General features: G+C 61.6%; 50 protein-coding genes, 1 tRNA gene and 2 pseudogenes. 27 read left to right on the forward strand and 26 right to left on the reverse strand.

Annotated elements, in window-relative coordinates:
• Positions 1-333 precede the first annotated feature (333 nt).
• Entirely contained in the window at positions 334-834 is a 501-nt protein-coding gene (locus HS101_07435) for a ferritin family protein (protein MBE7506107.1), read from the forward strand.
• Between the two features lie 99 nt (positions 835-933).
• Positions 934-2,007, forward strand: coding sequence for an Mrp/NBP35 family ATP-binding protein (locus tag HS101_07440; GenBank protein MBE7506108.1), 1,074 nt, complete (start codon positions 934-936; stop codon positions 2,005-2,007).
• Between the two features lie 68 nt (positions 2,008-2,075).
• On the opposite strand, the gene HS101_07445 is transcribed toward HS101_07440, so the two are convergent.
• The 5 genes and pseudogenes from HS101_07445 to HS101_07465 all read right to left on the reverse strand — a co-directional run bounded on the left by HS101_07445 (position 2,076) and on the right by HS101_07465 (position 6,461).
• Positions 2,076-3,695 carry a HEAT repeat domain-containing protein gene (locus HS101_07445; protein MBE7506109.1) on the reverse strand — a complete coding sequence of 540 codons (1,620 nt, stop codon included), beginning with the start codon at positions 3,693-3,695 and terminating at the stop codon, positions 2,076-2,078.
• An 84-nt stretch (positions 3,696-3,779) separates the two neighbouring features.
• Positions 3,780-4,979: a prolipoprotein diacylglyceryl transferase gene (locus tag HS101_07450; GenBank protein ID MBE7506110.1), complete on the reverse strand. Its 1,200-nt coding sequence runs from the start codon at positions 4,977-4,979 to the stop codon at positions 3,780-3,782.
• Positions 4,980-5,017: 38 nt separating this feature from the next.
• Positions 5,018-5,863: a pantoate--beta-alanine ligase gene (locus HS101_07455; protein ID MBE7506111.1), complete on the reverse strand. Its 846-nt coding sequence runs from the start codon at positions 5,861-5,863 to the stop codon at positions 5,018-5,020.
• A gap of 85 nt (positions 5,864-5,948) precedes the next feature.
• Positions 5,949-6,260 (reverse strand): annotated as a pseudogene (locus tag HS101_07460) (TlpA family protein disulfide reductase).
• A 3-nt stretch (positions 6,261-6,263) separates the two neighbouring features.
• Positions 6,264-6,461, reverse strand: a complete 198-nt coding sequence (locus HS101_07465) for a redoxin domain-containing protein (GenBank protein MBE7506112.1) — start codon at positions 6,459-6,461, stop codon at positions 6,264-6,266.
• 215 nt (positions 6,462-6,676) lie between these two features.
• On the opposite strand from HS101_07465, the gene HS101_07470 reads away from it, so the two are divergent.
• Together HS101_07470 and HS101_07475 are read left to right on the forward strand one after the other, a co-directional pair.
• Complete coding sequence (locus HS101_07470; GenBank protein MBE7506113.1) at positions 6,677-7,996, forward strand: PQQ-dependent sugar dehydrogenase; 1,320 nt, start codon at positions 6,677-6,679, stop codon at positions 7,994-7,996.
• Between the two features lie 45 nt (positions 7,997-8,041).
• Entirely contained in the window at positions 8,042-8,494 is a 453-nt protein-coding gene (locus tag HS101_07475) for a hypothetical protein (protein MBE7506114.1), read from the forward strand.
• 20 nt (positions 8,495-8,514) lie between these two features.
• Here HS101_07475 and HS101_07480 read toward each other — a convergent pair whose 3' ends face one another.
• A complete protein-coding gene (locus tag HS101_07480; protein ID MBE7506115.1) occupies positions 8,515-9,159 on the reverse strand; it encodes a phosphoribosylanthranilate isomerase in 645 nt (214 codons plus the stop codon).
• A gap of 63 nt (positions 9,160-9,222) precedes the next feature.
• On the opposite strand from HS101_07480, the gene recJ reads away from it, so the two are divergent.
• The 4 genes from recJ to folK all read left to right on the forward strand — a co-directional run bounded on the left by recJ (position 9,223) and on the right by folK (position 14,434).
• Positions 9,223-11,034: a single-stranded-DNA-specific exonuclease RecJ gene (gene recJ / locus HS101_07485; protein MBE7506116.1), complete on the forward strand. Its 1,812-nt coding sequence runs from the start codon at positions 9,223-9,225 to the stop codon at positions 11,032-11,034.
• Entirely contained in the window at positions 11,031-12,701 is a 1,671-nt protein-coding gene (locus HS101_07490; GenBank protein MBE7506117.1) for a glycosyltransferase family 39 protein, read from the forward strand. Before recJ ends, HS101_07490 begins: the two co-directional genes overlap by 4 nt.
• Positions 12,702-12,776: 75 nt before the next feature.
• Entirely contained in the window at positions 12,777-13,949 is a 1,173-nt protein-coding gene (locus HS101_07495) for an LL-diaminopimelate aminotransferase (GenBank protein MBE7506118.1), read from the forward strand.
• Positions 13,943-14,434 carry a 2-amino-4-hydroxy-6-hydroxymethyldihydropteridine diphosphokinase gene (gene folK, locus HS101_07500; protein ID MBE7506119.1) on the forward strand — a complete coding sequence of 164 codons (492 nt, stop codon included), beginning with the start codon at positions 13,943-13,945 and terminating at the stop codon, positions 14,432-14,434. Before HS101_07495 ends, folK begins: the two co-directional genes overlap by 7 nt.
• Positions 14,435-14,618: 184 nt before the next feature.
• Here folK and HS101_07505 read toward each other — a convergent pair whose 3' ends face one another.
• Positions 14,619-16,484: a beta-propeller domain-containing protein gene (locus tag HS101_07505; protein MBE7506120.1), complete on the reverse strand. Its 1,866-nt coding sequence runs from the start codon at positions 16,482-16,484 to the stop codon at positions 14,619-14,621.
• Between the two features lie 253 nt (positions 16,485-16,737).
• Between HS101_07505 and HS101_07510 the strand changes: the two genes are divergently transcribed.
• The 4 genes from HS101_07510 (at position 16,738) to tnpA (ending at position 20,783) form a co-directional block, all read left to right on the forward strand.
• A complete protein-coding gene (locus HS101_07510; GenBank protein ID MBE7506121.1) occupies positions 16,738-17,577 on the forward strand; it encodes an alpha/beta fold hydrolase in 840 nt (279 codons plus the stop codon).
• A gap of 135 nt (positions 17,578-17,712) precedes the next feature.
• Positions 17,713-19,488 (forward strand): methionine--tRNA ligase, encoded by a 1,776-nt coding sequence (gene metG / locus HS101_07515; protein MBE7506122.1) that lies wholly within the window; start codon positions 17,713-17,715, stop codon positions 19,486-19,488.
• A gap of 20 nt (positions 19,489-19,508) precedes the next feature.
• Positions 19,509-19,715 (forward strand): hypothetical protein, encoded by a 207-nt coding sequence (locus HS101_07520; protein MBE7506123.1) that lies wholly within the window; start codon positions 19,509-19,511, stop codon positions 19,713-19,715.
• A gap of 615 nt (positions 19,716-20,330) precedes the next feature.
• Positions 20,331-20,783 carry an IS200/IS605 family transposase gene (gene tnpA / locus HS101_07525; GenBank protein ID MBE7506124.1) on the forward strand — a complete coding sequence of 151 codons (453 nt, stop codon included), beginning with the start codon at positions 20,331-20,333 and terminating at the stop codon, positions 20,781-20,783.
• 660 nt (positions 20,784-21,443) lie between these two features.
• On the opposite strand, the gene HS101_07530 is transcribed toward tnpA, so the two are convergent.
• Positions 21,444-22,190: a hypothetical protein gene (locus tag HS101_07530; protein ID MBE7506125.1), complete on the reverse strand. Its 747-nt coding sequence runs from the start codon at positions 22,188-22,190 to the stop codon at positions 21,444-21,446.
• A 261-nt stretch (positions 22,191-22,451) separates the two neighbouring features.
• Between HS101_07530 and HS101_07535 the strand changes: the two genes are divergently transcribed.
• Positions 22,452-23,771 (forward strand): IS1380 family transposase, encoded by a 1,320-nt coding sequence (locus tag HS101_07535; GenBank protein MBE7506126.1) that lies wholly within the window; start codon positions 22,452-22,454, stop codon positions 23,769-23,771.
• Between the two features lie 417 nt (positions 23,772-24,188).
• Here the strand turns inward: HS101_07535 and HS101_07540 are convergent, their stop codons facing one another.
• Positions 24,189-24,719, reverse strand: coding sequence for a GNAT family N-acetyltransferase (locus HS101_07540; GenBank protein ID MBE7506127.1), 531 nt, complete (start codon positions 24,717-24,719; stop codon positions 24,189-24,191).
• Positions 24,720-24,948: 229 nt separating this feature from the next.
• Here HS101_07540 and HS101_07545 point away from each other — a divergent pair, with 229 nt between their 5' ends.
• On the forward strand, positions 24,949-27,384 hold the full coding sequence (locus HS101_07545) for a cytochrome C (protein ID MBE7506128.1): 2,436 nt from the start codon (positions 24,949-24,951) through the stop codon (positions 27,382-27,384).
• On the opposite strand, the gene HS101_07550 is transcribed toward HS101_07545, so the two are convergent.
• Entirely contained in the window at positions 27,371-27,730 is a 360-nt protein-coding gene (locus tag HS101_07550; GenBank protein ID MBE7506129.1) for a hypothetical protein, read from the reverse strand. The two genes, HS101_07545 and HS101_07550, sit on opposite strands and share 14 nt — an antisense overlap.
• A 193-nt stretch (positions 27,731-27,923) precedes the next feature.
• Positions 27,924-28,499 carry a cob(I)yrinic acid a,c-diamide adenosyltransferase gene (locus tag HS101_07555; protein MBE7506130.1) on the reverse strand — a complete coding sequence of 192 codons (576 nt, stop codon included), beginning with the start codon at positions 28,497-28,499 and terminating at the stop codon, positions 27,924-27,926.
• Between the two features lie 215 nt (positions 28,500-28,714).
• Here HS101_07555 and HS101_07560 point away from each other — a divergent pair, with 215 nt between their 5' ends.
• On the forward strand, positions 28,715-30,832 hold the full coding sequence (locus tag HS101_07560) for an ATP-dependent helicase (GenBank protein ID MBE7506131.1): 2,118 nt from the start codon (positions 28,715-28,717) through the stop codon (positions 30,830-30,832).
• A gap of 24 nt (positions 30,833-30,856) precedes the next feature.
• On the opposite strand, the gene HS101_07565 is transcribed toward HS101_07560, so the two are convergent.
• Both HS101_07565 and HS101_07570 read right to left on the reverse strand, forming a co-directional pair.
• Positions 30,857-32,590: a glycosyltransferase family 39 protein gene (locus HS101_07565; GenBank protein ID MBE7506132.1), complete on the reverse strand. Its 1,734-nt coding sequence runs from the start codon at positions 32,588-32,590 to the stop codon at positions 30,857-30,859.
• A gap of 19 nt (positions 32,591-32,609) precedes the next feature.
• Positions 32,610-33,398, reverse strand: a complete 789-nt coding sequence (locus HS101_07570) for a hypothetical protein (protein MBE7506133.1) — start codon at positions 33,396-33,398, stop codon at positions 32,610-32,612.
• A gap of 252 nt (positions 33,399-33,650) precedes the next feature.
• On the opposite strand from HS101_07570, the gene HS101_07575 reads away from it, so the two are divergent.
• Entirely contained in the window at positions 33,651-34,202 is a 552-nt protein-coding gene (locus HS101_07575; protein MBE7506134.1) for a hypothetical protein, read from the forward strand.
• 32 nt (positions 34,203-34,234) lie between these two features.
• Here HS101_07575 and HS101_07580 read toward each other — a convergent pair whose 3' ends face one another.
• From HS101_07580 to HS101_07590, 3 genes are all read right to left on the reverse strand, one after another.
• Positions 34,235-34,477: a hypothetical protein gene (locus HS101_07580; GenBank protein ID MBE7506135.1), complete on the reverse strand. Its 243-nt coding sequence runs from the start codon at positions 34,475-34,477 to the stop codon at positions 34,235-34,237.
• A gap of 72 nt (positions 34,478-34,549) precedes the next feature.
• On the reverse strand, positions 34,550-34,804 hold the full coding sequence (locus tag HS101_07585) for a hypothetical protein (protein MBE7506136.1): 255 nt from the start codon (positions 34,802-34,804) through the stop codon (positions 34,550-34,552).
• Between the two features lie 317 nt (positions 34,805-35,121).
• Positions 35,122-36,849, reverse strand: coding sequence for an endonuclease (locus HS101_07590; GenBank protein MBE7506137.1), 1,728 nt, complete (start codon positions 36,847-36,849; stop codon positions 35,122-35,124).
• Between the two features lie 206 nt (positions 36,850-37,055).
• On the opposite strand from HS101_07590, the gene mutY reads away from it, so the two are divergent.
• Positions 37,056-38,213, forward strand: a complete 1,158-nt coding sequence (mutY, locus tag HS101_07595) for an A/G-specific adenine glycosylase (GenBank protein MBE7506138.1) — start codon at positions 37,056-37,058, stop codon at positions 38,211-38,213.
• Here mutY and HS101_07600 read toward each other — a convergent pair.
• Both HS101_07600 and HS101_07605 read right to left on the reverse strand, forming a co-directional pair.
• Positions 38,167-38,949, reverse strand: coding sequence for a DUF1264 domain-containing protein (locus HS101_07600; protein ID MBE7506139.1), 783 nt, complete (start codon positions 38,947-38,949; stop codon positions 38,167-38,169). The two genes, mutY and HS101_07600, sit on opposite strands and share 47 nt — an antisense overlap.
• A gap of 360 nt (positions 38,950-39,309) precedes the next feature.
• On the reverse strand, positions 39,310-40,602 hold the full coding sequence (locus tag HS101_07605; protein ID MBE7506140.1) for an MFS transporter: 1,293 nt from the start codon (positions 40,600-40,602) through the stop codon (positions 39,310-39,312).
• Positions 40,603-40,810: 208 nt separating this feature from the next.
• On the opposite strand from HS101_07605, the gene HS101_07610 reads away from it, so the two are divergent.
• Positions 40,811-41,188 carry a (2Fe-2S) ferredoxin domain-containing protein gene (locus HS101_07610; protein MBE7506141.1) on the forward strand — a complete coding sequence of 126 codons (378 nt, stop codon included), beginning with the start codon at positions 40,811-40,813 and terminating at the stop codon, positions 41,186-41,188.
• Between the two features lie 24 nt (positions 41,189-41,212).
• Here the strand turns inward: HS101_07610 and HS101_07615 are convergent, their stop codons facing one another.
• On the reverse strand, positions 41,213-41,650 hold the full coding sequence (locus HS101_07615; GenBank protein MBE7506142.1) for an NAD-binding protein: 438 nt from the start codon (positions 41,648-41,650) through the stop codon (positions 41,213-41,215).
• Positions 41,651-41,783: 133 nt separating this feature from the next.
• Here HS101_07615 and truB point away from each other — a divergent pair, with 133 nt between their 5' ends.
• From truB to HS101_07660, 9 genes are all read left to right on the forward strand, one after another.
• On the forward strand, positions 41,784-42,518 hold the full coding sequence (gene truB / locus HS101_07620) for a tRNA pseudouridine(55) synthase TruB (GenBank protein MBE7506143.1): 735 nt from the start codon (positions 41,784-41,786) through the stop codon (positions 42,516-42,518).
• A gap of 104 nt (positions 42,519-42,622) precedes the next feature.
• Positions 42,623-43,402, forward strand: coding sequence for a helix-turn-helix transcriptional regulator (locus HS101_07625; protein ID MBE7506144.1), 780 nt, complete (start codon positions 42,623-42,625; stop codon positions 43,400-43,402).
• Positions 43,403-44,135: 733 nt separating this feature from the next.
• Positions 44,136-45,455 (forward strand): IS1380 family transposase, encoded by a 1,320-nt coding sequence (locus tag HS101_07630; GenBank protein MBE7506145.1) that lies wholly within the window; start codon positions 44,136-44,138, stop codon positions 45,453-45,455.
• A 336-nt stretch (positions 45,456-45,791) separates the two neighbouring features.
• The gene (locus tag HS101_07635; GenBank protein MBE7506146.1) at positions 45,792-46,109 is read left to right on the forward strand and encodes a hypothetical protein; all 318 of its coding nucleotides are present in this window, start codon (positions 45,792-45,794) and stop codon (positions 46,107-46,109) included.
• Between the two features lie 172 nt (positions 46,110-46,281).
• Positions 46,282-47,340 (forward strand): hypothetical protein, encoded by a 1,059-nt coding sequence (locus HS101_07640; protein ID MBE7506147.1) that lies wholly within the window; start codon positions 46,282-46,284, stop codon positions 47,338-47,340.
• A gap of 90 nt (positions 47,341-47,430) precedes the next feature.
• Positions 47,431-47,525 (forward strand) — tRNA-Sec (locus tag HS101_07645).
• Positions 47,526-47,616: 91 nt separating this feature from the next.
• Positions 47,617-48,276 carry a class I SAM-dependent methyltransferase gene (locus HS101_07650; protein MBE7506148.1) on the forward strand — a complete coding sequence of 220 codons (660 nt, stop codon included), beginning with the start codon at positions 47,617-47,619 and terminating at the stop codon, positions 48,274-48,276.
• Positions 48,277-48,331: 55 nt separating this feature from the next.
• Positions 48,332-49,453 (forward strand): HlyC/CorC family transporter, encoded by a 1,122-nt coding sequence (locus HS101_07655; protein ID MBE7506149.1) that lies wholly within the window; start codon positions 48,332-48,334, stop codon positions 49,451-49,453.
• The gene (locus tag HS101_07660; protein ID MBE7506150.1) at positions 49,450-50,475 is read left to right on the forward strand and encodes a hypothetical protein; all 1,026 of its coding nucleotides are present in this window, start codon (positions 49,450-49,452) and stop codon (positions 50,473-50,475) included. The genes HS101_07655 and HS101_07660 overlap by 4 nt, the downstream gene beginning before the upstream one ends.
• A gap of 13 nt (positions 50,476-50,488) precedes the next feature.
• Here HS101_07660 and HS101_07665 read toward each other — a convergent pair whose 3' ends face one another.
• The 7 genes and pseudogenes from HS101_07665 to HS101_07695 form a co-directional block, all read right to left on the reverse strand.
• The gene (locus HS101_07665; GenBank protein ID MBE7506151.1) at positions 50,489-52,360 is read right to left on the reverse strand and encodes a S9 family peptidase; all 1,872 of its coding nucleotides are present in this window, start codon (positions 52,358-52,360) and stop codon (positions 50,489-50,491) included.
• Between the two features lie 187 nt (positions 52,361-52,547).
• Positions 52,548-53,129 (reverse strand): IS630 family transposase, encoded by a 582-nt coding sequence (locus tag HS101_07670; GenBank protein MBE7506152.1) that lies wholly within the window; start codon positions 53,127-53,129, stop codon positions 52,548-52,550.
• Positions 53,126-53,497 carry a transposase gene (locus HS101_07675; protein ID MBE7506153.1) on the reverse strand — a complete coding sequence of 124 codons (372 nt, stop codon included), beginning with the start codon at positions 53,495-53,497 and terminating at the stop codon, positions 53,126-53,128. The genes HS101_07670 and HS101_07675 overlap by 4 nt, the downstream gene beginning before the upstream one ends.
• A gap of 71 nt (positions 53,498-53,568) precedes the next feature.
• Positions 53,569-53,790: a hypothetical protein gene (locus HS101_07680; protein MBE7506154.1), complete on the reverse strand. Its 222-nt coding sequence runs from the start codon at positions 53,788-53,790 to the stop codon at positions 53,569-53,571.
• A gap of 290 nt (positions 53,791-54,080) precedes the next feature.
• Positions 54,081-55,076 (reverse strand): NAD-dependent epimerase/dehydratase family protein, encoded by a 996-nt coding sequence (locus HS101_07685; GenBank protein MBE7506155.1) that lies wholly within the window; start codon positions 55,074-55,076, stop codon positions 54,081-54,083.
• Positions 55,073-56,713: an AMP-binding protein gene (locus HS101_07690; protein MBE7506156.1), complete on the reverse strand. Its 1,641-nt coding sequence runs from the start codon at positions 56,711-56,713 to the stop codon at positions 55,073-55,075. Before HS101_07690 ends, HS101_07685 begins: the two co-directional genes overlap by 4 nt.
• Positions 56,714-56,755: 42 nt before the next feature.
• Positions 56,756-57,646, reverse strand: a pseudogene (locus tag HS101_07695) (alpha/beta fold hydrolase).
• Positions 57,647-57,671: the final 25 nt, after the last annotated feature.

Here is a 57,671-nt window from a genome sequence, read left to right on the forward strand (position 1 = left end):
GCCCGCCCGGGCATTCATACGCCCGACAGGTTGTACCTTATCAGTTTAATCGTAAGTCACCCCATCGCATAATCCACACTTACCGACAGTTCTTCGCCAGGGCGACCCGTCACGGCGTGACCGCGTCCATGGGCACCGGCCTACAAAACCGAACTGCAACCGCCGCGCCCATGAAATCAGGCCGGATTCCGGCGATCAGCACCGGTTCAGGATCGCAGCCCCATCAAACAAAACACTCTTCTCAAGTCAGTAATCGAGGCTTGGTTCGAAATGCGGCTCCAGAAGCGCGGCGGCGGTTTGCAAATCAGTCACTGCGACCTGAGAATAGTATACATGAGCGATGCCCCTACCCCTGACGCGGCGGCCGGCCGCGGACCCGACAAGCTGCTTGCGATCGGCGCATACGGCGAAATGGTGGCTGCCTACCGCTATCTCGTTCTTTCCGAAAAAGCACCCAGCGAGAAGCTCCGCGTCGAATTCGCCGCAATGGCCGACGAAGAACAGGAACACAAACAGCGACTGCAGAAGCTCCTCGCCGACATGTACCCCACCGCCGATTTCGTACTGACCGCCGAAGACAAGGAATCCGTCGTAACCGGCCCGCGCCTTCTGGAGATTCGCACGGAAAACGACCTGGTCGAAGCAATGCAGATGATTCTGGAGACGGAGCGAAAAACGGCAAGCTTCTACGGGCATCACAGCAAGCTAATCCCGATTCCGCACTTAAAGTCGCTCTTTCACGAGCTGGCAGAAGAGGGGGCGGAACATTATCAGCGGCTTAAATCCCTGGCTCGCGAGGCCGGTCTGCTTTCGCCATCCAACGACCCGAGTTGATAGTCCCCCCGCGCGACTCAGCGTTTTTGTCTTGGCGATTTTTTCACCCTATACTTCGATAATTCCTTCCGAAAACTCCACGAACGAGAGCGAGCATCCATGAGTCTGACTCAAGAAACCATCACGACAGCCCTTCGGCAAGTCCAGGACCCCGAACTGCACAAAGACCTTGTGACGTTGAATATGGTCAAGAGCATCGCCGTCGACGGGTCCGCCGTACGGCTGGGTATCGAATTAACGACCCCGGCGTGTCCGATGAAGGACCACATTCAAAAGGACATCGAAGCGGCCCTCAAACAGATCGGCGCGACCAAGGTACACATTGAGTGGAGCGCTCAAGTCCGCTCCACCCCCAAACTCGCCGCCCACCTGCCGGGCGTCAAGAACGTCATCGCCGTCGGTGCCGGCAAAGGCGGCGTCGGAAAGTCGACCGTTGCTGTTCTCGCCGCCGTCGGCCTCGCCCGCGAAGGCGCAAAGGTCGGGCTTATGGACGCCGACGTGTACGGCCCATCCATTCCCAAGATGCTGGGGATCGAATTTGAGAAGCCGCGGGTGCGCAATGAGAAGTTACTTCCTCTCGACGCCTGCGGCATCAAGGTCATGTCGATCGGGTTCATGGTCGAGCCCGAGCGAGCGGTAATTTGGCGCGGCCCCATGGTCCACGGCGTTATCAAACAATTCCTGGAACAGGTCGATTGGGGCGAATTGGACTATCTGATCATCGACTTGCCGCCCGGGACCGGCGACGTACCTCTCACCCTCTCGCAGTCGATCCCGATAACCGGTGCGGTCGTCGTCTGCACGCCGCAGGAAGTGGCCCTGCTTGACGCGATCAAAGCCCTGAGGATGTACCAGCAACTCAACGTCGACATCCTCGGCATCGTCGAGAACATGAGCTACTTCCGCGCTCCCGATACAGGCACGGAATACGACATCTTCGGCCGAGGCGGCGCCAAGAAGGCCGCCGAGCGAGTCGGCGTTCCTTTTCTCGGCGAGATTCCAATCAACATCAGCATCCGATTGAGCGGAGACTCAGGCAGCCCCGCGGACGCTTTCGAGAAAGCGGATCAGGCCACGCGCGATGCCATCGTATCCTTCGTTCGCAAAATGGCGGGACAAGTGAGCATCAAGTCAGCAAGCGGCGCTGTCCCACTTGAGCTCAAGATCACCTGACGGAATCATTCACGCCCAGGTGATCGCCTGCTGCTTCCGGCGATCGCATTCTGACTCACGACGCCGCATTACTCGCGCGATTGCAGTCGCTCGATCGCTCGCTCGATTTCCCGGCGGATGTTCTGACTGAGTTCATGCTTCAGCGCCTTCCGAAGGGCAGCCACATCCGCCGGAGCTCCGATGACCCCAAGCGCTCGCACGGCCTCGGTTCGGACACCCTCGGACTCGTCGAAAACCATGAGATGCGAAATCTTCTCGACCGCCGACACGATCGAGTAGTGCTCCGGCGCCACACACGCCGCCACAGCCTGACAAGCGCGGCGTCGCACCGAAGGTTCCGGATCGTCGAGTGCTTTAAGCAAAGCCTCCGTGCTGATGCCGGCAGGACCGGCAGCCGAAAGGCCCGCAAGCGCCATCGCCCGAACGCGCTTGGACTTGTCCTTGAGCAAGCCTTGTACGCGACCAAGATCGTCGGGCCTGTCGCTCAATGCCAGCGCAAAGACGGCGTGCGCGCGAACAACGTCGCTCTTGTCTCGCGCTAGCTGATCGAGCTTCTCAGGGTACTCAGCGGAAAGTTTCTTGAGAATGCCCTGGGTCTTCTCAACGAGATCGTGCTCCCGACTGTTGCGAGCGGACTCCCATGCGAGAAACGTCTCCACGAGCGCTTTCTTAAGTCTCTTCGTCGAAAGACGCTCGCCGGCCCGACCAGGCGATGCCTGTCGCTGAAGCTCGACCACCGCAGGCTGCCATAGGGAATCCGGCCATCGCCCCAGGTATTCATCGCAAATGTGCTCCGCCGCGTTTGCGTCCTTCTTACGAAGCGCATCAAGCGCCCCGGCAAACGCCGTGAGCTGAACTTTGATCAACTCCTGAGCATCTTCATTCAGGAGCCTCATGTCGGTAAGACGACTGGTAAGTCTGATATCATATTCCTCGGCCGCGGAGCCACGCGCGCGCGCAAACGAAACTTTCGCATCAAGCTTCTGAAGGACACGGTCGGGCCGGGACCAGTGGATGATGATCTGCGCCTTCCCGAATTGATACTCGCGCTCCAATGACCCCGTAAAACGGCCTTCGACAAAAACCGTCAACCGCGCATGAACGTCGTCCTTGATCTTCGCCAGATCGACGAATTCAAAAGTCTGCGTCCCCTCAAAGTTGTCGAGCTTCAGATCGCGCTCCCATCGATGCCCGGCATCCAGCTTCTCGACCGGCCAATGAGCGAAGTCGAGGACCATCTGCATGATCGTTCGATTAACCGGATCGGAGAGCGGCGCCTGAATCGGAGCGTCCCGCGCCGTAAGCGTGGCGCTCTGAAGCCGCGTGCTGGGAGGCGGCAGGTTAAACAGCGCCGCGCTCGGGGTCGGCTTGATCTCCTTCTTGTCGCGATAAAGCTTGCGAACCTTCGCGGGCAGGTCGTCCGTCATTTGATAGACCATCACGCTGCCGGGCGTCGACTCGTCGATGTTGCATTGAGTAAGCCATGCCTGCTGAGAATAAACCAGCGTCTCCACGTACTCGGGCTTTTTGATCGTGCGCCGTGTCGTGCGCTTGATCGAGTGCCGCGTGAGATGGCCGGGCAGCAGATTGTTGCGAAAGCTCATTCGCTGCGCGGACTGACCCGGGACCGGCGCCGCCTGTCCGCCGAATATGACGGCCGCAAGTGCGAGCATTCTGGCATTTCGCATGATGAGGCTCCGCAAATCCCCCGATTGCAGGCTCGCCGGTGAGTCGTGTGCAAGGTCCGCGGTGTACCGCCCCACTGGATGACGCTACCTGCTGTTCGTGGCGGCTTCCTCGTCGGGCCATACGAACGGGGCAACGCGCGGGCTCACCATCGGCATCCTCTTATAGATTAGCACAAGCATGAGCAGCCCCGCCAGAAAAGTTCCCGCACTGATGGCCTGAGAGATGGTGACACCCCCCACATCAAGCGGATTATCCTGCCGGATCGACTCGTGAAGCACCCGGGAAACCGAGTAGAGCATCAAAAACCAGGGCAGAACGATCCCATGCCGCCTGCGATAATAGAAGAGCACAGAGAGAATCCAGCATATAAGTGCGGCCGAGACCGTCTCGTAAAGCTGCGTCGGATGAACGGGTTTCGAGCGAAAGCTTTTGGTCAATTCGTTCAATTCCGCCAGCGTAAGTCCGTACTTCTGGCATTGGCCTTCAACCACCCCGATCTTGGTGTTGGCGTGGGCCAAAACGGCCTTGTGGGCCACATCCTCGCGAGCTCGGGCAGCCGCATATTCAGGCGTGTTAACACCCGCGTCGTGAGCGACTTTCAGCGCCTTCAAAGATTCGGCGTGAACCTCTTGCAGGCTCTTTCGCGTTCTGGAATCGTCCGCCACGGCCTCGGCGATGAATTCCTGGGGCAATGGAGAAACTTCGCCCGACCGCTCAATCGAAAAGATCAGCTCCTTGGGAAGCGTGAGCTGCCCGAACTGGAATTGCTGTGCCATAGCCGGACTGCCATAGGGAAACTGCACGGCCCAGGGAAACTCCGCGCGCTCGACGGCCGGGTCGGAATGATCCACGCACACCGATCCCCAGCAGCATCCATTCAAAAAACATCCGATCCGCGTCACGGCGAGCCCCCACGCAAGCGACGGCGCCGCCATGTCCATGTACCACCGGGTGGATGCCTTTGCGATGAAGTGGAGATAAATGACGATCGCCGGAATTGTCAGCAGCGGACCGCCCCAGAACTCCAGGCCGCCGGCGCGAATGTCAAAGATCGCGGCGAACGGGTTGGACTGATTGGCAAAACGAGTGTCCCAGTAGTGCAGCACGAACATCAACCGGGCGCCCGCAACACCGAAAATCAGTGAGATGAAGCCGATGTTCAACACGATGTCGGGATTTGCCTTTGAACGGTCGGCGCGCCGGCAGGCCATCCAGATCGCCGACAAAAAGGCGATCGTCATCATGACGCCATAGCTCTTGACGTCGGCAAGCCAGTCGGGCAAATACGGAATCCTGAACATCGTCGGGTGCATGGGGCGTCCTATGGCAAGTTTACGAGAATGTTATCAATCAACCTGACGCCCGCCAACCGAATGGCCCCGGCGATCATCATGCGCGGCTGCGGCCCGCTCAATTCCGCCAGCGTATCCGGGTCCACGACGCTTAGATAGTCCGTGGAAACATCCGCCGCGCCGGACACGACCGACTTCATCGCGGCGATCACCCGACCCATGGACATCTCCCCGGCCTCGATCCGATCCTTCCCGGAACATAGCGCCTTATAGAGGAGTAAAGCGCCGTCCCGGTCTTCCGGCCGCAATCGGGCATTTCTGCTGGATAGTGCCAATCCATCGGCATCCCGCACCAGTGGACAAACTTGGATCCTCACCGCCATCCGCAGGTCTTCAACCATCCGCCGAATGATAACCGCCTGCTGGGCGTCTTTCTGACCGAAGTAAGCGATGTCGGGCGTCACAATGTTAAACAGCCGGGCAACGACCGTGCAGACTCCTTCAAAGTGCCCCGGCCGATAGGGGCCGCAAAGTGCATCAGCCAGCGGGCCGGGCACAACGCGCGTCTGATCTCCCGGTGGATAAATCTCCATCGTGTCCGGCACAAACAGGAGGCAAACGCCCGCTTCGGCGCAAGCCTTCGCGTCGGCATCAAGAGCCCGCGGATATGCAGTGAAGTCCTCGTTCGGCCCAAACTGCTTTGGATTGACATAAATACTAACGACGACGAAGGGATCGCTGGCTCCGGCGGCTGCGTGAATCAAGCTGACGTGCCCGGCATGCAGCGCCCCCATGGTCGGGACAAAACAGATCGTCCGGCCGGCACGACGCGCATCAGCGACCGCACCTCTTACTTCGGCGACGGTTCGTGCGATGAAGGGAATGCTGGGTGTTCCGATTGTCACGCCGCATGTTTTACTGCCGCTCGCCGACGCCTTCCAGCGTAAGCCGTAAAACTGTCTATTCCTTGAGCAATTCCTGAATCCGCTTCTCGATGTCCTTCATGCCGGACTTCGAGAAACCGACCTCGTCAAAAGCGATGCGGCCCTCTTTGTCGATCAGGAAATTATGCGGAATGGACTTGCCCGAGTAGCTCTCGCGAAGGACGCTTTGGCCGTTCAGCAGCACGGTATACCCCAGCTTTTCCTTGCTGACGTACTCTTTGACCTTCGCCTCCGGCTCATCCCAGGCGTTGACCGCGAGAAGGCGGAAACCGTCCTTCTCATACTTCTCTACAAGTGCCTTGAGGTGCGGAGACTCCGCACGACAGGGCGGTCACCCGACGGCCCAGAAGCAGATCATCACAACGTGGCCCTTGTGCTGGGCCAGGGACACTTTCTGTCCGGACAGATCGGTTAGCTCAAAGTTGGGAGCAACCTTGCCGGGCGTTCTCTGCGATTGGGCACATCCTCCGGCCAGCATGAACCCGAGGCCCGCCGTGAGAATTTTCTGCGCGAACACGTTTGTCTTCATGATTGAGAGTATAATTGTGAGTAAGGCTGAGTCGCAAGCTCTCCCTAAAAAAATGCCCTCGCCTATCCGGATTCGCTCCGGTAGAACCTCCGATTCCAACCATTAACCGCCGCCGCAATCGAGGAACCCCAGGAATGGAGATTCCATTTTCGTTGACTCTCGACCGACATTCCCGTCACAAGCAAGCCACCGTTGCCTCTCGAACGCGACGACGCATGTTGAGCGTCCTCGTGCTCATTCCCCTGGCGACCGGTTGCACCCTGTTGGAGGCAATCCTCGGACTTCTGGGGGGAGGTGGTCCGCCCCCGACCACACAAGTCGGGCTTGAACTCATCGCCGATGGCCTCGTCGCGCCGGTCGGCCTGGTGGCCCCGCCCGATGGCTCAAACAGGTTGTTCGTCATAGATCAAATTGGCAAGATTCGAGTAATCGACTCGTCGGGCAAACTGCTCGACAAGCCCTTTCTCGATCTCGCCGACCGGATGGTCGCCATCAACACCAGCTTCGACGAGCGCGGCCTCCTGGGCCTCGCATTCCATCCTGACTATGCCAATAACGGCCGCCTCTTCGTCTTCTATACCGCGCCGAAACAAGCAGACATTCCCGCCGGGTTCGATTCTGAATCGCACATCTCCGAGTTTGCGGTCCTGCCCGGCGACGCGAATTGCGCCGACTCAACCAGCGAACGCATCGTGCTGCGATTCGGCAAACCGCAGGCCAACCACAACGGCGGACAACTCGCCTTCGGGCCCGACGGATTTTTATATATCGGTGTCGGTGATGGTGGCGCCGCAAACGATGAAGGCACGGGACACAATCTGACCATCGGCAACGGTCAGGACAAAAACTCCCTGCTCGGCAAAATCCTCCGCATCGACGTCAACGGCGCATTGCCGTACCAAGTGCCCCCCTCAAACCCCTTCGTCGCAGACCCCAACGCCCGCGACGAAATCTTCGCCTGGGGCCTGCGAAATCCCTATCGGTTCTCATTTGAATCAACCGGACAGAATCGACTATTCGCCGCCGACGTCGGACAGGCGCTCTTCGAAGAGGTCAACATTGTGACACTCGGTGCAAATTACGGCTGGCGCATTCGAGAGGGCTTCTCTTGTTTCGACCTGGACAATCCCGTCGTCCCCTCTCAGAACTGCGATACCCACGCCGCCGATGGAACGCCCCTCACCGACCCCATCCTGCAATACCCCCACAGCGAACCCGCCGGCGGCCCGCAGGGCTCGGCTGTCATCGGCGGATTTGTCTACCACGGCAACACGCTCCCCCTCGTCGGACAATACATCTTCGGCGACTACAGCAAGGGGCCGCCCTTCGCTGACGGTTCGCTCTTTGCCGCCGAAGAATCCGCCGAGGGCGCCTGGTCGATGCGGGAAGTCGGCGTTCGCGATCGTCCCGATCTTCGATTCGGCAGATTCATTCTCGGCTTCGGGCAGGATGCCGCGGGCGAACTCTACCTCCTGAGTTCCGCGAACCTCGGACCCACCGGCGAAACCGGACAGGTGCATCGGATAATTCCGTGAAGATCAATCAACATCAACCTTTTGGGCTCGCAAAAGGGAGAAACCATGAGATGCTTCGTCGTCACCATCGCCCCCATCCTCATAACCCTGGGGGCTCTCTCCGGATGTGACACAACCATCGTCCCTGGCGGCCTGCCTTCAGACTCTGATACCAACGACAAGGACCCCGGCGTCTCCTTCGCCAACGACATCCAGCCGATCTTCACGACACGCTGCGCCGCCTGCCATCGCGACGGCGGAGCAGCCGCCTTGCCGAATATCGCCATGCGACTCGATCAAGGCCAATCGTTTGCATCTCTCGTGAATCAACCAAGCGGACAAAACGCAGGCGTCACCCTCGTCATCCCGGGCAATTCATCCAACAGCCTGCTGTTCCAAAAAGTAAGCTCGCCCGTCCCCCCAGTCGGCTCGCGCATGCCCCTCTTCTCAAGCCCGCTCGATCAGGCGGAACAAGACCTAATCCGCGACTGGATCGACCAGGGAGCGAAAGACAACTAGCAATCGACGTGACTCAATCGCTAAGTTCTGCCCTTCCCAACCGCCGCCACAAAGCGCCCTATCGCCTCGGCATCCTTGATACCGGGCGAAGATTCGACGCCGCTTGAAGCATCCACCGCCCATGGATGTATACGGCGAATCCCGGCCGCAACATTCGCGGAAGTCAGTCCCCCGGCAAGAATGATCGGCGGGGCGTCATCCAGCGCCCCCGCCTCGCGGGCCCCGGCAACGAGGTCCCAGTCAAAGCGCTTTCCCGTCCCGCCGCGTGCCTCGGGATTGAATGCATCCAGCAGAACGCCGCACACGCCGGCGTCCGCGAACCGGCGCACATCGTCAACGAACGCCTTGTATCGCACCGACATCGCCTTGATCACGCGCAGCCCGCCAAGCTGACCGACCATCGCCGGCGGCTCGTCGCCGTGAAGCTGCACCGTTGAGATTCCCACCTCTGCAGCGATCCTGAGGATCGTCGCCGCCCGTGAATTCACAAAGACCCCGACCGCACTGACGAAGGGCGGCAGCGATGCGACAATCTCCCGCGTCTGCCGCGTCGAAACGCGCCTGGGCGAATCCGCAAAGACAAGACCGATCGCATCCGCGCCCGCCTCGGCGACCGCCATCGCATCTTCAAGTCGCGTGATCCCGCAAATCTTGATTCGCACCATGTGAATCGTCGCCTGATAAATCCGAGCCGCCCGGTTTGCCGTCGGCCGAAGACTCAGCGTACCATGCAGACGATCAGCGGGGAACACGCCCGCTACCCGCGAATTACAAAGGACGCCGTCATGCCCAAGGATTGGGTCATTCCACCACCCGCCGCCCAGCGCGACGACCTCGCCCGAACGCTCCGCATCTCGCCCATCGTCGCCCAGGCCCTGTGCAATCGCGGCGTAACCGATGCCGCCGTCGCCCGGCAGTTTATGAAGCCGCAATTAACCGACATGCTCCCCCCCGAGGCCTTCCCGGCGACCATCCGAGCCGCCGAGCGAATCTGCGACGCCGTGAGCGCCGGAAAAAAGATCGTCATCTTCGGCGATTACGACGTCGACGGCGTCACCGCGGTGTCAATTCTATGGCACTGTCTGACCATCGCCGGGGCTTCTCCCGGCTTCTACATCCCCCATCGCCTCGAAGAGGGCTACGGCATCAGCGCCGACGCAATCGGCAGCCTCGCCGATGACGGCGCCCAACTCATCATCAGCGTCGATTGCGGCATCACCGCGATTGAGCCGGCAAAACTCGCCCGCCGGCGCGGCGTAGATTTGATCATCACCGATCATCACCAACCACACCGCGACGCCAACGGAAACCCCCAACTGCCGGACGCAATGATCGTCCATCCCGGCGTCACCCTGCCCGGCGATCCCGAATACCCCAATCCCCATCTCGCCGGCGCAGGCGTGGCCCTCAAGCTCGCATGGGCGATCGCCCAGCGCGTCAGCGGAGCGGCAAAGGTCCGACCGGACCTGCGCGACTTCCTCGTCGACGCCATCGGCCTGGCCGCCATGGGCACCGTGGCCGACGTCGTCCCGCTCATCAGCGAGAATCGCATCATCGCCCACCACGGCCTCCTCGGCCTCCCCCAGAGCAAGCTGGCGGGCATACAGGCACTGCTCCAGATGTCCGGCGTCACCGGACGCAAACTCGAGGGCTATGATATCGGCTTCAAACTCGGTCCACGCCTCAACGCCATCGGCCGCATGGGTCACGCCCGCCTCGCCGTCGAGATGCTCACCCGCGCTAACCCCGACGAAGCCATGAAGATCGCCCAACACCTCGACCAGCTCAACAAGGACCGCCAATCACTCGAGCGCCGCATCTCCAACGAAGCCCACCAGATGGTCGCCGACACCGGGCAGGATTCAGACGCCGTTCGCGCCATCGTCCTGGCATCCCCCGGCTGGCACGCTGGCGTCATCGGAATCGTCGCCGGCCGCATCGCAGAGTCGTTCGGCAAACCGACCGTCATGATCGCCATCGAAAACGGCACCGGCCAGGGCTCGGCCCGAAGCATAAAAAACTTCCCGCTCGATCGGGCCTTCGCCGACTGCGCCGAACACCTCATCCAGTACGGAGGCCACGCGATGGCGGCAGGTCTGAAGATCGAGGCCGCAAAGGTGGACGCCTTTCGAGATGCCTTCGCCGCCCGCGCAGCCCAGCTCCTCACCTCGCGCGACATGCAGTCCAAACTGACGATCGACGATCAAGTCTCCCTGGGCCAGCTCGATGAACCGCTCGTCCACGACCTGTCGCGGCTCGAGCCGTTCGGCACCGGAAATCCCGCCCCCCTCCTCGCCACCAGCGAACTGGAAATCGTCGGCGAGCCGCGCACCGTCGGCGGCAAGGGCACCCATCTGCAAGTCACGCTGGCCGAGGGACGCAGGCAGTTCAAAGCCATCGCCTTCGGTCAGGCCGCCCTCAAGCCCGCGCTCCTCGATCATCGTCGATGTCGCGTGGCCTTTCGGCCGATCATCAATGAGTGGAACGGCCGACGAACAGTCGAAATGCAGGTCGTGGACTTTCAGTTCGCCCAGGCATGACCGAAAACACTTCTACCGACATTCCCGCCGCGTCGATGGGCTCCCGTCGCTGCGATCTCATCGCCGCGATTCTCATCCTCATCGCGGTCCTCCTCACCGGTGCTCCAGGCATCACCGAAGGCGGCCTCGGCTGGTCTGACGCCCCCAACCACACCTTCGACGGCGTATTCGTATACGAGTTCTTCCGAAACTGGCCCCTCGATCATGCCCGCGAATGGGCGGAACAGTTCTATCTTCGCTATCCCGCACTCGGAATAATCGTCTACTACCCGCCCGGCTTCGCCGTCGTCGAGGCCGGACTCTTCGCAATCTTCGGCGTAAACATCGCAGTCGCACGCGCGACCGTCCTCGTCTTCGCATTCGGCGCAGGCTGGCTCATGTACCTGCTCGGCCGCCGATGGTTCGACCGCCCCACCGGCCTCCTCGCCTCACTGCTTCTCATCACATGTCCGCACGGACTCTTGTGGATGAACGACGTGATGCTCGAGTGGCCGGCGACATTCTGGATTCTCGCCTCCGTCTGGACCTACGAGCAGTACCGACAGGCGCATCGTCCAATCTGGGCCATCGCGCTGGCGGCAGCGATCGTCATGGCATTCATGACCAAGCAGACGGCAGGCTTCATTCTCCCTGTACTGCTCGTCCAGTCGCTCTTGCAACCCGACCGCCGCAAACATCTCCTTAGGCCGTCGCTCATCGCGAGCATCATCGTCGCCTGCGCAATCATCGGCGCATACATCCTCTTCTCGCGAAAGTACACCGCCCTGCCATCGCAACTCTTACGGGTATCGTTCGATTTAACCGGCCTGGCCCATTGGCCGGCGGAAATCCTCGGCTGGCCGCTCGTGCCCATTGCCCTTCTCGGCCTCCTCACTTTCATCATGAAGCCTGACCGCGGCCCCCGCGCACTCCTGCTGCTGTGGTTCGCCGCATGGACCGGCTTCAGTCTCTCCATCGCCGCAAAGGAGCCGCGCTACCTGTTCTTCTCGATTCCTCCGCTGGCGTTCGCCGCCGTCCGATTCGGTTTCGTCTCAGAGTCATCCGAAGGCTCGAAGAACACCCTCTCCTGGTCATCCGCCGCGCCGCGACTCGCGCTCCTGAGCACCCTCGTTTTCGTGCAGGGCGTCCTCGCTCGGTCCCACGACACAGGCCGGTTGCCCGACCACGCCGCCGCCGTGGCGAAACTGGTCGACCTTGGAAACGCCGACCTCGTCCTCATCGACGCGGTTCGCGACGGCCAGTTCATCTTCGACGTCTATCAAAACGCCGCCGCGCGAGACAAAATCATCCCGCTCCGCGCCAGCAAGTTGCTCTACGCAAGGGCCGCCCGCGAAAAATACGACTACCAGCAATTCGTCGACTCGCCCGAGGAAATCGTCGCCCTCTTCAATCGCTACGGCATCCGCTACGCCGTCATCGAGTCTGAATATCCGACAACCCCCTATGCCGACGCCGATCCGCCTCCGCGCAAGATGCTGCGAGAACTATTGGCGCACGATGCCCGATTCGCCCTCGTCGAGTCCTGGCCGATGAAGTGCGGCGATCCCATCTGGGATTCCGTCAAACTGCAACTCTACGAATACCGCGACTGCCCGCCGCGCACCCACAAGAAAATCAAGCTCTCAATCCCCGCCATGAACCGCGAAGTGGAATTGGAGCTTCCCTAGTTCGTTGACGCTGCATCCGCCCAGTTCGTACAATCCGCCGATTGGAAGTATTGGAATCTCTCGCGGAGTCTGTCCATGCCTTTTGAGCGCCCCGAGCGGCTCGCCGTCCTGCCGCCCTATCTATTCATCGACATCGACCGCAAGAAGCGCGCCGCCATCGCCGCCGGAAAAGACGTCATCGACTTCGGCGTCGGCGACCCCGATCGGCCCACACCGAGATTCATCATCGACCGCATGGCCCAGGCCATCTACGACGCGAAGAATCACAAGTATCCCTTCGATACCGGCGTGCCCGAGTTTCGACTCGTTGCCGCCGACTTCTTCAAGAAGCGCTTCGGCGTCACCCTCGACCCGCAAAAGGAAATCATCGCCCTCATCGGCAGCAAGGAAGGCCTCGGCCACCTGCCGCTTGCCGTCATCAACCCCGGCCAGATCGGCCTGATCCCCACGCCCGGCTATCCCGTCTACAACGCGGCGACCATCTTCGCCGGCGGTGTTCCCTACGAGATGCCGCTCCGCGAAGAGAACGGCTTCCTTCCAGACCTCGCCGCGATCCCCGCCGACGTGCTCGATCGAACCGCTCTGATGTTCGTCAACTATCCCAATAACCCGACCGGCGCCGTCGCCCCGTTGGACTTCTACGAGCGATGCGTGCACCTGGCGAAGAAGCACGACTTCATCATCTGCTCCGACGCCCCCTACACCGAGACCTACTTCGACGACAACGACCGCCCGCATTCAATCATGGAAGTCGCCGGCGCGATCGACGTCGCCATCGAAATGCACTCGCTCTCCAAGACCTTCAACATGACCGGCTGGCGAGTCGCCTTCGCCGTCGGCCATCCCGAAGTGCTGGCCTCACTCGCCAAGGTCAAGGGAAACATGGACTCCGGCGTCTTTGGCGCGATCCAGCATGCCGCCATCACCGCCCTGGAAGGCATTGACCGACCCGAGGTCGCCGAGATTCGACGCATCTACAAAGAACGACGCGACGCCCTTGTGCCGATGTTAAATAAGTACGGCTTCGCCACCGAGCTTCCCCGGGCGACCTTTTTCGTCTGGTCGAAGTGTCCGGAAGGATACGCCTCGATGGAGTGCGCTTCGAAATTGCTGGAAGAGGCGGCCATCGTCGCCATACCAGGCATCGGCTTCGGAAAAGCCGCCGACAAATACGTGCGTTTCGCCCTGACAGTAGAGAAGGAAAGAATCGCTGCGGCCCAGTCGCGGCTGGCGGGGATCAAGTGGTAAACGGTCGCAGAAAAAAGCAAAACGCGTACATCGCCCTGGGCTCCAACCTCGGACGCAGAGAACGAAACATCTCCGCTGCGCTCAACGCTCTCGAGACGACCAAGGAAATCGATGTCGCCAAGGTCTCCAGCCTCTTCGAGACCGAGCCGGTCGGCGGGCCGGACGATCAGCCTCGATTCATCAACGCCGCCGCGCACCTTCGCACGACCTTGTCGCCTGAGCGCCTATTAGCCGTCTGCCAGCAGATTGAAGCGTCCCTGGGCCGCAAGCGCGAAGTTCCCTGGGGACCGCGTACCATCGACCTGGACATCCTCATCTTCGGTGACGAAATAAGATCCGAGCCTGAAATGATGATCCCCCATCCCCTCCTCCACGAGCGGCGGTTCGTCCTTGAGCCGCTTGCAGAGATCGCGTCTGACCTCGTGCATCCAACGCTCGATCAGACCATTCAGCAGCTCTACGATGCCCTTCTGGCCGCTTCATAGACCTGCCACGACCGTTCCAGGTCCACGGTGCAAATCGATTGAATCTCATTATTCCCGGTCAAAGGTCGCACGCTCGCGGAACTACTGAGAAATGACCCAGATAGACCCTCGCGTTGGCTTTGGATTGCGTGATATCCGCTGGAGTTTCTCTCTTAGATGGATCGCTCAGTCAACTCTCGCGCCCCTAGGCGACGGAGCGTCTCCTACCTCGCACATAGCTTCTCCCGCCCAATAGGGCCGCAGAGACGATCACAAGCGGCAGAACCCCCATCGCTCCGCACATGCTCTGGAACAACGAGAGCCACGGGAAGAATCCATTACCAAATCCCGGATCGATCGGGCCCGGAAAGTAGTAGCCACAATCCCCGATCGCAAAGCGCGACATCTCATCAGGTGTGAAAAACGCCACGCTTCCCGTGGCCGCCGGCTTGTCACGATCGGTGATATCGACTGTCTGAAAGCCCGCCTGAGACAGTGAAAAGACTCGGCTGCCCACAACCCCCACGCGCTCGACACGGCCATCGTGCTCGAAGAATCCCCTCTGCGAAAGTGCCGCGTCGCTGAAATCGACAAGCTGCACGCCGCTCTTGCACTGCGGAACGTAATAGTCGCGGACAATCCCCTGGCCGTTCGGCCCCCCCAATGGAACAGGATCGCCGGAATACTCATAATGGGTAAACGGAACCGCGATCAGGCCGAGCTCGTCGACGATCTTAAACGCCTTCTCGTCATAGACTGCCTCCGACTCCGTGAAAGAGCCCGGCGGACCCAGAACGACTCGACCGATCTGAGTCGGATTGGTGGGGTCTTCGACGTTGTAATACGCCACGGCCGGCCGCCGCCCGTCGGTGTCATCAATACCAATGGCAATGAGCCGATCGCCCCGCGGCTCGATGTGCGTCGAGAAACCCGGCACTTCAAGCTGACCGCTGACCGAAGGCGCCGTCGGATCGCTCAGATCAACCACGAAAAGCGGATCCACCCGCAGAAACGTGACAACATAGCCCTTTACGCCGTCGAATCGCACCGCCTCCAGTGACTCGCCCTGTATGACTTCGACCTGGCCGAGCGCGACGACGTTGTCGAGATCGGCAAGATCGTAGGTGAATACGCGCACCTTTCGGAAGCCAAATCCCCCCGACTCGGTGGCGATCCGAAATACGCCGCCGAAATCATCCATATAAAAGCGATTGCGAATCGCGCCGGGCACATTGAAGAATCCGCGCACGTCGATCACCCCGGTCGCATCAGTGATGTCCACCAGTTGCACACGGGTCATCGACTGGCCGGAGTTTACATCGTAATTGCGACTCGCGACCGACAGAAGCGACTCGCTTACGTGCATTTCCAGTCCCGCCCCCGCAAACGTCTCGCGCTGAACGGGAACGATGTTGGCCGGGTCGGCCACGTTGATCGACGCGACAAAGCCCTCATCAACATGATCGTCGCCGCTCATGGAATCGAATTCGTAGGGAATCAGGGTTCGTCCGACGACGTAAATCACATTCCCGACGCGCCGACTATCGTTGGCGAAGCCAACGAGGTTGATCTTGCCTTGCAGCGCCGGCGCTGCCGGATTGCTCACGTCAATGATCGCAAGCTGGCTTCCGTCAAAGTCCGGCGCAGGCGGCGGAAACACGTCCGGCGCGATCGACGAACTCGCGCCGATAGGACCGCCCTCGATATAGGGAAAGTAGTAATCCGCACTCAACAGGGCAAAGACCTGCGATCCCACGACATACATCTCGACGCCGCGACCGCGAAGGTCGAACTGCCCGAGAATCGACGGCGCATCAGGATTCGCCACGTCGATGATGATCAGACCTTTGAATCGATTGAGCGCATACACGCGGTCGCCGACGACCTTGACGATGTCGGCATCCTCAATCTCGCGCGCAGCGAGCCCGGCGGCGTCGGCCTCAACCTGCGGCAATGGATTGCCCGCCGGCGCGGAAAAAGTTCCGCCCGTGCCATCGGTTGCAAGTCGCTGCGCATCGCACGCGCCAGTAAGCAGCAATGCGACCGCCGCCGACAGACACAGTCTGATCAAACCGCCAGCAGAATTCCGGAGACTCTGTTCGCAAAACGAAGTTCGGGGAGTCATTTTGTTCGACCCTTGGGCGAGGAGGGACTGTGCAGGCGGGGGTGCAAACCCGAGGCGGGTTGCAAAACCACCACAGGCACCCAATAGCATATCACGTCCGCGCTCCATAACAAGTCGGACCGGAAAAAAGGCCCCTATCGGGTAAACAATCCCCGATAGGTCTTTGATACCGACAGCAACCTGCCTTAGTGTCTTATCCATGCTCCAGCCCTGCATCGAAACGCTTCGCTATTCCGACGGCTACCGCGCCGCGGTGCGATGGTGGCGCCCGCCGGAGCCGCGCGGCGCGGTGCTCTACTTTCACGGGATTCAATCGCACGGCGGATGGTACGAGATGTCCGGCGCCCGACTCGCCGAGGCGGGCTTCACCGTCCTGATGCCCGATCGCCGCGGCAGCGGGCTCAATCAGGCCCAGCGCGGTCACTCGCCGTCGATCGAACGATCGGTGCAGGACGCCGAGGAGAGCCTCAGCGAAGTCCTGCGAATCTCGGGAAAGCCCGCGGCGCATCTCGTGGGCGTCAGTTGGGGCGGCAAGCTCTGTGTAGCGCTGGCCGCGAAATTGCCGGAGCAGGTCGCGACGATGTCCCTGATCGCGCCCGGCCTCTTTCCGAGAGTAGACGTCTCGGCCACGGAGAAGATTCGCATCGCCCTCTCGATCGTCAACGACCGCGAGCGCGCCTACGACATCCCGCTGAACGACGCGCGCATGTTCACCAACAACCCCGAGCGGATTCGCTTCGTCGAGGGCGACCGACTGAAGCTCGCACAGGTCACCGCGGGATTCCTGCTGATCTCGCGGCGACTGGATCGCAGCACGTCGCGGCTGGCCGAGTCGGCCTATCGAAACCCCGTTCATCTGCTGCTCGCGGGACACGACAAGATCATTCACAACGACCGCTCGAGCGACTGGCTGCGCGATCTGCCTTCGCCGGATCGGCAGATCACCATGTACCCCGAGGGGCACCACACCCTGGAATTCGACGCGGACCCGACGGCATTCATCGAGGATTTGTGCGCTTGGATCGCCCAGCGCGCCTGACCGCGCGCGACGGCGATATCCGATCCATCCAAGTCCTGGCGGATATCCGGGGCGTTTTCGCCCTCGCATTCGCTGCTTTGCGCAGATCGGAAACGTCCGTAGAATCAGCGCCGTTTCATTCACCCTGGAGTTGTCATGGCGAAACGCCGCTTTCTCATCACTGCCGCCCTGCCTTATTCGAACGGCCGCCTGCACGTCGGTCACGTGGCCGGGGCCTATTTGCCCGCCGACATCATGGTGCGCTACCTGCGCTCGCGCGGGGACGACGTCCGGTTCATCTGCGGCAGCGATGACAACGGCGTGGCCATTGAGATATCCGCCCGCAAGGAAGGCACGACGCCGGCGGAGCTTTGCAGTCGGTACAACAAGCGGCAGGCGACCGACTTCGAGGGGCTGGGGATTCACTTCGACATCTACGGCGGCACGCACCAGCCGCAGTTCGTCGAGCTGCACAACCAGTTGAGCCAGGATTTCTTCAAGACCATCCACAAGAACGGTCACTTCGTGAAGCGGACGACGGAGCAGCTTTACGACGTCCAGGCGTCCAAGTTTCTGCCGGATCGCTATGTCAACGGGGCCTGCTATCACAAGATGCCCGATGGCAAGCCGTGCGGCAATCCCGCGGCGCTGGGCGACCAGTGCGAGCAGTGCGGCAACAGCATTGACCCGCTCAAGCTGATCAACCCCATCAGCACCATCACCCAGACGACGCCGGAAAAGCGCACCACGACGCACTGGTATCTCCAGTTGGAGAAGTTCCAGGGCATGCTGGCCGACTGGTTCAGCCTGGTGTCGCTCGACTGGCGGCCGATCGTCACCAACTTCGCCCTCGGTTCGATTCGCACCGGCCTGCCCGAGCGGGCCATGACGCGCGACCTGGAGTGGGGCGTGCCTGTTCCGCTGGAAGACCCGGACGCCAAGGGCAAGGTGCTGTACGTCTGGTTCGATGCGCCCATCGGATACGTGAGCTTCACGGCGGCCTTGTGCCAGGAGCGCGACGGCGATTGGCGCAAATACAAGGATTGGTGGCAGAGCCCGGACTGCGAGATCATCCATTTCATCGGCGAGGACAACATTGTCTTTCACGCGCTGATCTGGCCGTCGATGCTGCTGGGCACGCAGTTCACGGCCGCGGAGATCGCCGCGCGCGGCAGCAACTACACCAAGCCGAAGGACGAGGGCTTCTATCAGCTTCCGACGAACGTGGTGGCCAACGCCTTCCTGAACATCAAGTTCCCTGGTCGCGAGGAAGAGAAGATCAGCAAGAGCCGCGGCACCGCCGTCTGGATTGAGGACTATCTTAAATCATTCGATCCTGACCCCCTTCGTTACTACCTGACCATCAACGCGCCCGAGTCGCAGCGGACGGCGTGGAGCTTTGACGAGTTCGTCGAGCGGAACAACGCCGAGTTGATCGCGACACTGGGCAACTTCGTGAATCGCTGGCAGAAGATCGTGACCGAGGACTTCGGCCGCAAGGTGCCCCCGGCGGAAAAATCCGACGCGCTGGAGAAAGAACTGCTCGACATGATCCGCGAGCTGCCCAATGAGGTCGCCGACGAGATCGAATCCACGCGATACAAGGCGGGCCTCGGCCGGGTGATGGAGGCCTTTCGGGCGTGCAACCGGTACATCGACACGCGGGCTCCGTGGACCTCGCGAAAGACGGACATGGCCCTGTGCGCGGCGACGGTGCATACCTGCATCCAGGCGGTGCGCACGCTGGGCGTCCTGCTCGAGCCGTTCCTGCCGTTTGCCAGTGAGAAGATTCGCGTCTCGCTGAATGTGCCGAAGGAGCAATGGACCTGGGCCACGGCGGCTGAACCACTGGCAGTGGGCCACACGCTGGGCCCCGCGCCGGAGGTTTTGTTCCGGAAGCTGGACCCGAAGGAATTCGCGCCAACGGAGTAGGGGCGGAGGCGGGCACCGAAATGAGCCAAGACGGTTCGAAGCGGGCACAAGAAATCTTGGGCAACGTGCTTATGGCGGTTGGCGTCACGGCGTTTGTCATCGCCGGAGGTTCCCTGATTCATTCGCAAATCAACTCCAAGCCCATCAACGGGCTCTTGCTTGCGGCCATGTTTTTTTGCGCCATCTCGAGTTTCGGCATGGTATTCCTTTCCCGCCGCAGCCATTGATTCGTGCATTCTGATTGCCTTGTGTGAGAGACGATTGAAACCCTCGCCGGGCGGCGCAGGCGCGTGCAAATCCAAGGTGACATAAGGTGACACAAGGCCTTCGGAAACTGTGCCAACTCGCGTGGCGGGCACGTGTTGGGGCGCTTCGGGTTTTTGGCGGTTTTTCGTGAAAACGGGCAAGGTGAAACACGACCGGTGTATGCCCGAAAGGGCACGGAAAGTCTCGGGAAAGTTCGTTTGTAAGTCCTTGAAAAACGAGTCGGAAAAGTGACACAGTGAAACGGATGTCAGGCTGACGCTGCGGCGCGGAACGGAATCGATGTCTGACAAGACAACTGGGCGCAAGTTGGCGGTGGGCGTGAACATTTCATAGGAGACTCTTGCTCCGCGCTCGCGCCGGCGAACGCATTTTTTACTCGACCAGAAGGCGAGCGGCCCTGGGTAGTCGCCCAGAGGGCGCGCATTCTTAAGCCCCAACGGGGCGCAGGGTTGTAGCCACGGGTGGAGCATCGCCGAGGCGTCAGCCGTTGGCGATGCGGAACCCGTGGAATGGTTCGGCGAGTATGATAAGCCCCGGAGGGGCGTTGGAAGCTTTCGTTTACCAATAGGTGTCGCATGCCCGGCACGTACTCGCAGGTTCTGTTACACGTCGTCTTCAGCACCAAGCATCGCGAGAAATGGATCAGTGCGCAAATCGCAGAGCGTCTCTACCCGTACATCGGCGGGATTGTTCGCACTGAGAAGGGGACACTGCTCGACGTCGGCGGCATGGAGGATCATGTGCACCTGTACTTGCGCTGGCGGCCGGACGAGTCGATTTCAAATCTGATGCGAGTCGTGAAAGCGCGGTCGTCGAAGTGGGTCCATGAGACTTTTCCGAGACTCGCCGCGTTTGCGTGGCAAGAGGGCTACTCTGCATTTTCGGTCAGCAAGTCGCAGGAGGACACGGTCAAGAAGTACATCTCGAATCAGGCTGAGCATCATCGGCGTGAGGATTTTCGATCGGAGTTACTGCGGTTGCTTACGGCACACGGGATCGAATTCGACGAGCGGTATGTGTGTGATTGATGCTTTGCTGCGGAGTCGAAGAACTCCTCCGCCCCTACCGGGGCGGGTCGCGCTGCGCGATTCTTTCCACGGGTTGCGCTCGGCGGCTAGCGCCGCCTTCGCTCCACCCGTGGCTACAATCCGGCGCCCCTACGGGGCTAAGGGCAGAATTCCCAACGGCATACGAGTGAGATGGAGTCCAGGAGGACATACGTGAAGGATGGGATTCACGTGCTGGGTACCAATAGGAAGTTGAGCGTCATGAGCCGGAGGCGCAAGCGCGGAGCAAGGATGAGTAAATGGAGATCGATCCAACCATGACCCGTGAGGGAGTGCCTGATGTCACCGGCAACGACGATCCCGACTGCAAGGCCTGGACCTCAAACCTGCGGCCTGAACCCTGTCGTCTTCAGCCTCGCATCTCAGGTCGTTTTCACCAAAAACCACCAAAAACTCGCACTGCCCCAACACATGCTCGTCACAGAAGTTGGCACGGTTTCCGCAAGGCTTGTGTCACCTTATGTCACCTTGGGTTTTGCGCGGTTTGGGCGCGGGAAGGCCCCGCCGGGAAGCGAGGACATGGGAAGGGATTCCCATCGGGCCGCGTGCGAGAAGGGATTCACGCACGAGCGGATTCACGCACGAGCGGCAAGCGGCCGGCATGGGCGAGCGGCGGATTAATTACCTTCGCGCTGTGCGCCGCGGGCTGCGCGCGAGGAGCAGGGCGCCGAGGGTCAGGAGGCCGATCGCCGCGGGCTCGGGGACTTTCAGGTAGCGAACGTCGGAGCCGAACTCGACGATGCTCCCGTTGGCCACAGCGGCAAGCTGCTGATCCGACAGGGCCCCGGAGAGCGTCAGTGAGTAGGCGATTGAATTGCTCACCGCGCGCTGCGAGCCGGGGATGTTGGCCAGGAGCGGGCTTGCGGCGATTCCACCGTAGGGGCCGCCGAGGCTGCCGGAGCCGCCGGTGAAGTGGGTGAGGCCCTGGTTGCCGGAGCTGGTGCTGATGACCTGTTTGTAAGTCCCGAGCAGATCGCCGCCGCCTGCATTCGTCCAGGCCCACTCATTGGCCACGCTGGAGCCGGGCGTGAAGCTCGACCATTGCGAGACGCCGACGGAGCCGGGCCCGACGACGGCGGTGTTGCCGGAGAGGATGGAAAAGCCGGTCGGCAGAGACATTCCGAGGGAGACGAGCAGCGACGCGGCGGTGTCGAAGCCAGCCGGCATGCCGGTGCTGGTGTTCTTGAGGAGGATGTTGAGCGTGCTGCCCGACGTTTCGAATGTGGCCATGGCGCCGAGACCATTGAGCGGGTTGGCATTGGAGCCGCCGGCATCGACCGAATATGTGGCGGTGATCATCCCGGCGCGGGCACTGCCGGCGAAGACGAAGCACGACAGAATGAAAATGGGCAGGAACTTGAGGCGCATGATGCGTATCTCCTCTGGGTTGAGAATGCGTATCCCGAATGTCATTTCAGTAGCTGTCGGAGGCGCCGCGTTCATAGCGCAGCGAGGCGCGCCCCTTCCCCCTGTGTGTCCAAGAAATACTAGGCTAGCCCGAATATTTCATCAGGTCGGCGTTGAATAGGAATAGAAAAAGCCTCGAAGCCTTGTAGACTGGGGTTTCTTAAGAACATTCCGGTCCATAGGCAGGGAGGCTTTTTCGTGACAGACTGTAACAGCAAACCGATGTTCTTTTCCAGTCTCGGCCGCAAGAAAATCGTGGCCGATTTCACAGGCGGAACGCTCACCTCAGACGCCGGGGGTCTGCTGCTTCGGGAGGTCGAGCGGCGTCTGGGCCTGGTCGATCAACTGGCCGGGGTCATCAACGACCCGCGTGATCCGGCCCGAATTCAACATGACCAGCGGGTCATGCTGGCCCAGCGCATCTTTGCCATTGCGATGGGCTACGAAGATCTCAACGACCATCAAGCCCTGCGGAGCGATCCCGTGCTGGCGGTCCTGACCGGGCGGCCGCCGAGCGCGGATGAGCCGCTGGCCAGCAGTCCGACCTTGTGCCGGCTGGAGAACCGCGTCACGCGCGGCGACCTGGCACGAATGTCGCGTGTGCTGGTGGAGCAGTTCATCGCGTCCTATGAATCGCCGCCGGAGGAATTGATCCTCGACTTCGACGCGACCGACGATCCGATCCACGGCAACCAGGAAGGCCGCTTCTTCCACGGCTATTACGACCACCACTGCTTCCTACCGCTGTATGTGTTCTGCGGCTCGCGGCTGCTGGTCTCCTACCTGCGGCCCAGCAACATCGACGGGGCCCATCACGCCTGGCCCATCCTGAAGCTGCTGGTGCAGCGCTTGCGACAGGCGTGGCCCGGGGTGCGGATCATCGTCCGCGGGGATTCCGGCTTCTGCCGCCGGCGAATGATGAAATGGTGCGACCGGCACGGCGTCAAGTACGTGCTGGGCCTGGCCCGCAACACCGTCCTGGAGAAAGCGGCCGAGTCCTTCATGCAGGCGGCCGAGGCCCAGTTCGCCACCACGCAGCAGAAGGTGCGGAACTTCCACGAGATCGAGTACGCGGCGCAGACCTGGGATCGCCCGCGCCGCGTGATCGTCAAGGCCGAGCGGCTGGTTCAGGGGCCCAACGTTCGATTCGTGGTGACCAACCTGACCGACCGCACGCCGAACGATATCTACGACGGTCTGTACACGGCCCGCGGCGACATGGAGAACCGCATCAAGGAGCAGCAGCTCGGGCTCTTCGCCGATCGCACCAGTTGCCACGCCTTCCTGGCCAATCAGTTCCGGCTGCTGTTGTCCTCGGCGGCCTACGTCCTGGTGGAAACGCTGCGCCGCACGGCCCTGGCCGGCACCGAACTGGCCGAGGCCCAGGTGAACACCATTCGCCTGAAACTCTTCAAGGTCGCCGCGCGGGTGGTCGTCTCCGTGCGCCGCGTCGTACTGCGACTGTCGAGCAGCTGCCCCCTGCAGGACCTGTGGCGATCCCTGGTTCCACGACTCCGCCTGATCCCGCCCGCCCCATCATGACCCGAAAAACAACCTGATCACCGCTTGGGGGTAAGGGGGCCCTGCGCGCTCCAACCTCCACCTTCGTCCCTCCGCTCACGCACAAAGCCGAAAAACTCCGTCCATCACCATTCGAAGATCACTGATGAAATATGCGGGCTAGAAAATCGGCTCGTGCGGCGAATTCTCCATCAAAACTTTCGACCGGCGGGTGATAACGGCGCGCTTCTCGGACCTGCCGAGACGAAACCGAGAATACAATCGACTTCGAGAGGGGGAGCGTTGTTTTCGGGCGGAATCGGCGCGATCTTTTTTCTCGCAGCGCCGGCCACGCTGATGCGGCAACGAAGGAAAGTGCGCCGCCCCATAATCAGGAGCGGTAGAAAGGGTGGGCAAAGCGCGCCGGCCGGGCGAACGGCCCCAGCGCGAATCGTCGTGCTAGATGAGGTCCTTGAAGAAGATCACCGCGTCGTGCGGGGTCTTGCCGTCGGGGTCGATGGCGAAGCGGGGAATTGTGCCGACGTGGGTCCAGCCGAGCCTTCGATACAGGCGCTCGGCGGCGCCGCCGCGCTTGGCATCGAGGGTGAGGAGGGTGAGGCCGGCGGCGCGGGCGGCGTCTTCGACGGCGTGCATCAGGGCCGTGCCGAGGCCGGCGCGGCGCACGGATTGATCGACGAGCAGCTTGACGACTTCGGCGCGGTGCGGCTGGTTGGGGGCCCAGGCGGGGTGGAGCTGGACGGTGCCGACGATTTGGCCCTCATCGCGGGCAACGAGAAAGACGGCGCGGGGGTGGGCGTCGGAGATCGTCTTTCGCCACCACTCTTCGGCGCTTTCGATCGACAGCGGCGCGAGGAAGCTGACTGCTTCGCCGGATGCGACGGTTTCGGAAAGAAGCCCGGCAAGGGCGCGAAGATCGTCGCCGTTGACCGAGGGCGAGAGTCGCTCGATCGTGTATGGCTGCGGTGGCATGGCTCGTCGTGTCCGCGTCATTAGAAAGTGCCGTTAGTATGGCACCCATTCGTGGCCGGCACATCCATTGGACGGCATAGATCACCAGTGGATCGACCCAACTCGCCGCGAATTGTACTCGGCGGCAATCGGGGGTGCAGCCTCGCGCCTGTTCGGGTACAATGGGGTGCATCGCTGGAGCGAGAATCACTTCCAACGGTAATGTACCCGGGCCACCAGGGAGTTCGCCTTGCCGCGACCACGTGTTTTATTTTGCATGATCTTCATGGCGGCGGCGATCTGCGCGCCGGCGGCAAGGGCCTTCCAGACGCCGGCTGAGTATCCATCCGGTTCGCAGTGCGTCGTCTGCCATCAGAACGTCGAATGGATCCGCGACCCAAGCAGCGAGATGATGCGGCGGATCATGACGATCGGCCGCGATTCCGGCGACCCGGCCGGATGTGTGGTGTGCCACGGCGGCGACCCTCAGGCGACGACGGCCGAGGCGGCGCACGCGGGCAAGAGCTTTTACCCCGACCCGAGCAGCCCGTGGATTAATGCGAACACGTGCGGGCAATGTCACGAGCGTCATGTATCGACGCAGTGGACGAGCCTGATGATGACCGAGGCGGGCAAGATTCAGGGGACGGCATGGGCCTTCGGCGGTTTGGAGGGATACGAGCACAAGTGGGGCAATTACGACGTCACCAACCCGGAGGACCCGCATGCGCGGATCGGGACGGACGTCTATCGGGCGTACATGGAGGCACTGTCGAAGAAGGAGCCGCAGGTCTTTCCGAATGCGCTGACGCAACTGCCTGCCGCGCCGACGGACATGGATCGGCTGGCGTCGAATCCGCAGGAGGCGGCGTTTACGTATATCCGCGATCAGTGCAATCGGTGTCACTGGGCGGTGCAGGGGCGCCAGGTGCGCGGCGACTATCGCGGCATGGGGTGCTCGGCGTGTCACCTGCCGTATGGCGTGGAGGGGTTTTACGAAGGGGCGGACGAGTCGATCCCCAAAGACAAGCCGGGCCATCCGCTGGTGCACAGCATTCAGGCGACGCGCGAGGCAAAGGTCACGATCAACGATCACACATATAGCGGCATCCCTGTTGAGACGTGCGCGGTGTGTCACAATCGCGGGAAGCGGATCGGCGTTTCCTATCAAGGGTTGATGGAGAGCGCGTATTCATCGCCGTACACCGAGGGCGGCGGCGGCCAGCTTCCGCTGCACACCAAGCATTACATCAGCCTTCAGGATGACGTTCACAATCAGAAAGGCATGCTCTGCCAGGATTGTCATACTTCGAACGACGTGCACAGCGACGGGTTTCTCGCGTGTACGAATCTCGCGGCGGTGGAGATTGAGTGCTCGGATTGCCATGGGACGCCGGAGGCGTATCCGTGGGAATTGCCCATCGGATACATGGATGAGTATGACGACCATCCGCCGATCACGGGCCCGCCGCGCGGGACGGCTGCTTCGTTGTATCCGCCGCTCGATCAGGGGACGGTCCATCCGGCGCAGGATGGGTATCTGCTGACGGCGCGGGGCAATCCGCTGCCGGGCTCGGTGCGGAGAGGAAACAGCGTCATCGTTCACACCGCCGCCGGGAAGGACATCGAGCTTAAACCGTTGAAGCTGCTGATGGAGGAGGAGCGGCTTTCGAAAGAGGCGAAGCTTGCCATGCACGGTGTCTCCAAGCATATGCAAAAGATGGAGTGCTATTCGTGCCATGCGACATGGACGCCGCAGTGCTACGGTTGTCACGTCAAGATTGACTACTCCGGCGGGAAGACCGGCTTCGACTGGACGGCGGCGGGGCATCGGCACGGACAGTGCGATCGTAACGGGGCAGGTGAAACGCAATATGAATTGCCGATTCCCGGTGAGACGACTGAGGAGCGGTCTTTCCTTCGGTGGGAGGACCCGGCGCTGGGCGTCAATGGCGAGGGTCGGGTGACGCCGATCGTGCCGGGGTGTCAGGTGGCCGTCACTGTCGTAGGCGAGGATGGCAAGGACATCATTCGGAACAAGATCTTCCGCGCGGAGCCATTTGCCGAGGGGGCGGGCGCTGAGGGGCCGATCGGGGTGGACACGAGCCCGACGCAGCCGCATACGATTCAGAAGCGGGCGCGCACCTGCGAGTCGTGTCACCTGTCGGACAAGGCGCTGGGATACGGCATTGACGGCGGACGGCTGACCAAGCCATGGGACGAGGCGCACTATGTCGATCTGACCACGGCGGACGGGCACGTGCTTTCGAAGAACGCGCGGCCGCAGATTGAGCCGATTGAGGGGCTGGTGGGAGACTGGTCGCGCGTGGTGACGGAGGACGGCCAGCAGATACAGACCGTCGGGCATCACTTCAAGCGGGATCGACCGCTGAACAACGAGGAGCGGGCCAACATGAGCCGGCAGGGGCTGTGTGTTTCGTGTCACACGGAAATTCCCGAGGGCTCGTTGGCGGTCAGTGCGCTGCATCATGCGGGCGAGTTCGTCGGGTTGCTGCCGAAGAATGCGGAGGCGCACTCGACGCTGGTGCATAAGTCGATCCTGACGGCGGCGTGGGCGCAGGTGCTGGCGCCGGTCGCGCTACTTACGGCCGGTATCGTGGTGATCGCCAGGCTTCGACGTCGGCGCAGGCTGCGGACGGCAGCATCGGAGATCAAGGAAGGCTGAACTTCGATTGGCGCGAAAGCTCGCGCCAGTCGCGGACGTTTTTCCTGTCGAGATCGCGGGCCTTGCGATTTACGTTTCGCGCGGCCTCGTCCATCTGGTTTGCGAGCCGGGTCAGCATTTTGGCACCCTGAGGGTATTGCGCGAGGGGCACCTGTCGCCGTACTTCCATGCCGATGCCGCCGAAGAGGTCTTCGATCATTCCCCATTTCGACTTTGATTCGAGAAACTCGTAGGCCGCGAGGAATGAGTCATGGTCTTCCATGTCTTCAAGGAGAAACTGATCGCCGATCGCGGGAGAATTCGGAAGCGACTTCGACGGCGCCGATGTCGTGACGCTGATGGTCAAGGAAATTGGCCGAGGGGATGTGGCAGGCGGCGCTTCCGGCGTTTCAGGGGTTCGGCATGACGAAGCAACCGCTTTTGTGGAGATCGCGAAATACGGCGCGCCGCTCTTGGATGGTTGACATGCTGCTCGCCCTTTTTGAATCAATCCTGGCCCGGAATGGTGCCCTGCTCTCAAGAGCACTTTCTACGAGTCCTTACCCCTTCGGGTTCACCCAGGGCACGTCCGCGACACCGGCGATGCTGTTGGCCCAGCGGGCCCAGGCAAAGAGGAGGTCACTGAGCCGGTTCAGATAAATGATGATCTGCCGGTTGAACTGCACGGTTTCCGCAAGCGTGACGACGCAGCGTTCGGCGCGGCGGCAGACGGTCCGGCAGACGTGGAGCTGCGCCGCGAGCAGGTCTCCGCCGGGCAGAACGAAGCTGGTGAGCGGCGGCGATGCGGCGCAGGCCTCGTCGATCCAGCCTTCCAATCGTTTCGACTCCGCCTCGGTGATATTCGGCACCTTGTCGCGCTTGTTTGCGTCCTCAGGCGTGGCGAGGTCGGCGCCTAGTTGAAACAGCTCGGCCTGAATCAATCGAACGCGATCGGCAAACTTTCGATCGGCGGCGAAGGGCGGGCGCTCGCTCGCCACGGCCGCAACGACGCCGAGGAATGCGTTGAGTTCGTCGATCGAACCATACGCTTCGACGCGGGCATGGTCCTTGGAGACTTCGCTGCCGTCGAAGAGAGAGGTCTTTCCGTCGTCGCCGCGTTTTGTGTAGAGCTTCAAGGCCGGCCTCCGGGTGTTTGCGGGTGGGTGATATTGTGATTCTCCCGCGCGCGGCGCGGGGGGGCAACCCGTTGCGGGACGGGGGCCAAGCTGACTGGGCCGCTGGGCGGTAAAGGCACGCCGACAAGCGATGTCGAGCCGTACGCGGGTTTGGGGCTATGATGTCGAAATTCCTTCACGCGTCTGCGCCGCGCAGTCCCGGAGAGCCTTGGAACATGACGCCGGAATGGCTGGACACCCTGAACCCCGCTCAGCGCGAGGCCGTGACACACGGCGATGGGCCGCTTCTTGTCGTCGCGGGGGCCGGTACGGGGAAGACCAAGACGCTCGCCTGCCGCGTGGCTTATCTCGTTCATCAGGGCGTTTCGCCGGAGCGGATCATGCTGCTCACGTTTACCCGCCGGGCGGCCGCCGAGATGGTCCGCCGGGCCGAGGAGATGACGGGGCAGAACTCCACCGGGTGCGTCTGGGGCGGAACATTTCACGCGGTGGCGAACCGGCTGCTGCGTATTTATGGAAACGCGATGGCGATCCCGGGCGACTTTACGGTGATGGATCAATCCGACGCGGCGGACCTGATGGGGATGATTCGCACCGAGCTCGGCGTGACGAAGAGCGATCGGCGGTTTCCCCGAAAGGAGACGCTGGTCTCGATTTATTCGCGCACGGTCAATTCGCAGGAGAAGCTCGATCGGGTGTTGATGCGGCAGTTTCCGTGGTGCCGTGACGAGATCGAGACGATCGCGAAGATCTTTGAGTCGTACACGCGGCGCAAGCGGGATAGCCACGTCTTCGACTACGACGATTTGCTGCTTGTGTGGAACGCGCTTTGCGATGCGCCCGGGGCGGGCGAGGCGATGGGCGATCGGTTCGATCATGTGCTCGTCGATGAATATCAGGATACGAACGCCATTCAGAGCCAGATTCTGCTGCGACTGAGGCGAACGCGGAAGAACATCATGGTGGTCGGCGATGATGCGCAGTCGATCTACTCGTTTCGCGCGGCGACGGTCCGGAACATTCTGGACTTTCCTGCGCAATTCCCGGGAACGCGGATGGTGACGCTGGAGCAGAATTACCGCTCGACGCAGCCGATCCTCGCGGCATCGAACGCGGTGATGGATCAGGCGAAGGAGCGATTCACGAAGAACCTGCGGTCGGATCGCATCTCGCATCAGAGGCCGGTACTTATCACGTGCCTCGACGAGCAGCGGCAGTGCAAGAGCGTTTGCCGGAAGATACTCATGCATCTTGAGCAGGGTATTCCATTGATGCGGCAGGCGGTCCTGTTTCGCGCGGGGCATCACAGCGATCAGCTTGAAGTCGAGCTGGCGCGGAGGAAAATTCCGTTTCACAAGTTCGGCGGTTTGAAGTTCGTCGAGGCGGCGCACGTCAAGGACATGCTCGCATTTCTGCGGATTCTGGAGAATCCGTTCGATGAGCTGTCGTGGTATCGCATTTTGTTGATGCTCGAAGGCGTCGGGCCGAAGTCGGCGCAGCGGATCATCGGCGAGCTCGGGGTGCGACGAAGCGGCGCGCCGGCGCCTGCCGGGCCATCGCCGCTACTGAGGCTTTTCTTCAAGCCACCGGTCGCGCCGCCATCGGCGCGGGAGCAGTGGGCCGAGCTGCGCGTCGCGCTCGCCGACTGCTGCGGGATCGACCTTGCCGCGCCGCCGCCGGCGGAGAACCTCGACACGGCGATGTCTTCGCGTCGCATCGAACCGCCGCTGGTCAGCCAGATCGAACGGCTTCGCCGATTTTATGAGCCGATTTTTGAGAAGCGTTACGAGAACCCGACGATCCGTTTGCGCGACATCGAGCAATTGGAGCAGATCGCGTCAACCTATCGCTCACGGGCCAGCTTCGTGACTGACTTGACGCTCGATCCGCCGACGAGCACGAGCGATCTTGCCGGTCCGCCGTTTCTGGAGGAGGACTGGTTGACGCTGAGCACGATTCACTCGGCGAAGGGATGCGAGTGGGATGTGGTGCATATCATCCATGCGGCTGACGGCATGATTCCGTCGGACATGGCGCTTTCCGATGAGGCGGGCGAGGAAGAGGAGCGGCGACTGCTGTATGTCGCGATGACGCGGGCCAGGGATTGGCTGTACGTTTATTTCCCGATTCGCTACTACCATCGCAAGCACGCCAGGGGCGATGCGCATAGTCTTGCGCAGCTCTCGCGATACTTGTCGCCGACGGTTCGGCGGTACTTTCAGGAGATGCCCGCGGACGGGGATGTGACGGCCTTCGTTGATGCCCGGGAGCGCGGGCTGACGGACGTGGACGATGCCGTTCAGCGCTTGTGGTCGGACGAGATTTCGTCCTGACAAAGTTGAATGGCTCTTCGGGCGCTACTTCGGCGTGTCGTTTGGACAGGGTGGCGCGGTGGGAATGTCACTGGTCGTTAGGTCGTACATCACCAGCGCTTCGCGTCCATCGGGCAGCTTGAATGACATCAGTTTAGCGCCGGCGACGGGAATATCGGGCCGCTCGACGACGAGCACTCGGGCGCACGGCGATAGCTGCGGGCCGAGGATCGGCAGGTATGCGCTGGGGCGGAAGACGACCTTGCCGATGCGCGTGATACGCTCGATGCCGATGAGCTGCTCGATATCTTTGTCGCCCTTCTGATAGGCGGCGGGGTCCATTTGCGTCCAGAAAAGGTAGAGCATGCCGAGTTGATTCGAGCGATCGGGGGAGAGTAGGACGAGGTCGTAGTCGTCCTGTTTCTCCTTCACTTCAGCAAATGCGTCGGCCCATTCCGATTGAAACGCGGGGGCGGAGCGGATCGGGTACTCGACGAAGAACCGCCGGCAGAAAAGGCCAGTTCCGACGAGCATGAGTCCGACCAGGGCGGTGGTCGCCATGCGCGCGAGCGATTGCGAATGCTTCTGGGCAAATTGAAACAATTGGACCGCACCGAGCGCGGAGATGAGTTCCAGAGCCGGGAGCATTCCTACGCCGCGGAGTGCGTGGCCGCCGTGCCAATTTGTGAAGGCCGCGGGGACGGGGCCGATGAGCAGCCAAGCGAGAAGGAGCCTGCCGAATCGGTCGCCGCGCCAATTTCGGAGAATGTGGATGATCCCCAATGGGAGGAGCGCCATCGCGAGGAAGTGCGCTTGTCCGTAATTGGGCACGGATTGGATTTCCGATTGGTCTCCGTGGAAAAACAGGAACGTCGGCGAGAAATGTGACGCGTAGTTTTTCAGCAAGGATAGTCCGGCGGCGGCGATGGATTGATCGCCTGAGCCGCTGACGACGGCCGCGGCCCTTGCCCACACCTGCTCGGGGGCGTGGATCGTCGCGGCGAGAAACGGCGTTAAGCCGATGAGGAGGCCGCCCGTGACGGCGAAGACACTCACTCGCGCACTCGGCATTTGCAGAAGCTGCCGCGCCTGGCGGCGATAAAGCCAGAGCGTGGCGATCAGCAGGGCTGGAACGACTACTCGCATGGCGTGGTAAGTCCATGTCGTCAGCCCGAAGACGAGCCCGGCGGTGAGCAGGATGAGCAGTTGCCGGGCGCGGCCCGACCCGCGCAAAGACGCGGCGGGCTGAGAGAGATGGGCGGATTGCAGCAGGACGTATCCCAGTAGAAGCAGAGTCGGGCAAGTCCCGGCCTCAAATGCGAGGCGGCTGAGGTGGACGTGCCATGGAGAGATCGCCAGCAGCGCGGCGGCGAGCAGCCCCGCGTTTTCGCCGTAGCGTTTTCGCATGAGCAGATATGCAAGCGGGACGCCCGCGACTCCGATGAGCGCGGCGGGCAGACGCGCCGCTAGAACGCGAAGGCCCAGGACTGCCTCGAACGGAATGATCGTGTAAACGAAGGGGCCGGGGTGGTAGTCGCCGAATGCTCGAAAGAAGATCGGCCAGGCAGCACCGTCGTGATCGCGCCCCGTCTTGAGCAGGCACCACGCGTCGTAGGCGTGGACGGCTTCATCCTGATTGATGCCGGGGGGGACGGCGTCGAGCCGCCAGAGTCGCAGGCCTGCGCCGAGGAGAACGATCGCGACCAGGGCGGCGATGCTTCTGGGGCGCGCGGTGGTTAATGGGGCGGGAATAGTTTCCTTCACCGGTTGCGCGCTCATGCGAGGATTCTACCGCGTATCATCGCGATTCCCCGGTTGCGGCGTCGGCGGGAAGCTGGATCGGCGTTGGGGGTGTGGCGTCGAAGGCGTCACGCGAGATCGGCGCGTTGGCGACGATCTCGTAGTAGGTCGCTTCAAGGAGAATCTTCTCGCTGCCATCGGAACGCAGGCGACCCAGGGTCCAACCGCGAAGTAGAAGCGATTCCTGGTCGATGAGCATTCTCAGGAATCCGTGATTGTCGGGGCCTGGCTCGCGGCGCTCGAAGAAGTAGCAGGGCCTCCCCGCCTGAAAGGTCGCGCCTTTGAGCCGCCATTCGGGAAAGAGGCCGTCAGCGCCGGCGCCGAGGGCCGCGGCGCCTTGATTGAACAGAAGAGGCAGGAGAAACGGCACGCCGTCGGAGATGAGGGTGGCCGCCGTTTCGATGGGGGTGGTGGTGAAGGGCCGATGAGAGGTGTATCTGCCGACGACCGGGCGGTAGGTCCACCACTGCCCACCGAGGACAATGGCCACGTCCATGTCGATCTGGAGTTTGCAGCGCTCGGGTCGGGCAAGCTGCCATGAGATCGGCACTTGACGGTCGGCGCCGCGCCGAAAATCACGAAGCAGTCCGAGGGCGCGCAGACTTGTTGCGCGGCGATGCGCCTCGACGACGCGGGTTAGAAGATCGGCGGAGGTCACGACGGCGCCGGAATCGAGATCGACCTTATCGGGCGCGCGCTGCGGCGCTGCACATCCGGGACATACCAGTTCGGCACAGACGGCCGCAAGGAGAAACAGGCGACTCGGAAGCGAGGCGCTTGCGGACAAGCAAAGGCTCTTCAGCGCGATACTCCGCATGAAGCGTGAAAGACTACCGGCCCCGGTTTGAAGTCACAAGTCGGCCAGTATATTCGGACGTTCGGGAATGGCGACGGATTGAGAATTGGCGGTTGTTTTGGGTTGTCGCTTCCGGCGGAATTGGTCACAATGCACAAGTTCTTCGGCATGCCGTTGCCGCGGCATGGCCGAGCGTGTTGGGTCCGGCCACTGCAATTCATTATTCCAATCGAGCAAGCACTGATGATCGCGTCGAAAGACTTCTCGAAGGTTGAAAAGCAACTGGAGACTTATTTGTCGGAGCGACTGGGCGACGTCACCGTCCGGATCGGCGACAACATTCATTATCCCGGCACCAACATCGTGATCACGTCGCCGATGTTTGCCGGCCTGCTCGCGGAGCAGCGCTATCATCACGTCGTGCGGGCCGTTCCGCCGGATTTCTACGACCGCCATCTTCGACAGGGCCTGATCTGGTTTGAGCTGGCGCCCAACGAGACGGCGAAGGACTACATGAAGATGCCGCGCTGCGAGGACGTTCAGTCGCAGGCGCCGGCCATCGCGGCGATGCTGAAGAAAAAGGGCTTCGCGGGAAGGATGATCGCCCTGCTCGGCCCGCACCCCGAGGATGCATCGACGATTGATTTTTCCTCGACGCGTCAGGTCCTCGCGGAGTGCAAGCTCAGCGCGGCCGACATCGAGAATGCCTGCCTCTACCTGATCTCCGAGGGGGCATTCTGCGACATGCAGGTGCTGATGGATGTGCTGCCGAAGCTGAGCACCGCGCAGGTTTAAGAACGGCCTTGCGCCCCCGCCCTATCGCCCGCTTAAAACCCTGAACCAGAGCCGTTGCCGCCGAATCCGGTGTTGCCGAACAACAACAATTGAATCGGCGCCAGGGCAATGTTGAGCAGAACCTGGAACACCGTCGCCGGGGTGTTGTTGAGCGATGTGGCCAGCACCTGATTGACACCGGTCTGGCACTGTGAGAGCTGAAACAGCGGCGCGGCGGCAAGCACGATGGCGATGCGCCGGGCGATGCGATATCGAGTCAGAAGTCGCTTATTCATAAGGGTACACGGCCTCGGGAGGCTGCCTGCAGCCCGGCGAAAGCGCCAGGCCGCGGCGCACTGCGTAAAAGGTTAGTTCTGGAAGAACGGCTGTCTGTTGCCGCCGAGAAGCGTTTGAAGAATGTCCGCTGACGGGAAGTTCTGCAGCAGGACGGACTGAATGGACCCGACGACGACGCTGAAGCCGGCGCTGGCCAGCGATGTTCCGATCGTCGAGTTCAAAGCGAAGGGATCGCAGGTGCCGGTCGCCTGAAGGAGGGGCAGCGCAGCCACCATGAAGAGCAGCTTCTTGCGCCACCGAAATAATCGCATAGACCTGGAGGACATTTAACTTCTCCCAATATCCGCGAGGGAATTAAGGCGAGCCCGACCAAAAATACAGCCAGAGAACAACCGACACATGCAGGCGATGGTCCCCGGGTTTGTGTCAGGCAGTTTAATATCACCGCCTCGGCGTCGCAACGAGGGGAATGGGACCGCCACGGATCGACGCGGCCGGCGCTGGACAGTAGTGAAACGCGGCGGTCGCCTCCGCATTTCGGGCCAACATGGTATTTATCGGCAATCGAAACCGCCCCGTGCCAGCGAGTCGCGGCTTGCGGGGTCGGCGGGTGATTTTTGGTTACTCTTGTCGGGGTGGGCAGTTACGGCGCGAGCAGTTCGGCGAGGAAGGCGGCGACATCGGCCCCGTCGACGGTCATGTTGGCATCGACATCGCCCGCACACGGCGAGCAGGGGACGCCCAGGCCGAGCAGCAAATCGACGAAAGGGGCCACGTCATCGGTGGTCACCATTTCATCGCAATTCGCATCGGCGCCGGGGCAGCCGGGGACGACATTGGCCGTCAGGGTCAGGACCAGATCGGGCGTCGCGGCCGCTCCGGGGATGTCCTCGTCGGAAAGCTCGATGGTATAGGTGGCCGAGTATCCGCCGAGGGAGGCCGGATCGACGAACGCCATGAACGACTGGCTGGACCCGGCGGGAAGGTTGGCGAATGGGGCGATGTCGGTCGTGAGCACGGCCGTATCGCCGACGCCGTTGACGGCATCGAGGTCGAGCTTGCCGGTCAGGCCGGGCGTGGCCTCTAGATTGTGAATGCTCAGCGCGATGCCCTGCATGCCGCTGCCGAGTGCGACGTTGCCGAAGTCAATCATGAGCGTGTTTGCGTCGGCCGGACTCGCGAAGGAGGCGTTCGCATGATCCAGCACGCGAAGCGTGACATCGGCGGTGTCGTCGCCGTCATCCAGCCCACGGCCGGCCCCCGAGGAGGTGAGATCGGTGTTGTTCACGATCAGGCTGCCCGACTTCACGCCGACGGTCGCGGTCGACGTCGCCAGGCCCACTGAGAGCACGCGGCTTTGAACGCCCTCGATGAATGACTGTCGAAGCCCCGCGTCCGCCGAGGTCGCGGCGCCGGTCAGGGTGATCTCATAGGTGGTCGGATTGCTGCCGGCCTTGTTGAGCGTCACATTCTGCGCGCCGGGCACGGCCGCATTGGGAAACACATCGCCGAGATCGACGATGGCGTTCGAGACGCCGTCCGCAGGTTCCACTACACCGACATAGAGCCGCGAATCATTTGGCGTCGGACCCCAGATGGCCCAGACATATTCGGGATGATCCGTGAATGGGTTGCGGTTGTTTTGGTAGGTCGTGTAGATCGTGTGGTTGCGGATGCGCTCCTCGGTGCTGACCTGATCGCGGAAATGCCAACTGATTAAAGTGGACAACCGACCCATGTTGTTGTTGGTGTTTGTGATCGTGGCGAGGTTGTCGGTTAGTTCCAGGTTGCGCGGAAAGCCGTCGGTGCCGTCGCCCTCGTAGCGCGTGTCCATATAAAACATGGCTCGCGCGAGATCACCCTTCTCCACGTCCCGGGCTTCCCAGGAATCGGCGTCGGTCCGGCACAGCGGCGCTTCGGGGTGCGCCGGGAGCGTACCGCCGTCGTCGTAAAACTTGTTTGCCCGGGCGCTGTTCACATTCTTATCGCAAGGCCGCAGATTATTGAGATCGCCGTAGGCCGGATTGCTGTTGTCGATTCCGTAGCTGTTGGGCCAGAGGTGCTCGGTATTCGCGGAACCAGCCGGGAACTGGGTATTGACGACGCTGACGCCGGAATAGACCAGCAGGACGTTGAGCGAATTGGCGGGGTCCTGATCGAGGACCTTGAGGGGCCCTTCTCGATTGGAATAGGAGATCGACGTGTGCCCGTCGATGATGCTGTTCAGGGCGGCCTTGAGCGGCGCGCCGGTGAGCCCGATGGCCGGGTCGTAGTAATTGCCCGGAGGGTCGTATTGCGCGAACGCAGTCGTACAAAAGCCGAGCAGCGCGATCAGGAATGTCGCGAGCTTGCGGTTGGAAATCGAGATCATCTGGCAATTCACCCTTCTCGCCGGCGTGCGGGAAATGGCCCTACAGTGGTTAATGCACCATGTTAGCAGATCAACGCGTTCGATTCCCCCTGCTAGCCGCTACTTTTCTGATGTTTTCGACCGATATTCGCGGGTCGGCGGGCTCCGTTTGTCAGCACACAGCATCGGCTCGGCGTGATTCGAGGGCTGCTCTACAATTCGCCGCCATGCCCCGCTTGATTGATTCTACGCTCGCCGGACGCGTTCGTCGGAACATGCTTGCATGGTACGACCGGAATCGGCGCGACCTTCCCTGGCGAAAAACGACCGATCCCTATCGCGTCTGGCTGAGCGAGATGATGCTCCAGCAGACGCAGGTCGCGACGGTCATTCCGTACTACGAGCGATTTTGCTCAAACTATCCGACCGTCGATCGGCTCGCCGCGGCAGACCTGCGCGCCGTGCTCAAGCTCTGGGCGGGGCTGGGATACTATGCCCGAGCGAGGAACATGCATCGCGCCGCGAAGATGGTCGTCGAACAATTTGACGGGCGATTTCCGAAGACACGAGATGAACTGAGACTACTCCCGGGCATCGGGCCGTATAGTGCCGCGGCGATTGCATCCATTGCGTTTGGGGAGAAGGCGGCCGTCGTGGATGGAAACGTCAACCGGGCGCTCGCGCGGCTCTTCTGCCTGCGCGGCGACACGGCGACGACAGGCGGCAAGAAGGAGATCGCGCTGTACGCGGATGCGCTGGCCTCCGATCGGCGCTGCGGGGACTTCAACCAGGCCATGATGGAACTGGGGGCGACGATCTGCACGCCCGGCGCGACTGCGAAATGCGATCAATGCCCCATCCGGCGCGACTGCCGGGCGCTGGCCGACGATTGCGTGGCATCTCTGCCGATCAAGAAAAAGAATACCCGCATGAGCCGCGAGACACACGCGGTGGCGGCAATTCGTCGCGGCAGGCGTTGGCTTGTCGTGCAGCGGCCGGAAAGCGGCTTGTGGGGTGGGCTGTGGGAGCTTCCGACGGTGATTGCGGACGGTCAGCCGATCAGGCGCATCGTCCGGCGACTGGCGGCTGACTGGACATCGACGCGCTGTGAACCCGCGGCGACGGCGTTTTGTGATCTCGACCGTCAGCTGACGCACAAGCACATTCGCTTCACCGGATTCGTCTGTGATGCGGAGACGAAGGTTGCGCCAAGGCCTCAAAAAAAGGGGGCGCGGTGGCTGGCTTTCGACCAGCTCCGCGCCCTGCCTATGTCCACTGCCATGCTGGCCGTCGTCGATGCGCTTGAAGCGTCGGAGACAAACGGCCGATCAAATGCGGCTACTTCCCGCCGAGCATCTTCGGGGCATCCGGCCCGCTCGCGGTGAATTGCCGGCCGAGTTCGTCGATGGACTTGGGCGGCGGAATCTGCGGCACTTCCATGCCCATCGACTTGCGGCGCTCGCGGATGTCGTCGGTGGAGATGCCGAACTGGGCGTCGCGCTTCGAGAGCATGGCCTTGTCGATCTGCCCGTCGCCGTTGGCCGACCACATCAGCATCGGCTCGCCCATGGGGAACTTCGTGGTCGGATCGGGCCAGGTGTGCCAGGTCTTGCCCCACGACTTGATGAGTCCCTTGAAGAGGTCGTCGCCCTGCTTGGGCAGGTCGGCGGCGATGAGCTGGCCGGAGATGATCTCGTAGGCATGCGGATGCCAGTACTTCTTCTCCGAAGCGGGCAGCTTCTGATACTGCTCGTCGCTGACGAGATACTCGATGCCAAGCAGCTTCGCGCCGGGCCCCTTACCGTCGTAGATCACGCACTGGTGCATGTCGGCCTGCGGCGAGCAGTAGTGATGGGCCTCGACGGCGAAGGAGGGCCGCTCCTTGGAGATGTGGAACGCGCAGAGATAAAGATGCATTCCGTTGGGCGCGCCCCAGTGATTGGGGTTCTTGGCCATGGCGCCGTCGTGATCGTGACCGGCGTGATCGGCGTCATCGCCATGATCGTGACCTTCGTGCTGGGCCGAGGACCAGCTCGGCCCGCCGAGAATCAGGCCCGCGGCGATGATGACGGCCGAGGCGACAATACTGATTCCAATTCGATTCTTGCTATTGCCTGCCATGCATTCGACTCCTATGTGTTCTAAGTGATTACCTTGCCACAAACCCGAAGAAACGCCATCCTCAAGCAATCGACTACTGAAAACGATACCGCGGCGCTGTCATACTGCAATCAGGGCGGGCATATTTTTGAATTCATGCGATACCGAATTCGCCCGGGGCAGCAGATCAGAAATCCAGGCAAACTCACCCAATTCACAGTGCGCGAAGCGTTTGTGGCCGCCCTAAGTTGAGATGAAATCTGCTGATATGTCGGGAGGCGGGGTTAAGATCCGGCCGTGCCGCTCTTGCCGTCTTACCCCAAATTAGCTTGTCGGCAATTTGTCTTTCGGGCCCCACCGCCGCACTGGGTTGGCGAAGAACTACTTGGTCTGAGCCAGCTCATATCGACGCATAATAAGCATGAGAGAGCATCCGAGAAGGCCGAACCCGGCCATGCTGTAAAGCCAGGCTCCCCAGCCGAACCTATCAATCAGCGTGCCGAGTCCAACGCCCGCAAGGCCGGCGCCGATATATTGCCACGAATCAATGACGCCGGCGGCAAAGCCCGCCATCTTTCGCCCTCCGATGTCCATGGCCGCGGCCGTGCCAAGGATGGAGTGCGTCGCGTTGCAGGTAAACGAGATCAGGATGAGTGCCGTACAAACGGCCCACAGAGAGGTTGCTTGTGCGCCGATGAGTATGATCACGGTCTCCGCCAGGTACAAGGCGGCCGCGACGGGCGCTCGGCGCCCCTTGAACATGAGATCGGAAACATAGCCGGAGGCAATGGACCCGATGGTCGCGACGGCGGGAATCATGAAGGCCGTCCACTGAAAGGGCGCTGAAGTCAAAGAGACGTGTTGTACTTCCTGAAAGTACTTCGGAAACCAGTCGTCAACGCCATATCGAACGACACCGGTACAGAAGTATGCCCATGCAGTAAGCCAGACCATCGGGTTTCGCAAAATGGTGACGAAGATCTCGCGCAGCGGCAGCGGGCCCTCCTGATCTCCGCGATCGTTTGCTTCCTGGGGGATTACTCCGCTGTATCCGGCATCCTCGGGCGTCTCTTTCACCAGCAGCAGCATTACCGTCGTCACAACGATAATCACCAATGCCGGAACAAAAAAGACGACCTGCCAGTTACCCGGCGGCAGGCGATAACTCCAAATCGTGAAACCCGCCAGCAAAAAGGGAGTCACCGTATTGTTTACGAACCTCCCCAGATTGATCATCATGCCGAAGATGCCCGCGAACCGGCCGCGCTCCGCTCGCGCGAACCAGGCGGTGTTCATCTTCACCATGCCGGGAGCGCCGAAGGCCTGTATGTAACCATCGATCGAGCGAAGCACCACGAACCAGGCGAGCGTTCCGAACACCGGGCCAAGAATCTTGTAATACCAGCCCAACCCGAACAACACGTTCATCACGGCAGTGCCGTAGCCTCCGATCGCCATCGAAAGCCTTCCGCCGATTCGGTCGGCGAGCAGTCCATTCCAAAACTGCCCGATCGCGTATGACCAGTTCCGACCCGAATTGATCAAGCCGTATTGTTGATTATCAAAGCCAAACGTATCGCAGAACGACTTCGACGCGATCGAGAGGTTATATCGGTTGAAGTAATAAGAAGCGTACGTCAGCCCGAGAAAGAACCAGTTGCGACCGCGGCGCATGCGAAAACCAGGCGGATGCCGATGAACGTCCTTCGCCCCAGCCGCATTGGTCGGTGCTGAATCCACAATCTACCTCGATGACGAACTCGCGAACGATGACACTCCGCTCGCAATGGGTCGGGCATGTATAACGGCGATCCGATACTCGGGCAAACCCGCGTCTGGGCTCCCTGTCTCGCCCGGGATCGACGCGGTAGAATGGTCGTCCATGCCGACCTTTGAAAAGCACCTCTTTGTCTGCACGAACACCCGGGCCGAGGGGCATCCGCGCGGCTGCTGTTCGGCGAAGGACGCGGGGGCCATTCGCGAAAGGCTCAAGGAGCTGGTCGAGAAACGCGGGCTCAAGAAGAAAATTCGCGTCAACACCGCCGGGTGTCTCGATCAGTGCGAGCACGGCGTGACGATCGTGGTTTATCCCGAAGCGGTCTGGTATGGATTCGTGAAGCCCGGCGACATCGAAGAGATTCTCGAATCGCACCTGGTCGGCGGCAGGCCCGTCGATCGACTGCGCCTGCCGGATGGCTGCATCAATACCGACCGCTGCCCGCACAAATCCGGGGGCACGGTGCAGTTGGGGCTCAAGTAGAAGTGCCTGCGTGGCCGGCCGGAATCAGGGGCTCACTGATTCGACCTGCGCGCCCATGTATTTTGCAATGCGGCGATAGAACTCCTGGGCCACCGCCTGTTCGGCGACGATCACCTCGTCGGCCCCGCTTTGAAGGGCCTTGAGTCCCGAGCTGGTGTATTGCGTGCTGGCGATGATGTAGATATCCGGTCGGATGGTGTTGGCGATTTCCGTTGCCCGAATGGCGGCCGATTCATCCGGAATGGACAGCGCGAGCACCGAGGCGGTCTCGACGCCTGCGCGGCGAAGCACGGCCTCATCGGAAATGTCTCCCTCGATCACCGAAACGCCGATGGTTCGCTGAGCCCTGCAGGTGTCGCTGTTCATTTCAACGACGACAAAGGGCATCTGTCGTTCCTTGAGATATTCGGCAATGAAACGGCCGCCGACGCCGTAGCCCGCAATGATGACGTGGTCTTCCATATCTTCTCGCTCCGGTTCCCTGTGAGACTATTATAGGAAATCGGCATTTCATTTGGGATGTCGGCGGACTTAATCTCGTCTCAGACCTGCATGGTTGCGGCGAATCGCGTTTTTATGGGGCAGAATCTCGGGTATGGACGCGACACCAAGCGGAATCGTGAATCTCTACAAGCCTGCGGGCAGGAGCTCGGCGCATTACGTCTACCGTTTGCGGCCGATCTTCGGGGTTCGCAAGATCGGCCACGCCGGGACGCTGGACCCGTTCGCCGAGGGTGTCCTGCTGGCCTGCGTCGGGAAGGCGACGAAACTGGTCGAACGATTGATGGACCTGCCGAAGGTGTACCGCACGACGCTTCGGCTGGGCGTTACAAACGAAACATTCGACACGGAGCGACCGTTTGAACCAGTTCCCGGCGCGACGCCGCCCACGCGTGAGCAGGTCGATGCCGCGGTTGCCGCGATGACCGGCGAGGTCCTCCAGGTGCCGCCGGTCTATAGCGCCATGCGCGTCGGCGGCGTACTCAGCTACCGGCTTGCCAAGCAGGGACGGCCGGCTGAACTCGCGGCCCGGCTGGTCAGGATCTACGCCATCACCGTCAACCGCTTTGAATATCCGCGACTCGAGCTGACCATCGCCTGCGGCCGCGGCACGTACATTCGGGCCATCGCCCGCGACCTTGGAACGACGCTCGGCTGCGGCGCCGCCTGCGAGCAGCTCGAGCGGGCCAGCGTGGGGCCGTTCAAGTCCAGCCAAGGGCTGCAGATTGAAACGACGACGCCGGACGTTCTTCGCAGATCACTTATGCCCGTCGAGGCGGTTCTTGAATTGCTGGATCGGACGCGCGGCTCGGATATACCGGCTTCGTGATACAATGAACCCCGGCGGGCAATCGCTTAAGGGGTTCAAAATTGCAGTACGCACAATTCCAGCCTGTAGCGCCCCTCGCTCAATTCGTTCGATGCTTCTGGATCATGAGCGACGACAATCCCGCGGCATGCGCCGAACCGGAACACGTCGTCCCCGACGGCTGCATGGAAATGATCGTGCACGTGGGAAATCCATTCTTCGTCAGACGGCCAGGGGGCGGCTTCCAGCAATCGCCGCGTAGCCTCGTGGCCGGACAAATCACGAGTTGCCTTCGCATGTGTCCAACAGGACCGTTTTGGATGATCGGGGCGCGCTTCGAGCCGCATGGGGCGAGGCGATTTTTTGATTTGCCCATGCACGAGATTGTCGACGCAATCGTTCCGCTCTCGTCGCTGATCGGGAGCCAAGCCGGATCACTGGCAGCGAGAATCGGCGAAGCGCCGTCGGCGCGCGAGCGGCTGGAGATCCTTCAGAGCGCCCTTCTCGATCGCCTGGCCGCCGCGGGGCCATCCGACGATCGCGTCGATCAATGCGTTGGCAGGCTGATCGCGGCCGGCGGGAGGATCTCGATTGACGAACTGTGCCGACAGACGTCGATTGGAACTCGACAACTAGAGCGACGATTTCGCGCCGTCGTGGGCATTCCCCCGAAACTCCTGGCCCGCATCATCAGATTCCGCCGAATTTTTGAATTCACCGAGACCGGTTCGCCGGTCAACTGGCTCTCGGCGGCACTGGCCTGCGGGTATTACGATCAGGCCCATTTGATTCGCGATTTTCAAGACCTCGCAGGTCGCAGCCCGACCAGGTTTCTCGCGATGGAGGAAGGGATTGGCAAGCGCCTTGCCTGTTCCGAATTGCCGTCAATGCGTTCGATTTTCTAATGGGTTCTCTGATTGGGTCAATGTGTTTTCGGTCTTGAAACCGGGCCGATGGTCGTCGATTTTCTCCCGATCGCCGGATTCTGCATCCCCCGATGTGACTATCTTAAAAAAGGAATCGGTCCGCCCTGTGTTTTTCTGTGAATTCACAGAAAGGCTCCGCGCTGTGCATATGCAAACGGTCCAAACATTACAAACCGGAACATGTTTTGGCTCTCGTCAATCGTCGTCGCATGCCGCGACGCTACATCATATTTGTCGGACTAAAATTTATTGACGTTTCATTTGACGATTGCTAGCATACTGATGGTCCCATTGAGAGCCTCCTTTCTCAACTCTCCGGCCCGAGAGTCGGGACCCCTAGCCCGCCTCACAGGCGGGCTTTGCTTTTGGTATTCGCCGTTTTTGACCACTTTCAACTGCAATTCGGCGTCGCGTTTTTCCAATACTTATTTCTGCTGGCCGAGTACGCTTCAATCAATGCTCAAAGCGTCCCAAGGGGCTATTTCCTGTCGCTGCTGACAGGGAATTCGGGTGGCCGGACTAAACGGAGGAATCAGATGACCCGCAAAGCACTATTTCCAGTGGTCGCGCTATTTCTAACCCGAATATTTCATCAGGTCGGCGTTGAATAGGAATAGAAAAAGCCTCGAAGCCTTGTAGACTGGGGTTTCGTAAGAACATTCCGGTCCATAGGCAGGGAGGCTTTTTCGTGACAGACTGTAACAGCAAACCGATGTTCTTTTCCAGTCTCGGCCGCAAGAAAATCGTGGCCGATTTCACAGGCGGAACGCTCACCTCAGACGCCGGGGGTCTGCTGCTTCGGGAGGTCGAGCGGCGTCTGGGCCTGGTCGATCAACTGGCCGGGGTCATCAACGACCCGCGTGATCCGGCCCGAATTCAACATGACCAGCGGGTCATGCTGGCCCAGCGCATCTTTGCCATTGCGATGGGCTACGAAGATCTCAACGACCATCAAGCCCTGCGGAGCGATCCCGTGCTGGCGGTCCTGACCGGGCGGCCGCCGAGCGCGGATGAGCCGCTGGCCAGCAGTCCGACCTTGTGCCGGCTGGAGAACCGCGTCACGCGCGGCGACCTGGCACGAATGTCGCGTGTGCTGGTGGAGCAGTTCATCGCGTCCTATGAATCGCCGCCGGAGGAATTGATCCTCGACTTCGACGCGACCGACGATCCGATCCACGGCAACCAGGAAGGCCGCTTCTTCCACGGCTATTACGACCACCACTGCTTCCTACCGCTGTATGTGTTCTGCGGCTCGCGGCTGCTGGTCTCCTACCTGCGGCCCAGCAACATCGACGGGGCCCATCACGCCTGGCCCATCCTGAAGCTGCTGGTGCAGCGCTTGCGACAGGCGTGGCCCGGGGTGCGGATCATCGTCCGCGGGGATTCCGGCTTCTGCCGCCGGCGAATGATGAAATGGTGCGACCGGCACGGCGTCAAGTACGTGCTGGGCCTGGCCCGCAACACCGTCCTGGAGAAAGCGGCCGAGTCCTTCATGCAGGCGGCCGAGGCCCAGTTCGCCACCACGCAGCAGAAGGTGCGGAACTTCCACGAGATCGAGTACGCGGCGCAGACCTGGGATCGCCCGCGCCGCGTGATCGTCAAGGCCGAGCGGCTGGTTCAGGGGCCCAACGTTCGATTCGTGGTGACCAACCTGACCGACCGCACGCCGAACGATATCTACGACGGTCTGTACACGGCCCGCGGCGACATGGAGAACCGCATCAAGGAGCAGCAGCTCGGGCTCTTCGCCGATCGCACCAGTTGCCACGCCTTCCTGGCCAATCAGTTCCGGCTGCTGTTGTCCTCGGCGGCCTACGTCCTGGTGGAAACGCTGCGCCGCACGGCCCTGGCCGGCACCGAACTGGCCGAGGCCCAGGTGAACACCATTCGCCTGAAACTCTTCAAGGTCGCCGCGCGGGTGGTCGTCTCCGTGCGCCGCGTCGTACTGCGACTGTCGAGCAGCTGCCCCCTGCAGGACCTGTGGCGATCCCTGGTTCCACGACTCCGCCTGATCCCGCCCGCCCCATCATGACCCGAAAAACAACCTGATCACCGCTTGGGGGTAAGGGGGCCCTGCGCGCTCCAACCTCCACCTTCGTCCCTCCGCTCACGCACAAAGCCGAAAAACTCCGTCCATCACCATTCGAAGATCACTGATGAAATATGCGGGCTAATCACGCAGGCGGCCTATTTTACGCGCGCTGCGGCATGGAGCGGTGATCCCCTCGACAAGGCTGCCACACCTGTCACCGTCGCGGCCGACCCGCTCGCCGCCCTTTCATGGATGCAGGGCACATGGAGCCGCACACAGAATGACGAGTACCTCGAAGAATCCTGGTCATCGCCGGCCGGGGATTGCATGCAGGGCATGTTTCGGTGGCTCAAGGGTGGTAAATTATGGATGATCGAGTTGATGACCATCACCGTCGAAGACGGGACGCCGGTCTTTCGAATCCGTCATTTCGATCGCCGCCAGACCGCATGGGAAAGCAAAAACGGAGCGATTCCCTATACGCTTAAGAGCAGCTCTGACAGCGAGGTGCGCTTCGAGAACCCCGATCACGAGAAGACGCTGGGGTTCGCCTTCTCCCGGCCGTCGCCCGACGAGTATGAGGTTCGAATTCTGCCCGCGTCCGGCGCCAAGGGCCGGGAAATGGCCTTTCGCTTCAAGCGAAAAGCCGATTGAGAGGGCCCATCGGCTGGCCATCCTTTTCGGCTCCCATCGCGGAAAACTCCAAAGTCCGTCACATTCCGCCGCGAAGTACTATCTTTCTTCATCACCCGGGGTCTATCATTGGGTGAAGTGTGAGGGCGAGCATCGCCCTTTGATTCCCTGCCCCAAGGCCCAGGGAGCGCCCATGATGAAGAGTCGCATCGCGCGAGCGTGTGTATTTATCCCCATCCTGATGAGTGCGCCGCCGCTCATGTCCCAGGTTCGGTCTCCGTCGAACACGCCGCCCGAGCGAAACCCTCGCGTCCACATGATCTCGTCGTCGCCCGATTCGAATCGCGAGCTGTATCTGCTTTCGCCGGGCCATTACGTCTATCCGCCCACGGGGCGCGCGGACGATTGGAGTCCGCACTTCCGCCCGACGCCGGACTACAGCCACTTGCGCCGGCCGCGATTGATCAATCCTCTGCCAAGACACCGGCTGGGCCGCTCGTTCGGCGGCTCTTACGCATACGGCGATAGCTATTACTGGGGCCCCGCCGCCGCCTCGCCCTACTACGGCAACACCGCTGACGCCTACAATCAGGGTCGTTACGACGCCGATCATGAATACGTCTGGTACATCGCTTCACAGCGCGCCGGGCGACTGATCAATCAAAGCGCGGAGTTCTTTGACGAGGGCATCCTGCTCTTCCGCGACGGCCACTACGACAAGGCGGCCGTCAAATGGATCGGCGCGGCCGACACCAACCAAGGCAACGGACCGGCCCGCCTGCACGCGGGGCACGCGATGTTCGCCCTGGGCCGCTATGCCGAAGGCGTCGACATGCTCGCTCGGGCATTCGAACTGTCTCCCACGCTTCGCTACAAGACTTACGACATCCGCGACGAGTACGGCGATCAAAGCGATTTCGATTTGCACCTTGCCAATCTGAGGGCGCGTGTGGCGCAGCGGCCGAATGACGCCGCCGCGATGACCATGCTGGGCTATGTCATGTTCTTTACGGAAGGGTCCCAGGCGGCATTGCCGGCACTCACCCGCGCCGCAGCCCTTGATCCAGACGACTTCTTCGTGCCCAAACTTCTGAATCTGGCGCGGCAGGCGAGCCCCGCGCCGGATACGGAAGTCTCGATCCCGCGAGGAACAAGCCGGCCATCGCAAGGCACTGGCTCACCGACGAGGCATCGAGAATCTTCACCGCCAAGGAGCCGGGCCGGCCCTGCCGTCAAATTTGTGAGCCGCTAGCCGGCCCGTCATAGCGCGAAAAAGCGAAGCGACCGCGTCAGTGGTGATGCGCCGTCTGTGCCTTTAGGGCCGACCCGTTATCATGTCCCCGGGAGCGTCAGGGTTCCTGGTGGGCTCCGCGGTCTTCAAAGCCGTTGAGACGGCGCCTTGCGTCGTCTGGTGGGTTCGATTCCCATCCGCTCCCGTACTGTTCGATCGGTCGTCCCTGGGTCAGGTGCCGATCAGGGCCGTTTCTACTATCCGTCGGGCCGGTGATGCGTGACAATCTGTTCCGTCATGAGTGAGTCATGTCCGCTTTGCGCTCAGCCTGCGCCCTTTGCGCTGGAGGCCTACGACCGCCCCTTCTATTCGTGCACCCAATGCGACCTGATCTTCGTTCCGCAGCATCTGCACCTGAAGATCGACGAGCAGGTAGCGCGTTATGCCATGCACGAGAATACTTTGGAGAACAAGGGCTACGTGGCCCGTTTCGAGCGGCTGATCGACGTGATGAAGACTTATGTACCGCCGGCGCGACGCGTGCTCGACTATGGGTGCGGCCCCGGCCCCGTGCTCGTTGAAATGCTTCGACAGGCCGGTTACGAGGCTGACGGCTACGATCCGCACTTCGCGCCGCAGGCCGACCTCTCGGTCCCCTTTGATGCGATCTTGTCCACCGAGACTTTTGAGCACTTCTCGCTGCCCGGCGAGGAGATTCGGCGCGTCTGCGCCCACCTTCGCCCACAGGGATACCTCATTGTCATGACCGAGTTTCACAGGGGGCTGGCCCACTTCGCGAAATGGCACTATCCGCGCGACCCGACACATGTCGCGTTCTATGCCCAGCGCACGCTGGACCATATCGCGCGCCAGTACAACCTGGCGCTCCGATTCACCGATCAGCGAAACACCGCCGTCTTTCAGCGAAATTCGGCCGATTCAGCAATTCCCCGGTGACCCAAGTTCCCCCATCGCCCGATTCAACTCTCAGGCGTTATCGTATGCGGCATATATGTCCGTAACGCTTCTCATCCTGCAGTTGATGTTCGTGCCCCTGCTGATCGGCATCAATGCCTTTTTCGTGGCGGCGGAGTACGCCGTCGTCACGCTGCGCTCGACCCGCATTGAGGAGCTTCGCCGCGAAGGCGTCGCCGTCGCCCGCGTACTGGCCCGGCTGAAGGATGACATGGGCGGGTCGCTCGCCACCATTCAGGTCTGCATCACCGCCACCAACCTCCTCATCGGGGCCGTCGCCGAGCCGGCCATGACCCAGATCATCCGCCTCATTCTGGCTCCGCTCGGCGCCTACATGCCCGAAACGGCAGGGCGCGTACTCGGCCTCGTCGTGGGGTTCACGCTCGTGACGCTCCTGACCGTTGTCCTCAGCGAACTGCTCCCCAAGGCCCTGACGCTTCAGCACACCGAGCGAATCGGCATGATCGTGGCCCGGCCGATTGCCTTCTTCCGACTGGTCTGCTCGCCGCTCGTGTCCGTCATGAGCTGGATGGGCAACGCCGTCACTCGCACCTTCGGGCTGGGCGACGTCGAGATTGAGGAAGCGGCGCACACCGAAGAAGAACTCGAAATGCTCGTCGACAAGGCCGACGAGGCCGGAGAATTCCACCACGAGCACGGCGACATCCTCCGACGGGCCTTCGACTTCGCGGACCTCAAGGTCGTCCACACCATGATCCCCATGCGCAAGGTACAGGTGCTCGACGCCAACGCCACCGTCAACGAGGCGGTCGGGCAACTTCAAGAATGGCCCTACACGCGCTGGCCGCTGCGCGATCCGTCCACCGGGAAGATCGTCGGCATCCTCAACATCAAGCTCGCCATACACGCCATCGCGCTGCAACTGGGCGACGTCCTGATCCTCCGCGATCTTGCCTCGCCGCCGGCCGCGCTCGACCCGGACATGCCGCTGGTCGACGCCTTGACCTACATGCGAAAGAGCCGGCGGCACATCGTCATGGTCGCGGAAGGTAACGGCCCCGAGCTGGGCATTGTCACCCTGGAGGACATCCTCGAGGCCATCGTCGGCGATATCCCGTCCGAGGCGCAGCGCCCGGACACGCCCCGACCGCCAAGAACGAAGGAGCGGGTCGCATTCAGAAAATGGAGAACAAGATGAATTGTCGACACATGTTGATGGCACTCATGCTCGCGAGCGTTTGCGCAACCGCCCGCGCCGAAAAGGGGGCTCCGCCGGACGACTCCCAATGTTTGAAGACCATGCGCACCGAGGCGGACGCCGCACGGCCGCTTGTCCAATCGCCCCTGGCGAAAGGCTTTCTCGACGCCGCGGCCCGCCTGGCGATTCCTTCCGCACGCGATCTCTATCGCACGGCCGACAAGCGTTACGTCATGCCCGACGAAGCGGCGAAGCTGTCCGACAGGCAGCGGGCCGACCTGACCAAGACTCCCGTCACGGCGCAGATCTATTACCACACCAAATACGGCACGCCGCTGGCCTATGTCCGGCTTCTCGACCTGCTCGGCCAGGCAGGCATCAAGGATGTCAGGGGCAAGCGCGTTCTCGACTACGGCTACGGCACCGTCGGCCATCTGCGCATGCTGGCGAGCATGGGCGCCGATGCCGTCGGCGTCGATGTCGATCCATTCCTCCCCGCCCTCTATTGCAAGGAGGATGACCAGGGAAAGATCGCCGTCGACGGGAAGGATGTCGGCCTAGTGACACTGGTCAACGGTCGCTGGCCCGGCGACGCCGATGCAAGCAAGCGCGTGGGCGGCGGCTACGACCTGATCATCTCCAAGAACACGCTCAAGAACGGCTATCTCCATCCCGAGCGCGAAGTGGACAGCCGCATGCTCATCGATCTCGGTGTGAGCGAGGACAAGTTCGTCGCCAGGCTATATGCCGCGCTCAAGCCGGGCGGATACGTGATGATCTACAACATCTGCCCCGCCCCCGCCCCGGCGGATAAGCCGTACATCCCGTGGGCCGACGGCCGGTGCCCCTTCCCGCGAAAGATGCTGGAATCGGCGGGCTTCAAGATCATCGAGTTCGACCGCGACGACTCCAAGGCCGTCCGCGAGATGGCCCACGCCTTCGGCTGGGACTCGGGGGATTACAAGATGGAATTGGAGACAAACCTCTTCGCGCACTACACGCTGCTGCGAAGACTGGAGTAGCCCTCAGAGAGAATTACGGCTTGAGATTCTTCGAGAAAAACTCCGTCACGCGCTCGGCGAATTCGATGCGGTTGTTCTCCTTGCGGAAGCCGTGGCCTTCGTCGGGGAAGACCAGCATCTCCACCGGCTTGCCCAGCTTTTTCATCTTCGCTTCGAGCTGCTCCGCTTCGTGCAGCGGCACGCGGGGGTCATTTGCGCCGTGCGCGATCATCAGCGGGCAGTTGATCCGATCGACCTTGTAAATCGGCGAGATCGACCTAAGAAACTCCGTGTCCTCCAGCGGGCCGTACTCCGCCTCGCGCAGCTTGCGGCGATAGTCCTTCGTCCGCTCAAGGAATGTCTGCATGTTACAGATGCCGACGATGTTGCACGCCGCCCCGAATATCTCCGGCGCCTCTGTGATCGTCGCCATGACCATGAACCCGCCGTAGCTGCCGCCGAAAGCCGCGATCTGCGACGGCGAGCTGTAGCCCTCGGCCACCAGCCACTTCGCCGCCTCAATGCCGTCCTTCACGCTGCCCATTCGCTTCTTGTAGTTGTCCATCTCCAGATACTTCATGCCATAGCCCGATGAGCCGCGCACGTTCGGCGCGAGCACGCCGAAGCCGCGACTGGCGAAGTAAGAATTCAGGTAATTGAAGTTCGGGCGATACTGCCCCTCCGGGCCGCCGTGATAGCTGACGATAAAAGGAATCCTCGAGCCCTTCTTGTAATCCGGCGGCAGATAAATGAATGCCGGCACCTCGAGCCCGTCAAAAGACTTGTACTTGATCAATTCCGGAAGCGGATACTTCGCAAGATCGATGCCCCGGGTATCGGCCTCGGTCAATGCCACAGGCGAGGCAGTCGGCACGGCCGGCGACCAGCGGTAGATGAGGCCCGGGTTCTGGGCATTGTCGATAGAGTAAAGCATGTCCCCGCCGCAAAACGCGACATTTCCGACGATCCCCTTGGGCATGGCGGGGGTGGGCATCTCCTTGGTGGCGTTTTTCTTGCCGAGCGCGTAGAGCTTGAGCGTGCCGTATCCGTCTTCATTGAGCCCGACGGCCAGCAGGCTGCGATTGTCGTTGAACACGCCGAAGTCCGTCTCGAACTCGGCAAGCTCGGGTAGAAACGGCGAGACTTCTCCCGATTCGAGATCAATCCGCGCCAGCGTGTTCTTGTCGCCTTTGTAGTTGCTGATGGCGATGAAGGCGTCGTTCTTCGCCGTGTAGCCGACAGGCTTGAACGCCCACTCCTCGCCCGCCGGCGTGACTTCGCGGTTCTTGCCGTCGTTGAGATTCACCTCGAAAAGCTGCGAATGCGACGCGGAGTTGTATCGCATGGTCATCAACCGATCGCCCGTGGAATTGAAGTCGACCGGCGACGTGTCGCCGGGCTGGCTTAGCACGCGGCGCGTCGAATTGGAGGCGAGGTCGTACACATACACATAGAAATCCGACGGTGAGATGTCGTTGGCCTTGAAGGCGAATGCCTTCGAGTCGCGCCGCCAGACGACGCTTCCGAACACCACGTCCGGATGGGCGTAGAGCGCTCGCATCCGCCCCGTGCTCGTTTCGAACAAGTAGATGTCAGCCTGCTCGTTTCCGCCGATGGCTGCGCTGATCGCGATCCACTTGCCATCATCGGAGAGCGAATAGCCCTGTACGCCGTCGGGAAAGTCAGTCAGCTTGCGCTCGTCGCCACCCTTTCGGACATAGAGCTGAAAGAGCCCGTCGGGATTGTGGATGAAATAGAATTCGCCGCCGGGCGCGAGATTGCCCGAGCGCGGCCACTTGATCTCCACGAATTGTCTGACGCTCGGAGCCTCCGCGATCGCCGAGTCGACAATTAGCAGCGACCCAAGCGAGCATGCGACAACAAGACTTGCGGCGAAGCGCTTCATTATTCCAACCCTCCAGCGAATGTGTAAAAGATGTCCTCAAGAGGCGTCGCTGACGCGAAGCGGTCCCGAGACCACGAAGGAGGATTAAGTATCCGGTGAATGGTCGCCCAGAGGAACCCCGTTTCGGCGCGGCTGGGTTCTCGGCGGCTGCGAATGGGTGAATGAATCGATGGGCGGGGCGCCGGGGCTAGAGCGGTTTGCGCATTTCTGTAGCGATTCCGCAGTGCGTAAAGTAGCCGATGGCATCGCCGGGCGTCACGGCGGCAATCGCGCGGCCCATCGCCTTGCACAACGGCTCGAAGCTTCGCGCCGCCGCACTTCGCAGGTACTGCTTCACCTTTGACCACATCGGTTCAATCGGATTGAAGTCGGGCGAGTACGGCGGCAGGAACAAAGCGGTGGCGCCGACTTGAGCGATGGCCTCCATCGCGCCCGGGGCGTGGTGCGAGGCCAGGTTGTCCATCACCACGATGTCGTCCGGCTTGAGGGTGGGCGCGAGAACCTGGCGGACATAGGCCGTGAAGGCCGCGCCATCGATCGCCCCGGGCAACAGCATCGGCGCGGTGGGTCCGCTCAGCCGCAGTCCGCAGAGCATCGTCGTGGTCTGCCAACGGCCATTGGGCGCATGGGCCTTGACCCGCTGCCCGCGCGGGGCGCGGCCCCGCAGCCGCGTCAGGTTGGTCTTGGCCGAGCTCTCATCAATAAAAACAAGGCGATCCGGATCGAGGCCGCCCAGCGCCGCCTGCCAGCGCTGCCGCGCCGCCTTCACGTCCGGACGGTTCTGCTCATCCGCAAAGAGCGACTTTTTTTTAGCGACAGCTTCATCTTGTGGAGCGTGCGGCAAAGGTGGCCCAGGGTGACCTCCAGACCCAGCCGGTCGCGCAGTTCGGCCAGGGTCGCATCGGGCTGGGTCTCCACCAGCCTGCGGAGCCGCGCCTTTCGAGCGTCGTTGAGCTTCGGGATCGGTCCGGCCCGATGCGGCAACGGCGCGATGGTGCCGAGCTCACGCCGTCGCTGCTTCAGTCGCCGAACCCAGGCCGGCGACACCTCGAACGACTTCGCAACCCGCGTGGTCCCATGCCCGGCATCGCACGCCGCCAGCACCCGTTTTCGCAGATCCATCGAATAGGCTTCCATGCCAAAGTACTCCTTCGGCAACCAGCCTAACCTCTAGTGCACTATGGCGCTAGAGGGACGCGCAATCTGCTCTAGTCGTCCCGCGAGGCGCCGCTGTGGCATTTGTCGATGTAGGACTGAATCTGGCGAATCTGCCCTTCGATGCTGTGAAGCTCGCGAAGAAGGATGCCCTCGAGGTCTTCCAGAGCGGAGTTGTCCGAGCCTGGTCGGGCCTTGGAGATGTCTGAGATCTCTCGCTTAAGCTCGTCCATTCGGCCGGTCAGTGTATTGAGTTTCTCGTCTGGCGTGTTCATACCCAATCCTACAATCGACCCAGCAGCGCTGAGGTACGGATATCGCCAATAGGCGATTGCCAATTAAGTGAAACGTTTGACTATGGCCGGCCCGTCCCGGCAATCGCAAAATCATAACGGCCGCATCGACCGCCGTCACTCGAAAAGCAGGCGAACAGGACGTCCGAAAACCAAATTGCCGCCCTATCGGGCTCATACCTGCATTTTCGGTCAGACTCGGTCGGTAAGGTGAGAAAAATCGCCCCGGCGATGGAAATTATCGGCCCCTTAACCCTCGAAAGGCCATAAGCTTAGTTTGAGCCGAGCCGGAACCATTCGGCGAGCCGCTTCAGGCCCTCGTCGATGGAAACCTCCGGCCGATACCCGAAGTCCCGGCCGGCCGCCGAAATATCAAACCAGTGTGCCGTCGTCAGTTCATGAACGACGAATCGAGTCAGCCGCGGCTCGCGCCGCATGCCGAGCACGCCGAACACTCCCTCCATCACCGCCGCAATCGACATGGCCGCCCAGATCGGAATCGTCTTCTCAACCGGCGGCTTGCCGGCGGCCGCAAGGATACCGTTGACCAAATCCCAGATACCCCGGGGCTCGCCCTGGCTGATGAAGTAGGCCTTCCCCGCCACCGGCGAGCCGGGCTCCAGCCGATCCGCCGCCAGTATGTGCGCCGATGCTGCGTTATCGATGTAAACGCAATCGACCTTCTTGTTCAGTCCGCCGATGCGCCGCAGAGATGACGCCCGGGCGACGATGCGCGGCACGAGATGATTGTCGCGCGGCCCCCAGATGAGATGAGGCCGTAGGGCGGTCGTCGCCAAGAAGTCATCATTGGCGGCAAGGACAAGCTGCTCGGCGACGGCCTTCGTCCGCGGATACGGGACCGAGTAGTGCCGCGAATACGGCACCGATTCATCCACACCCTCCATGTTTTCACCGGAAAAGACGACACTCGGGGAACTCGTATGAACCAGCCGCCCCACCCCGGACGACCGGCACGCGTCGATGACATTCTGCGTCCCGACCACATTCGGCAGGTGGTATTCCTCGTAGCGCCCCCAGACGCCCGCCTTCGCTGCGACGTGGAAGACAACATCACATCCCCGGCACGCCTTCGAGACAAGATCGGCATCGGTGATGTCGCCGCGCCGGCAGTCCACACCGAGCGCCGCCAGCTCCGGATAATCCCCGCGGGCGAGGATGCGAACACTCTCTCCGCGATCCAGCAGCATCTCGACGATGCGCCGACCGAGAAAGCCGCCCCCGCCCGTGACCAGACAGCACCGGCTCATGAAATCTGCCCCGCGGCCCATTCGGCCAATTGCTCTCGGAATATCTTCGCGTTGTGCCGGATGTCCACCGGAAACTGCGCGTGATACAGCACCGTCTCGATCGGCCGGGTATGTTCGTGGGCGGCCGCCGCGGCGACCAGCTCCGCGGTCAACTTGTCGAGATCGGCCTGCGAATCATCGGCATGCAGTTCAATGCAAATCACCGGCCGCTGATGGGGTCGCTCTCCGACGCCGACCAGCGCCGAGCGAAAGACTCGCGGGTGTTGATTGAAAATCGCCTCGCATGGATCGGTAAACAACGTCCCGGCAGTCGTCACGACGCGGTGCGCCTTGCGCCCACAGAACCAGAGCCGGCCCTGCTTGTCGAAACGACCCACATCGCCCATGCGATGCCAAATCGAGTTACCGTCCACGATCTTCGCCAGCCGGTTGGCCCGCTCGTCGGTGCAATAGCGCCGCGTCACCATCGGGCCCCTCACGATGATCTCCCCAATCTCGCCGGGCGAAGCAGTCTGCGCATCGTCGATTTTTTCAATCGGTCCATCGTCGATGCGAATGATCTGCACATCGGCATCCGGCATCGGCCTGCCCACGCAGGTCCCCTCGCCGCGCGCCGTCCGCGCGGCAGTGGCGCTCAGAATCTCCACATGATCAATCGCCGCAACCGGCAGCGCCTCCGTCGCGCCGTAGGGTGTGTGAATGCGCGCGTCCGAGTCGAGCAACTTCGCAAACCGCTCCAGCGTCGCAGGCGGCACCGGCGCGCCCGCCGAGATGACCCGCCGAATCGTCGGAAGCTTGAGCGACTGCGCTTCGCCGTATCGCCCCACCCTGTCCAGAAGCGCCGGCGAGCCGAACATGTGCGTCACCTTCTGATCGCGAATCGCCCGGGCAATCTTCTCCGGATCGACCCACGCCGGCCGCGTCGGGTCCATATCCGGGATGACCGCCGTCATCCCTAGCGCCGGATCGAACAACGCAAAAAGCGGAAACGTCGGCAGATCGATCTCGCCCGGCTGGATCTTGAAGTAATCGCGCAGGATTCGAGCCTGTGCGTCGAATACCCGATGCTGGAAGAGAACGCCCTTGGGCGGCCCCGTGGAGCCGGTCGTGAAAATGATCGCCGCGGGATCGTCCGGCTGCGTCGTTGCGATCGGGAACGGCCGCCACGGATCGGCGCGAAGCTCATCAAGCGACAAACCGCCCCAGCCCCATCGCCGGCCGACAGTGACACGAATATGGCACGTCTTAAACGCCTCGCGATGCGACAGCCGCAGCAAGTGGGCGAGCGGAATGCCGATAAACGCCTGGGCATCCACGGCTCGCAGGCACTCGACCATGCGCCGCTTACCCATGCCCGGATCAATCAGGACCGGCACGGCGCCGATCTTGTACAGCGCGAACGTCAGTGTGAAAAACTCAACGCCCGGGCGAACCATGACAATGACGCGCATCCCCCGCGTCACGCCCGCGCGACACAGGCCGTGGGCATAGCGGTCCGACTCCTCGTCCAATTCGCGAAACGTGACGTGCGCGTACTCGGCCTGGCCGTCGGCGTGCTGTTTGCGCGTCCAGACGATCGCCCGCTGATCGGGATGGGCCTTGGCCGCCTCGTGCAGGTGGGCCGCGACATTGAGAATGCCGCCGGAGGCAGGCGCAGATGGACCCGGCTCGGTGCGCACCGAGTGGCGGCGCACAAAGTCCTGAACCAGCGGGATCACCTGATCGCCGACATCTTCAAGGACGTAGTGCCCGGCATCGGCGAAAGAGTGTGCCTCCGCGTTGGGAAATCGTCGCTTCCACTCCGCGAGAAAATGCCGGTCGAAGACAAAATCGTGCTCGCCCCAGCAAATCAAAGTCGGCAGGCCCGCCAGCTTGCCGAGATTATCATCGGTCGCCTTGGCTGTCGCATAGGCGGCGTCGCGCGGCCGCAGCGGAATGTCCTGCACGAAGCGCAGCGTGGCAATGCGATGCTCGGGCGTGTCATAGGGTGCGACAAGCCCGGCACTCACCTGCGGCGAGAGCCCCTTCCGCGTGGCCATCCATGTCGCACTGCCGGCGAACGCGTTGAACCTGAGGACCGCGAGTTCGGCGAGACGGCTCTTCTTCCGTAGCAGCTTGAGTCGCCGGGGAAGCCGCTTCCTGGCGGGAAGCAGGAATGCGCCTGTGTTCAAGATGACCAGCCGCGCGATGCGCTCCGGCCGCAGCAGGGCCCATGAGAGCCCAATCATACCACCCCAGTCGTGGACTATCAGTGTGACGTCGCGCTCGATCCCCAGATGCGCGAGCAATGCCCCCAGATCGGCGACCCGCTCATCCAGCGTATACCGGTATCGGGCGTCGTCCGGTTTATCAGAAAGCCCGCAGCCAATGTGATCGGGGGCAATACAGCGATGCGTCGTCCGCAACGACTTGATCAGCTCGCGATAATAAAACGACCACGTCGGGTTTCCGTGGACCATCACCACCGGCGGTCCGGAGCCCTCATCCACGTAATGATAGCGAAGGCCGCTGCGATCGAAGGATCGACTCTCGAAGGGATACAGCGGCTTCCAGTCTGTCTGGTTGTCCATCGGGGGGTTGACGCGGACCAGTAAG

The organism is Planctomycetia bacterium (genome assembly GCA_015075745.1).
Classification (GTDB): Bacteria; Planctomycetota; Phycisphaerae; order UBA1845; family UTPLA1; genus UTPLA1.

Bases quoted from the DNA above. Each gene is read 5' to 3' on its own strand.
- HS101_07435 (MBE7506107.1), top strand. From the start codon at position 334: ATGAGCGATGCCCCTACCCCTGACGCGGCGGCCGGCCGCGGACCCGAC.
- HS101_07440 (MBE7506108.1), top strand. From the start codon at position 934: ATGAGTCTGACTCAAGAAACCATCACGACAGCCCTTCGGCAAGTCCAG.
- HS101_07445 (MBE7506109.1), bottom strand. From the start codon at position 3,695: ATGCGAAATGCCAGAATGCTCGCACTTGCGGCCGTCATATTCGGCGGA.
- HS101_07465 (MBE7506112.1), bottom strand. From the start codon at position 6,461: ATGAAGACAAACGTGTTCGCGCAGAAAATTCTCACGGCGGGCCTCGGG.
- HS101_07470 (MBE7506113.1), top strand. From the start codon at position 6,677: ATGTTGAGCGTCCTCGTGCTCATTCCCCTGGCGACCGGTTGCACCCTG.
- HS101_07475 (MBE7506114.1), top strand. From the start codon at position 8,042: ATGAGATGCTTCGTCGTCACCATCGCCCCCATCCTCATAACCCTGGGG.
- HS101_07480 (MBE7506115.1), bottom strand. From the start codon at position 9,159: ATGGTGCGAATCAAGATTTGCGGGATCACGCGACTTGAAGATGCGATG.
- recJ (MBE7506116.1), top strand. From the start codon at position 9,223: ATGCAGACGATCAGCGGGGAACACGCCCGCTACCCGCGAATTACAAAG.
- HS101_07490 (MBE7506117.1), top strand. From the start codon at position 11,031: ATGACCGAAAACACTTCTACCGACATTCCCGCCGCGTCGATGGGCTCC.
- HS101_07495 (MBE7506118.1), top strand. From the start codon at position 12,777: ATGCCTTTTGAGCGCCCCGAGCGGCTCGCCGTCCTGCCGCCCTATCTA.
- HS101_07510 (MBE7506121.1), top strand. From the start codon at position 16,738: ATGCTCCAGCCCTGCATCGAAACGCTTCGCTATTCCGACGGCTACCGC.
- metG (MBE7506122.1), top strand. From the start codon at position 17,713: ATGGCGAAACGCCGCTTTCTCATCACTGCCGCCCTGCCTTATTCGAAC.
- HS101_07520 (MBE7506123.1), top strand. From the start codon at position 19,509: ATGAGCCAAGACGGTTCGAAGCGGGCACAAGAAATCTTGGGCAACGTG.
- tnpA (MBE7506124.1), top strand. From the start codon at position 20,331: ATGCCCGGCACGTACTCGCAGGTTCTGTTACACGTCGTCTTCAGCACC.
- HS101_07530 (MBE7506125.1), bottom strand. From the start codon at position 22,190: ATGCGCCTCAAGTTCCTGCCCATTTTCATTCTGTCGTGCTTCGTCTTC.
- HS101_07535 (MBE7506126.1), top strand. From the start codon at position 22,452: ATGTTCTTTTCCAGTCTCGGCCGCAAGAAAATCGTGGCCGATTTCACA.
- HS101_07540 (MBE7506127.1), bottom strand. From the start codon at position 24,719: ATGCCACCGCAGCCATACACGATCGAGCGACTCTCGCCCTCGGTCAAC.
- HS101_07560 (MBE7506131.1), top strand. From the start codon at position 28,715: ATGACGCCGGAATGGCTGGACACCCTGAACCCCGCTCAGCGCGAGGCC.
- HS101_07565 (MBE7506132.1), bottom strand. From the start codon at position 32,590: ATGAGCGCGCAACCGGTGAAGGAAACTATTCCCGCCCCATTAACCACC.
- HS101_07575 (MBE7506134.1), top strand. From the start codon at position 33,651: ATGATCGCGTCGAAAGACTTCTCGAAGGTTGAAAAGCAACTGGAGACT.
- HS101_07580 (MBE7506135.1), bottom strand. From the start codon at position 34,477: ATGAATAAGCGACTTCTGACTCGATATCGCATCGCCCGGCGCATCGCC.
- HS101_07585 (MBE7506136.1), bottom strand. From the start codon at position 34,804: ATGTCCTCCAGGTCTATGCGATTATTTCGGTGGCGCAAGAAGCTGCTC.
- HS101_07590 (MBE7506137.1), bottom strand. From the start codon at position 36,849: ATGATCTCGATTTCCAACCGCAAGCTCGCGACATTCCTGATCGCGCTG.
- mutY (MBE7506138.1), top strand. From the start codon at position 37,056: ATGCCCCGCTTGATTGATTCTACGCTCGCCGGACGCGTTCGTCGGAAC.
- HS101_07600 (MBE7506139.1), bottom strand. From the start codon at position 38,949: ATGGCAGGCAATAGCAAGAATCGAATTGGAATCAGTATTGTCGCCTCG.
- HS101_07605 (MBE7506140.1), bottom strand. From the start codon at position 40,602: ATGCGCCGCGGTCGCAACTGGTTCTTTCTCGGGCTGACGTACGCTTCT.
- HS101_07610 (MBE7506141.1), top strand. From the start codon at position 40,811: ATGCCGACCTTTGAAAAGCACCTCTTTGTCTGCACGAACACCCGGGCC.
- HS101_07615 (MBE7506142.1), bottom strand. From the start codon at position 41,650: ATGGAAGACCACGTCATCATTGCGGGCTACGGCGTCGGCGGCCGTTTC.
- truB (MBE7506143.1), top strand. From the start codon at position 41,784: ATGGACGCGACACCAAGCGGAATCGTGAATCTCTACAAGCCTGCGGGC.
- HS101_07625 (MBE7506144.1), top strand. From the start codon at position 42,623: ATGAGCGACGACAATCCCGCGGCATGCGCCGAACCGGAACACGTCGTC.
- HS101_07630 (MBE7506145.1), top strand. From the start codon at position 44,136: ATGTTCTTTTCCAGTCTCGGCCGCAAGAAAATCGTGGCCGATTTCACA.
- HS101_07635 (MBE7506146.1), top strand. From the start codon at position 45,792: ATGTTTCGGTGGCTCAAGGGTGGTAAATTATGGATGATCGAGTTGATG.
- HS101_07640 (MBE7506147.1), top strand. From the start codon at position 46,282: ATGATGAAGAGTCGCATCGCGCGAGCGTGTGTATTTATCCCCATCCTG.
- HS101_07650 (MBE7506148.1), top strand. From the start codon at position 47,617: ATGAGTGAGTCATGTCCGCTTTGCGCTCAGCCTGCGCCCTTTGCGCTG.
- HS101_07655 (MBE7506149.1), top strand. From the start codon at position 48,332: ATGTCCGTAACGCTTCTCATCCTGCAGTTGATGTTCGTGCCCCTGCTG.
- HS101_07660 (MBE7506150.1), top strand. From the start codon at position 49,450: ATGAATTGTCGACACATGTTGATGGCACTCATGCTCGCGAGCGTTTGC.
- HS101_07665 (MBE7506151.1), bottom strand. From the start codon at position 52,360: ATGAAGCGCTTCGCCGCAAGTCTTGTTGTCGCATGCTCGCTTGGGTCG.
- HS101_07675 (MBE7506153.1), bottom strand. From the start codon at position 53,497: ATGGAAGCCTATTCGATGGATCTGCGAAAACGGGTGCTGGCGGCGTGC.
- HS101_07680 (MBE7506154.1), bottom strand. From the start codon at position 53,790: ATGAACACGCCAGACGAGAAACTCAATACACTGACCGGCCGAATGGAC.
- HS101_07685 (MBE7506155.1), bottom strand. From the start codon at position 55,076: ATGAGCCGGTGCTGTCTGGTCACGGGCGGGGGCGGCTTTCTCGGTCGG.